The 53,831-nt window shown below is 65.8% G+C and carries 59 protein-coding genes and 1 pseudogene (1 of these 60 only partly in view); 25 read left to right on the forward strand and 35 right to left on the reverse strand.

What is annotated here, in order from left to right:
• The 7 genes and pseudogenes from IEX33_RS19390 to IEX33_RS15440 form a co-directional block, all read right to left on the reverse strand.
• Positions 1–183 (reverse strand): annotated as a pseudogene (locus tag IEX33_RS19390) (CPBP family intramembrane glutamate endopeptidase); the annotation flags it as partial.
• 271 nt (positions 184–454) lie between these two features.
• On the reverse strand, positions 455–652 hold the full coding sequence (locus tag IEX33_RS15415; RefSeq protein ID WP_104189464.1) for a hypothetical protein: 198 nt from the start codon (positions 650–652) through the stop codon (positions 455–457).
• Positions 653–968: 316 nt separating this feature from the next.
• Positions 969–1,739 carry a GAF and ANTAR domain-containing protein gene (locus IEX33_RS15420; RefSeq protein ID WP_229675409.1) on the reverse strand — a complete coding sequence of 257 codons (771 nt, stop codon included), beginning with the start codon at positions 1,737–1,739 and terminating at the stop codon, positions 969–971.
• Positions 1,736–1,987 carry a hypothetical protein gene (locus IEX33_RS15425; protein WP_188731603.1) on the reverse strand — a complete coding sequence of 84 codons (252 nt, stop codon included), beginning with the start codon at positions 1,985–1,987 and terminating at the stop codon, positions 1,736–1,738. The genes IEX33_RS15420 and IEX33_RS15425 overlap by 4 nt, the downstream gene beginning before the upstream one ends.
• A 2-nt stretch (positions 1,988–1,989) precedes the next feature.
• The gene (locus IEX33_RS15430) at positions 1,990–2,715 is read right to left on the reverse strand and encodes a GAF and ANTAR domain-containing protein (protein WP_188731605.1); all 726 of its coding nucleotides are present in this window, start codon (positions 2,713–2,715) and stop codon (positions 1,990–1,992) included.
• A 167-nt stretch (positions 2,716–2,882) separates the two neighbouring features.
• Entirely contained in the window at positions 2,883–3,224 is a 342-nt protein-coding gene (locus IEX33_RS15435) for a hypothetical protein (protein ID WP_188731607.1), read from the reverse strand.
• 9 nt (positions 3,225–3,233) lie between these two features.
• Positions 3,234–3,953 (reverse strand): GAF and ANTAR domain-containing protein, encoded by a 720-nt coding sequence (locus tag IEX33_RS15440; protein ID WP_188731610.1) that lies wholly within the window; start codon positions 3,951–3,953, stop codon positions 3,234–3,236.
• Positions 3,954–4,053: 100 nt separating this feature from the next.
• Between IEX33_RS15440 and IEX33_RS15445 the strand changes: the two genes are divergently transcribed.
• Positions 4,054–4,788 (forward strand): GAF and ANTAR domain-containing protein, encoded by a 735-nt coding sequence (locus tag IEX33_RS15445; protein ID WP_188731612.1) that lies wholly within the window; start codon positions 4,054–4,056, stop codon positions 4,786–4,788.
• A gap of 8 nt (positions 4,789–4,796) precedes the next feature.
• Positions 4,797–5,381, forward strand: coding sequence for a hypothetical protein (locus tag IEX33_RS15450; protein ID WP_188731613.1), 585 nt, complete (start codon positions 4,797–4,799; stop codon positions 5,379–5,381).
• A gap of 56 nt (positions 5,382–5,437) precedes the next feature.
• On the opposite strand, the gene IEX33_RS15455 is transcribed toward IEX33_RS15450, so the two are convergent.
• Complete coding sequence (locus IEX33_RS15455) at positions 5,438–6,166, reverse strand: Type 1 glutamine amidotransferase-like domain-containing protein (RefSeq protein WP_188731615.1); 729 nt, start codon at positions 6,164–6,166, stop codon at positions 5,438–5,440.
• 101 nt (positions 6,167–6,267) lie between these two features.
• Here IEX33_RS15455 and IEX33_RS15460 point away from each other — a divergent pair, with 101 nt between their 5' ends.
• Positions 6,268–6,600 carry an ArsR/SmtB family transcription factor gene (locus IEX33_RS15460; RefSeq protein ID WP_188731617.1) on the forward strand — a complete coding sequence of 111 codons (333 nt, stop codon included), beginning with the start codon at positions 6,268–6,270 and terminating at the stop codon, positions 6,598–6,600.
• Positions 6,601–6,613: 13 nt separating this feature from the next.
• Positions 6,614–7,111 carry an SRPBCC family protein gene (locus IEX33_RS15465; protein WP_188731619.1) on the forward strand — a complete coding sequence of 166 codons (498 nt, stop codon included), beginning with the start codon at positions 6,614–6,616 and terminating at the stop codon, positions 7,109–7,111.
• A 96-nt stretch (positions 7,112–7,207) separates the two neighbouring features.
• Here IEX33_RS15465 and IEX33_RS15470 read toward each other — a convergent pair whose 3' ends face one another.
• Positions 7,208–7,723: a PaaI family thioesterase gene (locus tag IEX33_RS15470; protein WP_188731621.1), complete on the reverse strand. Its 516-nt coding sequence runs from the start codon at positions 7,721–7,723 to the stop codon at positions 7,208–7,210.
• 160 nt (positions 7,724–7,883) lie between these two features.
• Here IEX33_RS15470 and IEX33_RS15475 point away from each other — a divergent pair, with 160 nt between their 5' ends.
• Entirely contained in the window at positions 7,884–8,477 is a 594-nt protein-coding gene (locus IEX33_RS15475; RefSeq protein ID WP_188731762.1) for a DnaJ family domain-containing protein, read from the forward strand.
• A 562-nt stretch (positions 8,478–9,039) separates the two neighbouring features.
• On the opposite strand, the gene IEX33_RS15480 is transcribed toward IEX33_RS15475, so the two are convergent.
• Entirely contained in the window at positions 9,040–11,223 is a 2,184-nt protein-coding gene (locus IEX33_RS15480) for a transglycosylase domain-containing protein (protein WP_188731623.1), read from the reverse strand.
• A gap of 178 nt (positions 11,224–11,401) precedes the next feature.
• On the opposite strand from IEX33_RS15480, the gene IEX33_RS15485 reads away from it, so the two are divergent.
• Positions 11,402–12,028, forward strand: a complete 627-nt coding sequence (locus IEX33_RS15485) for a PadR family transcriptional regulator (protein ID WP_188731625.1) — start codon at positions 11,402–11,404, stop codon at positions 12,026–12,028.
• Positions 12,029–12,074: 46 nt separating this feature from the next.
• Here IEX33_RS15485 and IEX33_RS15490 read toward each other — a convergent pair whose 3' ends face one another.
• The 3 genes from IEX33_RS15490 to IEX33_RS15500 all read right to left on the reverse strand — a co-directional run bounded on the left by IEX33_RS15490 (position 12,075) and on the right by IEX33_RS15500 (position 14,907).
• The gene (locus tag IEX33_RS15490; RefSeq protein WP_188731627.1) at positions 12,075–13,415 is read right to left on the reverse strand and encodes an ammonium transporter; all 1,341 of its coding nucleotides are present in this window, start codon (positions 13,413–13,415) and stop codon (positions 12,075–12,077) included.
• Positions 13,416–13,852: 437 nt separating this feature from the next.
• Complete coding sequence (locus IEX33_RS15495; RefSeq protein ID WP_229675420.1) at positions 13,853–14,626, reverse strand: carbon-nitrogen hydrolase family protein; 774 nt, start codon at positions 14,624–14,626, stop codon at positions 13,853–13,855.
• Between the two features lie 44 nt (positions 14,627–14,670).
• Positions 14,671–14,907 carry a DUF2630 family protein gene (locus IEX33_RS15500; protein ID WP_104189493.1) on the reverse strand — a complete coding sequence of 79 codons (237 nt, stop codon included), beginning with the start codon at positions 14,905–14,907 and terminating at the stop codon, positions 14,671–14,673.
• A gap of 57 nt (positions 14,908–14,964) precedes the next feature.
• Between IEX33_RS15500 and IEX33_RS15505 the strand changes: the two genes are divergently transcribed.
• Positions 14,965–15,363: a hypothetical protein gene (locus IEX33_RS15505; RefSeq protein WP_188731629.1), complete on the forward strand. Its 399-nt coding sequence runs from the start codon at positions 14,965–14,967 to the stop codon at positions 15,361–15,363.
• A gap of 20 nt (positions 15,364–15,383) precedes the next feature.
• Here IEX33_RS15505 and IEX33_RS15510 read toward each other — a convergent pair whose 3' ends face one another.
• From IEX33_RS15510 to IEX33_RS15520, 3 genes are read right to left on the reverse strand one after another with little or no spacing between them, the layout of a single operon-like run.
• Positions 15,384–15,695: a DUF202 domain-containing protein gene (locus IEX33_RS15510; RefSeq protein ID WP_377090781.1), complete on the reverse strand. Its 312-nt coding sequence runs from the start codon at positions 15,693–15,695 to the stop codon at positions 15,384–15,386.
• A gap of 30 nt (positions 15,696–15,725) precedes the next feature.
• On the reverse strand, positions 15,726–16,130 hold the full coding sequence (locus tag IEX33_RS15515) for a YidH family protein (protein WP_104189497.1): 405 nt from the start codon (positions 16,128–16,130) through the stop codon (positions 15,726–15,728).
• Positions 16,131–16,170: 40 nt separating this feature from the next.
• Positions 16,171–16,509, reverse strand: a complete 339-nt coding sequence (locus IEX33_RS15520) for a YnfA family protein (RefSeq protein WP_188731632.1) — start codon at positions 16,507–16,509, stop codon at positions 16,171–16,173.
• Between the two features lie 91 nt (positions 16,510–16,600).
• Between IEX33_RS15520 and IEX33_RS15525 the strand changes: the two genes are divergently transcribed.
• The 5 genes from IEX33_RS15525 to IEX33_RS15545 all read left to right on the forward strand — a co-directional run bounded on the left by IEX33_RS15525 (position 16,601) and on the right by IEX33_RS15545 (position 21,594).
• Positions 16,601–17,629, forward strand: coding sequence for an LLM class flavin-dependent oxidoreductase (locus IEX33_RS15525; RefSeq protein WP_188731634.1), 1,029 nt, complete (start codon positions 16,601–16,603; stop codon positions 17,627–17,629).
• Positions 17,630–17,858: 229 nt separating this feature from the next.
• Positions 17,859–18,956 (forward strand): ferredoxin reductase, encoded by a 1,098-nt coding sequence (locus IEX33_RS15530; RefSeq protein WP_188731636.1) that lies wholly within the window; start codon positions 17,859–17,861, stop codon positions 18,954–18,956.
• A gap of 13 nt (positions 18,957–18,969) precedes the next feature.
• Positions 18,970–20,154, forward strand: coding sequence for a fatty acid desaturase family protein (locus tag IEX33_RS15535; protein ID WP_188731638.1), 1,185 nt, complete (start codon positions 18,970–18,972; stop codon positions 20,152–20,154).
• Positions 20,155–20,427: 273 nt separating this feature from the next.
• Positions 20,428–20,625, forward strand: a complete 198-nt coding sequence (locus IEX33_RS15540; protein WP_188731640.1) for a hypothetical protein — start codon at positions 20,428–20,430, stop codon at positions 20,623–20,625.
• A 132-nt stretch (positions 20,626–20,757) separates the two neighbouring features.
• Positions 20,758–21,594: an alpha/beta fold hydrolase gene (locus IEX33_RS15545; protein ID WP_188731642.1), complete on the forward strand. Its 837-nt coding sequence runs from the start codon at positions 20,758–20,760 to the stop codon at positions 21,592–21,594.
• Positions 21,595–21,809: 215 nt separating this feature from the next.
• On the opposite strand, the gene IEX33_RS15550 is transcribed toward IEX33_RS15545, so the two are convergent.
• The 6 genes from IEX33_RS15550 to IEX33_RS15575 form a co-directional block, all read right to left on the reverse strand.
• Entirely contained in the window at positions 21,810–23,444 is a 1,635-nt protein-coding gene (locus IEX33_RS15550; protein WP_188731643.1) for a carbohydrate-binding domain-containing protein, read from the reverse strand.
• A 39-nt stretch (positions 23,445–23,483) separates the two neighbouring features.
• Entirely contained in the window at positions 23,484–24,272 is a 789-nt protein-coding gene (locus tag IEX33_RS15555; protein WP_188731645.1) for a polyphosphate polymerase domain-containing protein, read from the reverse strand.
• On the reverse strand, positions 24,269–24,949 hold the full coding sequence (locus tag IEX33_RS15560) for a DUF4956 domain-containing protein (protein ID WP_229675410.1): 681 nt from the start codon (positions 24,947–24,949) through the stop codon (positions 24,269–24,271). The genes IEX33_RS15555 and IEX33_RS15560 overlap by 4 nt, the downstream gene beginning before the upstream one ends.
• Before the next feature lie 75 nt (positions 24,950–25,024).
• Positions 25,025–26,134, reverse strand: coding sequence for a GtrA family protein (locus IEX33_RS15565; protein ID WP_188731647.1), 1,110 nt, complete (start codon positions 26,132–26,134; stop codon positions 25,025–25,027).
• An 8-nt stretch (positions 26,135–26,142) separates the two neighbouring features.
• Positions 26,143–27,135: a phosphodiester glycosidase family protein gene (locus IEX33_RS15570; RefSeq protein WP_188731648.1), complete on the reverse strand. Its 993-nt coding sequence runs from the start codon at positions 27,133–27,135 to the stop codon at positions 26,143–26,145.
• Positions 27,136–27,199: 64 nt separating this feature from the next.
• Positions 27,200–27,943 (reverse strand): GAF and ANTAR domain-containing protein, encoded by a 744-nt coding sequence (locus IEX33_RS15575; protein WP_174177296.1) that lies wholly within the window; start codon positions 27,941–27,943, stop codon positions 27,200–27,202.
• 300 nt (positions 27,944–28,243) lie between these two features.
• Between IEX33_RS15575 and IEX33_RS15580 the strand changes: the two genes are divergently transcribed.
• Together IEX33_RS15580 and IEX33_RS15585 are read left to right on the forward strand one after the other, a co-directional pair.
• Complete coding sequence (locus IEX33_RS15580) at positions 28,244–28,837, forward strand: adenylate kinase (RefSeq protein WP_188731650.1); 594 nt, start codon at positions 28,244–28,246, stop codon at positions 28,835–28,837.
• Positions 28,838–28,871: 34 nt separating this feature from the next.
• Positions 28,872–29,744 carry an NAD-dependent epimerase/dehydratase family protein gene (locus tag IEX33_RS15585; RefSeq protein WP_188731651.1) on the forward strand — a complete coding sequence of 291 codons (873 nt, stop codon included), beginning with the start codon at positions 28,872–28,874 and terminating at the stop codon, positions 29,742–29,744.
• On the opposite strand, the gene IEX33_RS15590 is transcribed toward IEX33_RS15585, so the two are convergent.
• Positions 29,741–30,868 (reverse strand): DNA alkylation repair protein, encoded by a 1,128-nt coding sequence (locus tag IEX33_RS15590; protein WP_188731653.1) that lies wholly within the window; start codon positions 30,866–30,868, stop codon positions 29,741–29,743. The two genes, IEX33_RS15585 and IEX33_RS15590, sit on opposite strands and share 4 nt — an antisense overlap.
• A gap of 147 nt (positions 30,869–31,015) precedes the next feature.
• On the opposite strand from IEX33_RS15590, the gene IEX33_RS15595 reads away from it, so the two are divergent.
• Positions 31,016–31,816, forward strand: coding sequence for a phosphatase PAP2 family protein (locus tag IEX33_RS15595; protein ID WP_377090636.1), 801 nt, complete (start codon positions 31,016–31,018; stop codon positions 31,814–31,816).
• Between the two features lie 45 nt (positions 31,817–31,861).
• Here IEX33_RS15595 and IEX33_RS15600 read toward each other — a convergent pair whose 3' ends face one another.
• Positions 31,862–32,182 (reverse strand): MerR family transcriptional regulator, encoded by a 321-nt coding sequence (locus IEX33_RS15600; protein ID WP_188731655.1) that lies wholly within the window; start codon positions 32,180–32,182, stop codon positions 31,862–31,864.
• 138 nt (positions 32,183–32,320) lie between these two features.
• Here IEX33_RS15600 and IEX33_RS15605 point away from each other — a divergent pair, with 138 nt between their 5' ends.
• The 4 genes from IEX33_RS15605 to IEX33_RS15620 all read left to right on the forward strand — a co-directional run bounded on the left by IEX33_RS15605 (position 32,321) and on the right by IEX33_RS15620 (position 35,362).
• Positions 32,321–32,746, forward strand: coding sequence for an Hsp20/alpha crystallin family protein (locus tag IEX33_RS15605; protein ID WP_188731766.1), 426 nt, complete (start codon positions 32,321–32,323; stop codon positions 32,744–32,746).
• A gap of 106 nt (positions 32,747–32,852) precedes the next feature.
• Positions 32,853–33,176 (forward strand): J domain-containing protein, encoded by a 324-nt coding sequence (locus IEX33_RS15610; protein ID WP_188731658.1) that lies wholly within the window; start codon positions 32,853–32,855, stop codon positions 33,174–33,176.
• Between the two features lie 119 nt (positions 33,177–33,295).
• Positions 33,296–33,673 (forward strand): hypothetical protein, encoded by a 378-nt coding sequence (locus IEX33_RS15615; RefSeq protein WP_188731659.1) that lies wholly within the window; start codon positions 33,296–33,298, stop codon positions 33,671–33,673.
• A 111-nt stretch (positions 33,674–33,784) separates the two neighbouring features.
• Positions 33,785–35,362: a glycoside hydrolase family 1 protein gene (locus IEX33_RS15620; protein ID WP_188731662.1), complete on the forward strand. Its 1,578-nt coding sequence runs from the start codon at positions 33,785–33,787 to the stop codon at positions 35,360–35,362.
• Here IEX33_RS15620 and IEX33_RS15625 read toward each other — a convergent pair.
• Both IEX33_RS15625 and IEX33_RS15630 read right to left on the reverse strand, forming a co-directional pair.
• Positions 35,359–36,459 (reverse strand): App1 family protein, encoded by a 1,101-nt coding sequence (locus IEX33_RS15625; RefSeq protein ID WP_188731664.1) that lies wholly within the window; start codon positions 36,457–36,459, stop codon positions 35,359–35,361. The genes IEX33_RS15620 and IEX33_RS15625 overlap by 4 nt on opposite strands.
• A gap of 65 nt (positions 36,460–36,524) precedes the next feature.
• On the reverse strand, positions 36,525–37,256 hold the full coding sequence (locus IEX33_RS15630) for a DUF72 domain-containing protein (protein ID WP_188731665.1): 732 nt from the start codon (positions 37,254–37,256) through the stop codon (positions 36,525–36,527).
• A gap of 61 nt (positions 37,257–37,317) precedes the next feature.
• Here IEX33_RS15630 and IEX33_RS15635 point away from each other — a divergent pair, with 61 nt between their 5' ends.
• From IEX33_RS15635 to IEX33_RS15645, 3 genes are all read left to right on the forward strand, one after another.
• Entirely contained in the window at positions 37,318–39,168 is a 1,851-nt protein-coding gene (locus IEX33_RS15635) for a glycoside hydrolase family 15 protein (protein WP_188731768.1), read from the forward strand.
• A gap of 67 nt (positions 39,169–39,235) precedes the next feature.
• Positions 39,236–39,526 carry a hypothetical protein gene (locus tag IEX33_RS15640; protein ID WP_104189536.1) on the forward strand — a complete coding sequence of 97 codons (291 nt, stop codon included), beginning with the start codon at positions 39,236–39,238 and terminating at the stop codon, positions 39,524–39,526.
• On the forward strand, positions 39,526–40,245 hold the full coding sequence (locus IEX33_RS15645) for an HAD family hydrolase (RefSeq protein WP_188731667.1): 720 nt from the start codon (positions 39,526–39,528) through the stop codon (positions 40,243–40,245). Before IEX33_RS15640 ends, IEX33_RS15645 begins: the two co-directional genes overlap by 1 nt.
• Positions 40,246–40,255: 10 nt before the next feature.
• Here IEX33_RS15645 and IEX33_RS15650 read toward each other — a convergent pair whose 3' ends face one another.
• Positions 40,256–40,504, reverse strand: coding sequence for a hypothetical protein (locus tag IEX33_RS15650; protein ID WP_104189541.1), 249 nt, complete (start codon positions 40,502–40,504; stop codon positions 40,256–40,258).
• A 169-nt stretch (positions 40,505–40,673) separates the two neighbouring features.
• On the opposite strand from IEX33_RS15650, the gene IEX33_RS15655 reads away from it, so the two are divergent.
• Positions 40,674–41,855, forward strand: a complete 1,182-nt coding sequence (locus IEX33_RS15655; protein ID WP_188731669.1) for a zinc-dependent alcohol dehydrogenase — start codon at positions 40,674–40,676, stop codon at positions 41,853–41,855.
• A gap of 28 nt (positions 41,856–41,883) precedes the next feature.
• Here IEX33_RS15655 and IEX33_RS15660 read toward each other — a convergent pair whose 3' ends face one another.
• From IEX33_RS15660 to IEX33_RS15680, 5 genes are all read right to left on the reverse strand, one after another.
• Positions 41,884–43,029: a serine hydrolase domain-containing protein gene (locus IEX33_RS15660; RefSeq protein WP_188731671.1), complete on the reverse strand. Its 1,146-nt coding sequence runs from the start codon at positions 43,027–43,029 to the stop codon at positions 41,884–41,886.
• Between the two features lie 96 nt (positions 43,030–43,125).
• A complete protein-coding gene (locus IEX33_RS15665) occupies positions 43,126–43,938 on the reverse strand; it encodes a bifunctional allantoicase/(S)-ureidoglycine aminohydrolase (protein ID WP_188731673.1) in 813 nt (270 codons plus the stop codon).
• Between the two features lie 16 nt (positions 43,939–43,954).
• Positions 43,955–45,232: a DUF6986 family protein gene (locus IEX33_RS15670; protein WP_188731674.1), complete on the reverse strand. Its 1,278-nt coding sequence runs from the start codon at positions 45,230–45,232 to the stop codon at positions 43,955–43,957.
• A gap of 3 nt (positions 45,233–45,235) precedes the next feature.
• Positions 45,236–46,834 (reverse strand): malate synthase A, encoded by a 1,599-nt coding sequence (aceB, locus tag IEX33_RS15675; RefSeq protein ID WP_188731676.1) that lies wholly within the window; start codon positions 46,832–46,834, stop codon positions 45,236–45,238.
• A gap of 39 nt (positions 46,835–46,873) precedes the next feature.
• On the reverse strand, positions 46,874–48,325 hold the full coding sequence (locus IEX33_RS15680) for an NAD-dependent malic enzyme (protein WP_188731677.1): 1,452 nt from the start codon (positions 48,323–48,325) through the stop codon (positions 46,874–46,876).
• A 210-nt stretch (positions 48,326–48,535) separates the two neighbouring features.
• On the opposite strand from IEX33_RS15680, the gene IEX33_RS15685 reads away from it, so the two are divergent.
• Positions 48,536–49,291: an IclR family transcriptional regulator gene (locus tag IEX33_RS15685; RefSeq protein WP_188731679.1), complete on the forward strand. Its 756-nt coding sequence runs from the start codon at positions 48,536–48,538 to the stop codon at positions 49,289–49,291.
• Positions 49,292–49,400: 109 nt separating this feature from the next.
• Here IEX33_RS15685 and IEX33_RS15690 read toward each other — a convergent pair whose 3' ends face one another.
• Positions 49,401–50,912 (reverse strand): nucleobase:cation symporter-2 family protein, encoded by a 1,512-nt coding sequence (locus IEX33_RS15690; protein WP_104189558.1) that lies wholly within the window; start codon positions 50,910–50,912, stop codon positions 49,401–49,403.
• Positions 50,913–51,101: 189 nt separating this feature from the next.
• Positions 51,102–52,010: a factor-independent urate hydroxylase gene (pucL, locus tag IEX33_RS15695; RefSeq protein WP_188731681.1), complete on the reverse strand. Its 909-nt coding sequence runs from the start codon at positions 52,008–52,010 to the stop codon at positions 51,102–51,104.
• 370 nt (positions 52,011–52,380) lie between these two features.
• Between pucL and IEX33_RS15700 the strand changes: the two genes are divergently transcribed.
• Positions 52,381–52,554 carry a hypothetical protein gene (locus tag IEX33_RS15700; protein ID WP_188731683.1) on the forward strand — a complete coding sequence of 58 codons (174 nt, stop codon included), beginning with the start codon at positions 52,381–52,383 and terminating at the stop codon, positions 52,552–52,554.
• Positions 52,555–52,635: 81 nt separating this feature from the next.
• On the opposite strand, the gene xdhB is transcribed toward IEX33_RS15700, so the two are convergent.
• A protein-coding gene (xdhB, locus tag IEX33_RS15705) for a xanthine dehydrogenase molybdopterin binding subunit (RefSeq protein ID WP_407681608.1) crosses the window boundary here: on the reverse strand, positions 52,636–53,831 show its 3' portion. 1,987 nt of this gene lie beyond the right edge of the window; the window shows 1,196 of its 3,183 coding nt (coding positions 1,988–3,183); its start codon lies off the right edge, out of view; the stop codon is at positions 52,636–52,638.

Genomic DNA, 53,831 nt, shown 5'->3' on the forward strand with positions numbered 1-53,831 from the left:
GGCGATCAAGGCGAGGTCGATCAAGAGGCGCCTGCTGATGAAACCGGCCAGGACCAGCGCGGCGGCCAGGAGGAGGAAGCCGGAGAGGCGGTCCTCGCGGGCAAACAGCAGGAAGCCCGACGCCGACACAAGGGCCGAGGGGATCAACGGCAGTGACGCCGGGCCCGGCTGTGCTGGGCTCACTTTTGCTGTGCCCGTCTGTGCTGTGCCTGCCTGGTCTGGGCCCAACTTTCCTGGGCCCAACTTTCCGGGGCCCGGCGCGGCGGGGTCGGCTTGCGCCCGTGGTTTCTGCCTCATGGTCACCTTTGATGCTTGGACGGCGCTTCCGCTTGGATTCCACACATTTTACTTGCCGCGTGCCGCGCCGGGGCAAGGACGCCGTGCCGCGCTTAAAGGCAAGCGGACGACGCCGGGGAGTGCCGGCGTCGTCCGCTTGCCTTTCAGGGGTGGCCGCTTAGGCGGAGGCCAGTGCCTTGCCTTCACCGCGCAGGCTCAGGGTGAAGGTGTTGGGCCCGCTGCACGTTACGGCGACGCGGCAGGTGGTGGTGTTGTGCCGCGCGGAGAGCTCGCTGGCAGCGGAGTCAAGGGTGTGGTGCAGGGCGGACCGGTCCCAGATTTTCAGGGTCACGGAGTCAGTGGCATCGAACGTCATTATTCAACTTCCATTTCTTGCGGTGGGCGGCCTGGAATCTTCATCGACCAGGCCGTGGTCTCGTCTATGAGGCGGTACTGCATGGGAAAGCGCGTTCCTGTATTTCAATGGTGCAGGTTGCCGAAGGGGGTTGGCAACCGTATCCGGCCGGATGTGACCAAGCACACCGGGCCTCGGCAGTCACTCCCTCGCCGGGAGATCAAGCCTGCCGATGCCTTTCCATAGTGCCCAGCGGCAGGGGCCAGCCTCAAGAATGTTGCGCGTGAGTCTCATCACGTTCCGCCTGGGCGGCACGTGGTTTCGGGTGGCACGGACCCTATTCGTCGAAGTAGGTGCCAATCTCGTTCTCGCCGGAGATGGAAGCGATCACGGCCGCGGCCACTTCGCGAAGCTTGACGTTGCGCGTGCTGGACGCCTTGGTGAGGATGCCGAATGCGGTGTCCCGGGTGCACCTGTTCTCGGCCATGATGGCTCCAATGGCCATGTCGATGGTGGTCCGTGATTTGAGGGCTAGGGCCAAATCGTTCCTGGCCTCGGACAGCTGGGTGATGCGCAGCACCAGCTTCAGTGAGCCTGCTGCCTGCCCCGCGAAAGCCTCCGCTGTGGCGATGTCATCCGCCGAGAACCCGTTGACGCGGCCGGAGTAGAGGTTCAGGACGGCCTCCGCCTCACCGGCGATGTCCATAGGTACAGCAAGGATGGAGGACACGCCCCGTGCCGCAGCGGCCCGCACGTAGGCCTCCCAGCGGTGTTCCCTGACAAGGTCGGGAACCAGCAGCGTCGTTTGGGTGCGCAGCGCGGTGAGGCAGGGGCCGTCTCCAAACCCATTCTGCAGTTCGTCCAGGGAGTGTGCTTCCGAATCGCTGCTGGCCACCGCCTCGGGCCGCTTATGCCGGATCACGGTCACGCCGCAGAGGACCGGATTGCCCGGGGTGGAGAGCCGGGAGGCGGCCACCACGGCGAGGTCGTTAAGGAACTCAGCGATGTCACGGCTGTCCAGGACCATATCCTGCAGCCGCAGGTCCACATCCGGAAACTCACGCCGTCCGGACCCATAACCGTCCGTGCTGTGTCCGTGGGCTGTCACCGCGTGTCCGCTTCCGTCATTTCCGTCATCGCCGTGGCGATCAGGTTCACCTGCGCGGCCGGTATGTCCAGCGCCTCGTGGAGGTAGGCATCGAGGGATACCTCATCGATATCGCCGCCGATGCCGTAGTAGTAGATCCACAGCTTGTCCAGCGGCAGCTCCGTGTCCCGGAAGCGCCGGGCAGTTCCCCTGCGTTCTTCGGCTGCCCGGTCCGGCTGCTCGGGCCCGTCGGCCCCAAGGGGATGCATCCTTACCCTCCGTCGCTGTTGGGTGCGGGGAGTTCGGCTCCCTGCACAATGTCGTGGGCGATCGCGTGGACTTTGCGGTTGCTGGACTTCGCCGCCAAGCGGAGGATCTCCAAGGCGCCGTCCCGTCCGCCCCGGTGCTGGAGCATGATCAGGGATACGGCCGCGTCCACAATGGCCCTGGATTTGAGGGCGGCCCTCAGGTGCTCGGGATGGACGTCCGCCCCGTGCAGGCGCAGCGCGATCCGGAGGACCCTGGACATGGAGGCGGCGTGCTGTTCCAGGAGCACCACGGTTTCCTCGTCGAAGGCGTTGATGGTCTTTGCGTAGCAGTTCAACCCCGCACGGGAGGAAGCGTCGCTGGGGATGGGGACTGCCAGCACGGAGCGGATCCCCTCCCGGGCGGCCGCTTCTGCGTATCCGCTCCAGCGCTCGTCGCCCAGCAGGTCCGGCACCCACACAAGGCGGTGCTGCCGCAAGGCCGTCAGGCAGGGGCCTTCGTCGTACGAATACTGGGTTTCGTCCAGCCGCCGGCCTTCCTCGCTGCTGCTGGCAACCGTTGACAACCCGCCGTCGCGTTCTACCGTGATGGTGCATGTGACAGGACCGTCGGAACCAAGCAGGGAGGCCGACAGGGTGGCCAGGCCTAGAAGGAATTCGGGAAACCCGGGACTTTCAAGCAGCAGGTCCTGCATCCGGTCAGATGTTGTGAGAGTGCTTTCCTTGGCCATCAGGCCTCGATCCTGGATGCACCAGAAGACTCGCCTCTGGCTGGCGGCCGCTGCTCTGTACGCTGGCTGGCCCGAGTATTCAACCCCGGACGTCCCGCACTCCCGAAATCTCCTACTACCGACATTACGCCGGTACGGGACCTATGGATATGCCGGAGCCACCCGGTTTACTCGTCCGGCTCCGTTCGCCGGCCGGTCCCGTCTCCGCCGCCGCCAGGTCCCTCAGCGGAGGGTCCGGGGGCATCGCTCGAACCAGGAAAGTCGTCCGAGTAGGGTGCGCGTGGGCGGGGCAGATCGTCAATGAGCTCGTTGGCTGCCAGGGCCAGCAGGTCGCGCTGCACCGGCGGCAGGGAAAGGAGCCCCTGCAGGTACGCTTCCACCTCGTATTCCCCGGCGTCTCCCGAGAGGCTGAAGTACTTCAGCCACAGATCGGACACAGGAATATCCGCCGCCCTGATGGCGGCGCGGAGCCGGCGGCGTTGTTCCGGTTCGTTCGGATCGAAGCCCATAGGTAGGTCCTAAGCGCCGGCAGGCAGCGTCCCGGCAAGGACGCGTTCGCTGACGTGCTGCAATGCAGCGTTCTCGTCGCGGGCAAGCTTCATCAGCCTCTGCAGTGCTGCCTCATGGGTCATCCCGTACCGTTCCATCAGCGCTCCGCAGGCCCTGTTCACCAGGTCCCGGCTGTACAAGGATGCCTGCAGGACCTCGGTCATCCTGTGCGGGGCTTCGCTGGCCTGGATGTGTGCCAGCAGCGTGGCGGCCGGGGCAGCGAAGAGCTGGAGCAGCGCGGCGCTGGATTCGTCATAGATGTCGGGGGTGGCGGCGTAAAGCTTCAGGGCACCCAGGGATTCCCGGCCGGCCTTCAGGGGAGCGCTGACCACTGACAATATGGGGAGCCCGCGGACGGCTTTCCGCCATTCAGGCCAGCGGGTTTCATTCCCCAGGTCCGTGACCAGTACGGGTTCTTCTGCCGCCCAGGCGGTCAGGCACGGTCCTTCCCCGCACTCGTACTGCGTGGCATCGGCCCGGCTTACGATCCGGTCGGTATAGCCGCTGCTGGTGCGGCGCCCGCGCGAATCCAGAAGCGATACTCCTGCTCCGATCGTCCCGGGAACCGACTCCTTGGCGGCCTGGGCCAGGATCCGGACGGCCGTGGTGACCTTTTCCTCTGTCAGCAGCAGCCCCTGGATGCGAGCTATGACGGTGCTGAGCTCGTCGAGGGGAAGGTGCTGCGCCATAGTCTCAGCATAGAGCCAAGCCCCGGGCGAGCAGCGGATGCCGCTGCCCCCCGCTGTCCGGTCCGCTGCCCAGGAAGGGGCGTGACAGTAAGATGGGCCCATGTCGAGTTCACCGGAGAAAGAACCAATTGAAGAGCTCCAGAGCATTCTGGTGGGCGCGGAAAACGTTGTTGAGTTCCTCACCGGGCTCGCAGGGCTAGCCGCAGCATCGGTTTCCGTGGAGGCGGGTGACCACATTGAGTGTGCAGTCACGCTCAAACTGCGGCGCAAGCCCACGACTGTTGCCGGCAGCAGCCAACGCGCGGTGGAGCTGGACAAAGTTGAACAGGCCGTCGGGGACGGCCCCTGCATCAAAGCGCTGCGCGAGATGTCTCCGGTGATTATCGACGACGTCGCCACGGACTCCCGCTGGCCGGAGCTGACCCGGAAGCTGGCGGAGGCAAACATCCGGAGCTCCCTGGGGGTGCCCCTGGAGATCAGCAGCGAAGCCAGTGTGGCCTTGAATTTTTTTGCGTCCAAGCCAGGCATGTTCACCGCGGGTGTCTATGAGAAGGCCGTGGGCTTCGCTGCTGCCGCCCACAACACGCTGCATCTCTCAGTCCGCCTCGACACAGCGCAAAGCCGGGCGGAGAACCTGGAAGCTGCCATGGAGAGCCGGACTGCCATCAACCTGGCATGCGGCGTCATCATGGCCCAGAACAGGTGCTCCCAGGCGGAAGCCATGGACATCCTCACCAAGGTCTCCAGCAACCGCAACCAAAAGCTGCGGGACGTCGCCGCGGAGCTGATTGAACAACTGACCGGCGACAGGGTCAAGACGCACTTCGACGCCTAAAGAACTCGATGGCTGCACATCGCCTCGACGCTGCAGTGCGCCTGTGCCTGCTCCTCGCGGCAGTGGCCACCGTGGGCGGCATGTTTGGTTTCCTGCTGGTGTGGGGTCAGTTGGTGATTCCCGGATGGGCTCTTAGCGCCTCGCTGCTCGTACTTTCGCTCGTTCTCGCAATCGCTCGCGCATTGCTGCGCCGCCGGAACGCTGCGCCGGGCGAGCAAAGATCTGCCCGCAGGCGTTCACCACAGTGGGTGGGCATTGCGGTGTTGGCCGGAGTTTGCAGCGTCATGGGTGGGGTAGGAGACCTTGGTGCTACCTACACGGTCCTGCGTCCCCCGGGCCCCGGCTTCTGCCAGGCAGCAGTGAGAGAGCATTCGTTCCTGTTTGCCGGTGGCGGTGAGTTGTACGCAGTGGGGCTTGGCGGCTTTGGCAGGCCCGTCAGTTCCTGGACCGCCGATGATGGATACCAGCCCATTGCGTCAGGCTCCTACGACTTCACGTGGGACGCCGAAGGTGCGCTTCTGTCCGTGCATGGTGGCTCCGATCCCGTGTGGCCGGCATTGCACGACTTTGATTGCCCTGCACGCGACAGCTGAGTGGTCCGGGCCAGCTTGGCTACAGGGCTGCCCCAGCAATAGGCCGCGATTTACCCTCAGTCCGCCTGCAGCACGGAGACGCTGCAGGCCGTGCCGGACCAGCGGATGTCCCAGCAGTTGCCGTGGCCCAGTACCTCGAAGCTGTCATCGCCTGCCGCTGCCAGCACCAGGGCGGTGTTCTCGTCCACGGCCACAGCCCTCTCCACCAGCCCTGCGGCCACGGCTCCCACTGCGCGGCTGAGCGTGCCGGCCTGTGCTGCGTGGACATCAATTGAATACGGGGCCAGGCCCAGGCCGTCCCGGATTTCGAGCTCGGCCAGGCCCTCCGAGCATTCTTCGCCGCAGACCTCAATGCCGCGGTTCCGGTAGCCGCCCACCAGCGCCCTGCGGGGTGCGATCATGGCCCCGGCGGAAAAGCCGAGGTAGGGCACGCCGCCGGCCACGGCCCGTGAAATGGCGGTTGCGGAAGCGGCGAGTCCTTCCCAGTACGCCGGCGTCAGTCCACCGCCCACCACCAGCCCGTCGACGCCGTCGAACACTGAAGGGTTGGGAGGCGCGCCCGCACCCAGCAGGACCGGCACCACCTCAAGCGGAATCCGTGCGAGCAGCGGATCCACGTAAGCCGGAAGGAGGCTTTCCGGGTTCCCGCCGCGGTCATGAACTACCACCGCCACCCGCGCGGGTGCCTCCTGGCGGGAACGCTGGCTGACGGCCTGGGCGAAGCGGTCAAACACTTCCGGAAACGCCAGATGGTCCGGCCCGGCGCCGGCAAGGAAGATGCTCATGGCCTTCAAGATACCGGCCCCAACGGCCTTTCCGCCGGAGTGGGAACCCCGTTTCCGCAGGCCATTGACAGCCCGTGCGGGCAGGACTATCGTACAACCAAATGGTTGTAGATCAGCTCCGTGAAGTCGAACTGGACCGCCTGTTCCAGGCGTTCGCAGATTCCACCCGCCGCGACATTGTGCGCCGGGTGACGGTGGGGGAGTATTCAGTTTCCGGTCTCGCTGTCCTCTATGCCATGAGCTTCGCCGCAGTCCAGAAGCACGTTGCGGTGTTGGAGCGCGCATCCCTGGTCACCAAGGAAAAGCGCGGAAGGGAGCAGATTGTGCGGGGTAACCATGAAGGCCTGCAAAAAGCCCGGCGGCTGCTCGACGAGTATGAGGCGATCTGGCGGCAGCGCGTCGACCGGATCGCAGACATTCTGGCTGAAGGATAAGGAAGGTTGCGCAATGCCTGTTATCAGTTCCACCAAGAATCCCGAGGCCCTCAGCCTCACCCTCGTGGCGGAGTTCGACGCCGGCGTCGAGCGCGTCTGGCAGATCTGGGAAGACCCGCGCCAGCTGGAGCGTTGGTGGGGTCCGCCCAACTATCCGGCCACGTTTGACCGGTTCGACTTCCAGCCCGGCGGGAAGGCCGACTATTACATGACCACCCCCGAAGGCGAGAAGCCCCGAGGCTGGTGGAAGTTCAGAACCATCGAGCCGCCGCGCAGGCTCGAATTCGATGACGGCTTCGCTGACGAAACCGGAGCGCCCTTGGATGCCATGGGCAGTGCCCATGCCGCTGTAGACCTGGAGGACATCGGCGGCCGCACCCGTATGACCATCATGTCCATCTTCGATTCCGAAGAGCAGCTGGAAGAGATGGTCAAGATGGGCATGGAGGAGGGTATGAAGGAGGCTTTAGGCCAGATTGACGCGATCCTCGCCGAACACGCCAACGCCTGAACGGCCCGCCGCGCCACAGCGGACCTGAAGCGTACGACGGCGGGACGTCCCGCCGTCGCACGCTTCAGCCTTTTCCGGGGCTGCTGCCGGCAGGGCCTACCGGTCCGGGGCCGCGGCGAATACCAGGAGTGAACTAGTGGCGGTGGCCAGGAGCTCACCGGCCGGCCCGAAGATGCGCCCCTCGGCGAAGATGACCCGCGATCCCGGTTTGGTCACGGTCCCCTCGGCCCGCAGCACGCCGTGCTTGAGGGTGATGGGGCGGAGGTAGCTGACGGAGAGGTCGATGGACGTGTACCCGAATCCAGCGGCCAGGGTGCTGTGCCCCGCGCACCCCACAACGGTGTCCAGCAGCGTACAGGCCAACCCGCCGTGCACCACGCCCAGCGGGTTGTAGTGCGCTTCGGCCGGCCGGCATTCGAATTCCACGCGCCCCGGCTCAACCCCAACAAGGGCCAGGTTCATCAGGGACGCCATGGGCGGCCGCGGAATGGTTCCGTCCCGCATGCCGGAGAGGTAGTCCAGCCCGGACATCAGGGACAGGTGCCCAAGGCCCACGCTCGGATCGGTCCAGCTGAACGTTGCCGAGCGCTCCGTTGCTCCGTTGCCATCCATTGGCACTGCCTCCTCCGTGTGGCCCGCCTGCCCAGCTTAAGCGAAGCGACGCCCCCCGGCTCCAGCTCCGTGCCGTTGTTCGGGATGGGCGTTGAACCCGGCCAACGGGTTCTGAATACTGGAAGGAAGGCGTAGGGACAAACGTGGGGCGGTGGCAGCAATGGGGAGCGGTGCAGCAGAGTACCGGAAGCGCCTGGAGCGTGCCGCCGAACTCCGCACCTACCGCGGGGCAGGCATCAGCGCGGAGGAAGAAGCCGAGCTGGACGCCCTTGAAGTGAAGGAGCGGGAGAAGCGCAAGAAGGTGAGCGACTCCGCCCGGGCGGAGTACCTTGTCCGTGATGCCATGGCGCAGGGCAAGTTCGACAACCTCAAGTACGCCGGCAAGCCGATTCCCGGGCTGGGGGAGTCGTACGATCCCGACTGGTGGGTCAAGGGCCTCATCCAGCGGGAAAACATCAGCGGCCTCGGTCCGGCGGCCATCCTGCTCCGGAAGGAGGACGCCGAGCTTGATGCCAGGCTTGACGCCCAGTACACGGAGCAGCAGGTGCGGGACATCCTGCAGGATTTCAACCGCCGCGTCGTCGACGCCCGGCGCCAGCTGCAGGGCGGTCCGCCGGTCATCACCAAAACCCGGGACGTAGAGGAGGAAGTGGGCCGGTGGCGCCAGCGCCGTGCGGCCCGGCCTGCCGAGACTCCGGCAGAACCGCAGCCTGCGCGCCCCTGGTGGCAGCGGCTGTGGAAAGGTGCAACGTAGCCGAACGTACGACGCCGTTGCGTCCCGCCGTCGTCGTCCTCGCCTTAGTGGGATCCCTGCCCGGGTGGGCAGTTCGCCCCATTGCGCTACGGCTGGGTGTGCCCGAGTATCAAGTGACGATACTGAAGACCAGTCAGACTTTGGGGGGACATCTATGAAGATTTCGCGAAGGATTCTTGCTGCCAGCGCTGCCCTTGCGTTGATGGGCGGGACAATACTCACGGCTCAACCTGCCTCGGCTGACGACGGGTATGCCAACTGCAACGTGTGGATTCACTATGAGTTCAATGTGGGGGCCAGTTGCAACTCCAACGCCCCGGGCACTGAGTATCAGGTTGCGGGCCGGTGCCGTCATGTCCCCACTGGCCATGAGGCCATTGTGCGTGGGCCCTGGAGGTGGCAGATGCCGGCCTCGCAGGGCTTCAACACCTCGTATGCCCAATGCCCCACTGGCACCAGGGCGGTAGAGGTTTGGCGCAACGTGCGATAGGCGTCCCGCCGCCGTGATGTCCATCTGCAGCCACGAGCCCCGGGGAAAGAACCGCGGCCGGCTGAAACTGGACTAGGGGCGGGGGCTGGGTGACGGTGACGGGCTCGGGCCCATCATCGATGGTGGAGGAGCCGGGAACGGATTGGTGGGATACAGCGGGGCGGCCTGAAGCATGTAGTTGGCCCACTGCGGCCCGGCAATCATGTAGCCGTCCAGGCGGGGATAGAAAGTCCCGTTGATGGTCACGTTCTGCCCTGCCCGCTTCTGTCCCTCCAGTGCGTCGCCGAAAAAGGACGCGGTGGCAATACCGGAGGTGTAGCCAACAATCCAAGTGGACCCATTGTTGTTTGATGTACCGGTCTTGGCCGCCACCGGGAACTTGTCATGGGTCTTGGGATTGATCCACACGCCTGAACCCCTGACGAGCACATCCTGCAGCACATTATTGACTCCACGGGCCACGTCCGGCTTCACAGCGTCACGGCACTCCACAGGCTGGGCGGGAAGATTGCCTCCTGCTGCATCCTTGACGTCCACCAGGGCGATGGGTGTGCAGTAGCGGCCGTCATTGGCAAACGTGGCAAAGGCGTTGGCCAGGTGAAGAGGAGCCACACCAATAGCGCCGAGAAGGTTGCCCAGCTGATGCATGTTGATCGGGGCTCCATCGAGTCCGCTGTGGAGCCCCACCGCGTCCACCATCTTCTGGATACCGCAGAAATCCAGCTGCGCGGCCGTGGCGAACGTGGCCGTGTTGATCGAGTTGTACAGCCCGTAATTGATGGGCATCTTCCTGTAGAAGCCCTCCTCGGCGTTCTGGAGGTCGTCAGCGGCGCCCAGCGTAGGGTTGTTCTGGGCGGTGTTGTAGGCGCCCATCACCTTCCCGCAGGTGGACCGCCACGGGAAGTCCAGCGGATAGACGCGCCGTGAAGCATCCACCTCCGCAGTCAGGGACTTGCCCTCGTTCAGCCACTGGGCAAAGGTGAACGGCTTCATGGTGGACCCGGGCTGGAAGCCGCCCGCTCCGTTGAGGTCATTCCCCTGCGGGTCCTTGGCATCCACGTTGAAGTTCAGGTGCGTGTCGAACTTCCCCGGTTCCGGCAGGAACACCGTGTTCTGGGCCATCGCCAGGATCTTGCCGGTCCCCGGCTGCACGGTGACCAATGCGGCGCCCCACCGGTCCGGGTTCGGTCCTGCCGTGCCGTCCACCTGTGCCTGGGCGGCCGCCTGCAGCCTGCTGTCCAGGGTGGTGACAATGGTGAGTCCGCCGCGGTACAGCTTCCGCTGCCGTTCTATCAGGCTGGGCCCGTACGCAGGGTTGTTCAGGATGAGGTGGGACACGTAGTCGCAGAAGTAGGGCGCCATGGCCGCGTAGGCGCAGCCCTGCCGCTCCGGACTGATCTTCAGCTCAATCGGCGTGGCCACGGCTTCATTGTGCTGCTCCTGCGTGATCTTGCCCTGGAGCAGCATCTCCGAAAGCACCTGGTCCCGGCGGACGACTGATTTGTCCGGGTTGATCGCAGGGTTATAGAACGTTGGGCTGTTGACGAGCCCGGCCAACAGCGCGGCCTGCGGAAGGGTGAGGTCCTTGGCGGTGGTGCTGAAGAAGTAGCGCGACGCCGCCTCGATGCCGTAGGCGTCGCTGTTGAAGAAGACGATATTCAGGTACCCCTCAAGGATCTGCTCCTTGGTGAACTTCTTTTCCAGCGCAATGGCCAGCTTCATCTCCCGCAGCTTGTCACCAACGTCCTTCTGTCCGGAGAGGATCACCTCGTCCGGCCTGTCCTGCGACAAGCGCGCTTCGTTAATCACGTTGGTGACGTACTGCTGCGTGATGGTTGAGGCGCCCTGCTGGCCACCCTGTGTCAGGTTGGACACCACGGCCCGCACGATCCCCTGGGGATCGATGCCGGCGTGTTCGTAAAACCTGCTGTCCTCGATGGCGATGATCGCGTCCTTGATGTGGGGCGACATCTGGTCCAGCGGAATCCTGACGCGGTTCTCGGCAAAGAAGGTGGCGATCGGCTGGCCGTCGGACGTGAGGACTTTGGTGGATTGCGACGGCGGCTGGACAGTGAGTTCTTCCGGCAGGCTGTCGAAGAATCCAATGGAATTACTGACGCCGAACCCCGCTGCCGCCACCGCCGGAACCACCAGGCTGGCGGCCAGGACGCCGCACATGGCACTCGCCGCCAGGAACCCCAGGAACCTTCCCAGGGCAGCGCCGAAACCGCTTCCGCGCTTCCTTTTCTTCGCCATCATTCAGCCCTCGAGCTTGGAGGTCTCAAAAGACTACGCCCGTCCAGCGGCACATTGCCCTGCTGAAAGGTCAGGATTTGATCACACTCACAATCTTGACCCGGCGATAGTTAACGACATATCGTTAACTATCGCCGAAGATGTCGGTGAATTTATCCTGTGAGAGGACGATGCCACGATGAAAGGCATACACGAAGAGAAATTTCCCGGCGCTGAATTCGGAAACGAGCCCTTCGGGCGGGGCAGGGGCCGCCGGGGGCCGCACGGACACCGTGGTGGAGGCTTTGGTCCTGGTTTTGGGCCGGGCTTTGGGTCCGGTTCCGGACCTGGTTTTGGGCCCGGTTTTGGACCAGGGTTCGGCCGTGGCTCACGGCGCGCCAGCAGGGGGGATGTCCGGGCAGCCATCCTTTCGCTCCTGGCCGAGGCACCCTCCAACGGTTACGGACTGATCAAGACGATTGCCGAAAAGACGGAGGGCGCGTGGCGGCCCAGCCCCGGCTCCATTTACCCCACGCTGCAGCAACTCGTCGACGAGGACCTGATCTCAGCCCTCAGCGAGGGCCGCGGGACGGAGTTCACGCTCACGGATCGGGGCCGGGCCTATGTGGCCGAGCACGGTGAGGAAATGGACAATGCCTGGAATGCCGGGCCGGACAGCTCCGACCGCGAGTTCCATCAGAGCATCGGCAAGCTGATGGGAGCCATCCACCAGTTCGGCAGTGGTGTTACCGAGGAACAGCGCGCCGCGGCCATCGAAAAAATGGATGAGACCCGGCGGGCCCTGTACAAGATCCTGGCTGACTAAACGCGGCGGTTGCAGCCCGGCTTCCGGGCCATAACCGCCGCGCCGGTCAGGCGAAGGAGTCTTCCTTAACGCGCGTGGCGCTCTTGCGGAGCCGCTCGGCGGAATCCGCCAGCCCAGCCGCGGGGGAGTGGGAAACGGGATGCTGCGGATTGAATCCCGCGCCGATTTCACCGAACGCATAGGCGCTCTCAGCATGTTCAGCCAGATCCACTCCAGCGGTTTCCGCCTCAAGGCTGACCCTGAAACCGATGGTCTTGTTGATGGCGCGGCCAATGACAAAGGTTCCGGCGCCGGAGAGCAGCAGGGTGATCACCACAGCCGCCGTCTGGGCAATCAGCTGCTGCGCACCCCCGCCGTAGAGGAGTCCGCCGCCCTGGCCATCCACGGGAAGGGCGATGAAGCCGAGCGCAAGGGTTCCGATGAGTCCGGCGCCGAGGTGCACCCCCACAACGTCCAGCGAGTCGTCCAGGCCGAAGCGGTACTTCAGGTCAACGAAGACGGCGCAGGCAGCTCCGGCCACGAAGCCCAGGCCGATAGCGGCCACAGGGCTGATGTTGGCGCAGGACGGGGTAATGGCCACGAGCCCGGCAACCACACCCGAGGCAGCACCGAGGGACGTGGGATGACCGTGGCGGATCTTTTCGGTGACCAGCCAGCTCAGCATCGCCGCGGCGGGAGTCACCAGGGTGTTCACCCAGATCAGGCCTGCCTGCTCAGCAGTTGTTGCCGCGCCGCCATTGAAGCCGAACCAGCCGAACCACAGGATCGCGGCGCCCAGCATGATGAAGGGAATGTTGTGCGGACGGTGGTTGGGGTCCTTGGCAAAACCGTGGCGCTGGCCCACGATCAGGGCCAGGACCAGGGCTGCGGTCCCGGAGCTGATCTCCACCACTGCGCCGCCGGCGAAGTCGATGACCTGGCCGAACACGGCGGTCACTGCCCCGCCGGCGCTCATCAGCCCGCCGCCCCAGACCATGTACGCGAGCGGGCAGTAGACCACCGTGATCCAGAGCGGCACAAACAGTGCCCAGGCGCCGAACTTTGCGCGGTCAGCGATCGCTCCGCTGATCAGCGCCACCGTGATGATCGCAAACGTGGCGCTGTAGCCGGCCTTGATCAGGTCGGGGGAGCCCATCAGGTTCTGCAGGCCGAAGTTGGCGAAGGGGTTGCCGAAGATGCCCAGCACACCGTCGCCCGTTGTCATGGAGTAGCCCCACAGGACCCACACCACGCCGACGATCCCGGCGGAGATGAAGCTCATCATGATCATGTTGAGGGCGGCCTTGGCGCGGGTCATGCCGCCGTAGAAAAGGCCCAGTCCGGGCGTCATCAGCAAAACCATCGCGGCTGAAATCATCAACCAGACATGTTGGGCAGAAATTTCCACCTGCGGGTCCCTTCGCGTTGCGCCAGCGGGGCGCTCTTTGCCGGCCCTCGCACTTCCCCCGGCGTCTATGTTTGTCCTCCGGTGTTTCGGGAAAGGCGCGCAAAAGTTGCGTCTGCGTTACACAATCCGCGCTTGCGTGAAGTTCACGCGTCGATCATGTTTCAAGCGTGTTAACCGCTGCCCCCATGCGGCGGCACCGAAATGGCATAAGGCCCCAGGCCCAGCACAACGGCGCGGGACGGACGGCGCGGAAGGTGAGAACCGTCGTCGGACGCGTTGAACTGGCAGGTTTCCTGCCTGTAACCGGCGGCTCACCCTCCCGGGCGCTGATTTTTTCCAGCCTTAAAGAACGACGACGGCGCGCCGCTGAGGAGGTGCGGTGCGCCGTCGTCGTGCGCTGCGGAAGATGGAGGCCCGGCGGGGCGGCAGCGAGTGGGTCAGAAGTGCCGCGCGTTGGCCAGCACGGGAAGTTTGCTGCGCACCTCATCCACAACGGACGGGTCGATATCAACGACGGCGAGTTCCGGCTTGCCGTCCAGCGCCACCACGGCGGAGCCCAGGGGGTCGATCACCGCGCTGTGCCCTATGCCCGTAGGCGCGCTCCCTGCCGGACCTGCGCCGATGGTTTCCGGGTCCCCCTGGCCGCAGGCCACCACGAACGTGGTGCTGTCCAGGGCGCGTGCCCGCACCAGGAGGTCCCACTGCTCAGCCTTGCCCTCCCCGGCACCCCAGGACGCGCACACGATGTTGACCTGCGCCCCGGCCCGGGCGTTGGCGGTGAAGAGGGCCGGGAAACGGACGTCGTAGCAGGTGGCGAGGCCGAAGACCGTGCCGTTGAGCTCAAAGGTCACCGGAGTTTCACCCGCGTCAACGGTCTTCGACTCTGTAAAGCCGAACGCGTCGAAGAGGTGGACCTTGTCGTAGGAGGTGTCCACGCCGGGGCCCGTGACCAGCAGGGTGTTGCGGACCCGGCCGTCCTTCCCGGGAGTGAACATGCCGGCCACGATCGCAATGCCCAGGTCCCGCGCAATGGCCCGGACTTCGCCGGCCCAGGGGCCGTCCAGTGGCTCTGCGACATCGCGGAGGGAGTGGCCGAAGGCGCGCATGGCGGCCTCGGGAAACACCACCAGTTCCGCACCGGCGGCTTTCGCCTGGGCAGCGTAGTCCCGGATCAGTCCCAGGTTTTCTGCGGGGTCCGCACTGCTGATGATCTAGGCGACAGCCAGACGCATGGACGCTCCAATCTGTGGGGCCGCTACTGTTTGTAGCCTTCTACTTCGCTGACGGGCCGGGCTTCGGCATCGTTGGGGTTCTCACCGGAGTCCGACTTGGCCCGCCGCTGCCGCAGCAGGTCCCAGCACTGGTCCAGGCTTTCCTCCACCTGCTTCAGCCGCGCCTTGTCCGGCACCTGCCCGTCCCCGGAAGCCTCCCGCAGTGAGTGCTCCTCCTCAACGAGGGCCTGGATGCGCGTCAAAATATCCTGATCGTTCATGGCTTCCCCTTACTCCCCGGACCGGTTACCCCAGCGTACGCCTGTACCATCTGAATCATGCCCACTGTGCTTGATATGGCAGGTCCAATCCTGGAAATGCTGACCTGGATGTGCCTGCCCGCCGGGCTCGCACTGCTCTTCTACACAGGCTTCCTCCGCCGCTTCGTTCATCCGTGGGCTGTGGCTGAAGCGGTGGTGTACTCCGACAGCACGGGGGTGGGCTTCCGCTGGTTCGACCGCAAGTACCAGGTGCACCACGCGCCCATGTCACCCCACGACATCAGGGAGCTGTCCGTGGGCGAAACCCTCCCTATCTACTACCACCCCAAGCGCCCCACCCAGTGGCAGACCGCTGCACCGGAGGAGGCAGGCAGGACCGCATCAGTACTGGGCTGGTGCCTGACGGGCATCGGCGCCGTGGCGTTCCTTGCCGGCTTTATCCTGCCGATGTTCTAGAGGCTGCTCTGGCGGCCGCCCTAGCCGACAAGCACCACGCCAATGCCGAGGGCGCCCAGCAGCACCCCGGCGAAAGCCGTCCACAGCACGGCGGTGATATCGGCGTCGTGCATTTCCTTGCGGATGCCGTGCGAGCTCACGCTGTAGCGGCGCCGCTGCGTGAAGTAGATGCCGGCGGCCGTTCCGGCCGACACCGTGAACAGGAGCAGGATGGGCAGGCCATGCTGCGGCAGCCAGCGCAGGAAAATCGCGCTTACTGTCACCAGGGCCAGCATGGTCCTGCCCCACGCAAGAGTGGTCCGTTCAGGTTGCAGGCCGGGATCCCCATGCAGTGGCGCGGGACCGGGGGATGGTGCCACGGGTCAGGGCCAGAGAATGAAGATCAGGACGACGGCGGCCGCCAGGGCGCCGGCGGCGGCCAGCAGCGGCACGATGAGCGGCAGCGGCAGCGGCGCCTTGTTGCGCATGCTGCGTTCCACCCGGAGCCACCGGACAGCGGAGCCGGCGCTTAACAGCATGCCGAGCAGAAGCAGGACCACCGCCAGGCCCTTGCGGACCGGCTCCAGGAAGAGGTCCGAGGTGAAGGCCTCAATGGCGATACCGCCGGCCAGCAGCGCGAGGGAGGTGCGGATCCAGGCAAGGAACGTGCGCTCATTGGCCAAGGTGAAACGCGGGTCCGGTTCCTCCCCGCCAGGCAGCAGGCGTTCGGCGATTTTCCCGCGCGACGGCGGGACGGGGGCGCTGGCGGGCTGCTCGCGGTTGGTCACGGTGCCAGTTTAGCTACGCGGCTGCTCTTGCCCTGATGCGCTAGGCCCCGCTGCGAGGGGCGAACATGATCACGGCCACGCCCAGCAGGCAGATCAGTGAACCCGTGATGTCCCAGCGGTCTGGCCGGAAGCCGTCAAAGATTATTCCCCAGGCCAGCGATCCGGCCACAAACACCCCGCCGTAAGCCGCCAGGATCCGGCCGAAGTGGGCGTCAGGCTGGAATGTGGCCACGAAGCCGTAGGCCCCCAGTGCGATGACACCCAAGCCGGCCCACCACCAGTCCTTTCCTTCACGCACTGACTGCCACACCAGCCATGCGCCGCCGATTTCCGCCGCAGCAGCCAGGACAAACAGCACCACGGTCTTGGCGATGCTCACAGCTTCATCATGGATACCCACGACGCCATCATGCCAGCCGGCTTCACAAGGGGTCGGGAATGCCGGGGGCCGGGCCGGGGTTGGGCCGTGTATGGAGCGCATCGGATTTCTCTCATTTGGCCATTGGGGTCCCGGGCAGGGCTCCCGCACCAGGACTGCCGGTGATGCCCTCCTCCAGGCCATCGACCTGTCGGTGGCCGCCGAGGAGCTCGGGCTGGACGGAGCATTTTTCCGGGTGCACCACTTTGCCCGGCAGCAGGCCTCGCCATTCCCGCTTCTGTCCGCCATCGCCGCGCGCACCACCAGGATCGAGATCGGCACCGGCGTCATCGACATGCGGTACGAAAACCCGCTCTACATGGCCGAGGAAGCCGCGGCCGCGGACCTGATCAGCAGCGGCCGGCTGCAGCTCGGCATCAGCCGCGGGTCACCCGAGCCGGCCCGCCAGGGAGCGGCAGCATTCGGGTACGTGCCCGAACCCGGAGAAACGGACGCGGACATGGCCCGCCGGCACACCGCCCTCTTCCGGAAGGCGATCACCGGCGCGGGGGTCGCGGAAGCGGACCCGCGGTACGCAGGCGGAGCCGTGGGGCTCCTGCCGGTCCAGCCGCAGTCGCCCGGGCTCGCCGAGCGAATCTGGTGGGGAGCCGGAACCCGGAAGACGGCGGTCTGGGCCGCGGAACTGGGCATGAACCTGATGAGCTCCACGCTGCTGACCGAGGACACCGGCGTGCCCTTCCACGAACTCCAGGCCGAGCAGATCCAGCTGTTCAGGGACGCCTGGGCTGCAGCGGGCCACGAGCACACGCCACGGGTATCGGTCAGCCGCAGTGTCCTGCCCATCGTGGATGAGGAAGACAGCCGCTTCTTTGCCGGTGCCGCCCTTCGGGACGGCCGGGACCAGGTGGGCGTTATTGACGGGCTTACCGCCAGGTTCGGGAAGAGCTACGCGGGCGCTCCGGACGTGCTGGCGGAGCAGCTTGCCGCGGACACGGCCGTCCAGGAGGCTGACACGCTCCTGCTCACCGTCCCGAACCAGCTTGGGGTGGACTTCAACGCGAAGCTGCTGGGAACAATCGCCCGTGACATCGCGCCTGCGCTGGGGTGGAGCCCCGGCTAAAGAACAGCCGCCGGTGCGGGGGTGCGGCCATGATAATTTCTCCCCGTCAGCAGCATTTCCGCGATATAATAAGCAAGCTTACTGAAATATCTGGAACGATCCGCGTCTTCCAACCGTTACTCTTAGAGTGCGGCTTGGGGGGCTTAGCGCCACCATTACAGCGTGACTGCGGAACGGTCATATGACGGAGAGAGAGAAACATGGCTCGCGCCGCTCTAGGCTTAATCGCATGATCCGGTTACGCCAGTTGGCCCAAGCGGCCACTGTCCTCACTACGCCCTTGTCGCCGGAGGACATCTTAGCTCTGTTCAATCCCGTCTATTCTGCGCGGCAGCTTCGTGGCGTCGTCACGCGCGTTGTGCAGGAGACGGCGCAATCTGCCACGATCTTTTTCCGGCCCGGCCGTGGCTGGCACTCGCACCTGGCAGGCCAGTGGGCGCGCATCGGCGTCGAACTCGACGGCGTCCGCCACTGGCGCTCCTATTCCCTTAGCGCCCCCGCCGGCAAAGACCCCGCCATCACGGTCACGGACGTCGGTGCCGTGTCCGGCACACTGGTCCGCACCACCAAGCCCGGTGACGTCCTGTTCCTGGCTCCGCCGCAAGGAGACTTCGTCCTCCCCGAGCACCCGCGGCCCCTGCTGATGGTGACCGCAGGCAGCGGCATCACTCCTGTGATGTCCATGATCCGTACGCTCGTCCCGCGGCGTCCGGATGCCGACGTCGTGCTGGTCCACTCCGCCCGCACGCCAGGCGACAGCCTCTTCCGCGAGGAACTTGCCGAATTGGCGGACCAGTTCCCCAACTTCCGCCTGGCCCACTGGTTCACTGGCGAGCAGGGCCGCATGGACCTCACCAACACCTCCCAGCTGGACGAGATCTGCCCTGACTGGAAAGAACGTTCAGCCTACGCCTGCGGCCCGGACAGCTTCCTGGACGACGCCGAGGCGTTGTGGAAGCGCGCGGCGCTCACCACTGCCGCGCCCGGCTCCGATGTGGCGGTCGCCGGCGGCGCCGGCAACCTCATGATTGAACGGTTCAACACCACGTTCGACGCCGGTGTGGGGCACGACGGCGGACTGGTCACCTTTGAGGCCTCCGACCGGGAGGTGGAAGCCGACGGCGACACCCCCATCCTGGACGTGGGTGAGGACGCCGGGGTACTGATGCCCAGCGGCTGCCGTATGGGCATCTGCCACAGCTGCCTGACCCCACTTCTGTCCGGCCAGGTCCGCGACCTCCGCACCGGGGAAGTCCACGGCGAACCCGGCCAACTGATCCAAACGTGTGTCTCGGCAGCCGCCGGACCCGTCAACCTCGAAATCTGAGGAGCATCACGGTATGACTGTAATTTCACCGAGCAAAACCACACCCGCCGAAGGCAAGCCGACCGGAGGGTCAAGGACGCGCCCCGGAAAGCTGGCCGAGTCCGGCAGCCCCACCGTCCGGCCGCCGGCCGCCGCCCACCTGACCGACGAGCAGGTGGCGGAACTTGGGCGGGAACTCGACGCCATCCGCGACGAGATCCTCGGCAAGCGCGGGGCGGCAGACGCCGCCTATATCCGCCGCGTGATCAAGATCCAGCGTGGCCTGGAGATCTCCGGCCGTGCCGCGTTGCTGGTCAGCAAGAACAAGGCTGCCTGGGTCACCGGAACCACGCTGCTGAGCCTGGCCAAGATCCTGGAAAACATGGAAATCGGGCACAACGTCCTGCACGGCCAGTGGGACTGGATGCGGGACCCGGACATCCACTCCACCACGTGGGAGTGGGACTTCGTCACCCCCTCACGCTCGTGGCAGCACACCCACAACGACCTCCACCACCGCTGGACCAACGTGGTGGGCAAGGACAACGACGTCGGATACAACCTCCTGCGGATGGACGAACAGCAGCCATGGAAGCCCATTAACCTGGCCAACCCGCTGTTCAACGCCATCCTGGCGCCGCTCTTCGAGTGGGGCATCGCCATCTACGACCTTGAGCTCACGGAGTTCAAGGAAGGCAAGAAGTCCAAGGAAGCGCTGCTCAAGGACCTCAAGGCCCTCGGCAAGAAGGTTGTCACCCAGTTCACCAAGGACTACGCCGCAACCCCGGCCGTAGCCATGCTGACCGGCTCCGGCAAGCAGGCCCTTTACGGCACGCTGACTGCCAACGCCGTGCGCAACGTCTGGGCCCACGCCGTGATCTTCTGCGGACACTTCCCCGAAGGCACGGACACCTTCACGGAGGAAATGGCGGAAGGCGAAACCCGCGGCGACTGGTACATCCGCCAGATGATCGGCTCCGCCAACATCTCCGGGTCGAAGTTCATGCACATCATGACCGGTAACCTCTCGCACCAGATCGAGCACCACCTCTTCCCGGACCTGCCCTCCAACCGGTACGCCGAGGTGGCGCCCAAGGTCCGTGAGATCTGCCAGCGCTACGGTTTGAAGTACACCACCGGGCCGCTGCTGAAGCAGGTCGGATCCACCTGGGGCAAGATCTTCAAGCTGGCACTCCCCGGCAAGACGGCCACGGCTTAACAACCGCACCGCCTGTCCAAAGCACTGAAAGCACCTCCGGTTCCGGGATTTTCCCCGGGACCGGAGGTGCTTTTCTGTCCCCACCGACGCTCTCTCACTTAACGCAAAGTTTCACCTGACGCTCTCTCACTCCCTACAGGTTCCCGGCGGACGCTCTCTCACTCCCTACAGGTTCCCGGCGGACGCTCTCTCACCTTCCCTGGAACCCTCTCGCGCACCCGGGGCAGGCTGCGCATAATTGATTCCACAGCCGCGGCGGCCAACGGAGGAATCATGCGGATTCTCGGAGCACTCATCGTTATCTGGCTCATTATTGGCGGTGTAGCCGCCTGGCAGCGCGGCTATTTCGGCGCCGCACCCGGCAACTGCGCGGAGGCCGGAACAATTGCCGTCACCATCGCTGCCGGACCCCTGAACTACATGGGAGCAAATCCCCAGATTTCCTGCGAACTTCCGCAACCCTCCCCGTAGCAGGGCCGGCCTTGCAACCAACCCACGCGGGGAAGACTGGACTGGGCGGTGGACCGCCCTAGAGTAGGTACTGCGCGGCCGCGGCACCCTCCCGGCCGCATCGATCCCACAGTCTCGAAAGGACCCGCCGCGATGGCCTTCATCACCGTTGGAACCGAAAACAGCACTGATATCGAGCTATACTACGAAGACCACGGCTCCGGCCAGCCCGTCGTCCTGATCCACGGCTACCCCTTGGACGGTTCCTCCTGGGAAAAGCAGACGGTTGCCCTCCTGGACGCGGGCTACCGTGTCATCACGTACGACCGGCGCGGCTTCGGGAAATCCAGCAAGACCACCGAGGGCTACGACTACGACACCTTCGCTGCCGACCTCAACACCATACTGACAACACTGGACCTGACCGACGTCGTTCTGGTGGGCTTCTCCATGGGGACCGGAGAGGTGGGCCGTTACCTGGGCACGTACGGCTCCGCGCGGGTGGCGCGGGCAGCCTTCCTCGGCTCCCTGGAACCGTTCCTGCTTAAGACCGATGACAACCCGGACGGCGTCCCGCAGGAGGTCTTCGACGGGCTGACGGAAGCAGTCACCGCAGACCGGTACGCCTTCTTTACCGAGTTCTTCAAGAACTTCTATAACTCCGATACTTTCCTGGGCACGCCCCGCCTCAGCCAGGAAGCCGTAGATGCCAGCTGGAATACGGCGTCCAGCGCTGGGGCCACCGCCTCGGTGGCAGCCCAGCCCACATGGCTGACCGACTTCCGGGACGACATCCCCAAGATCGACGTTCCCGCGCTCATCCTCCACGGCACCGCGGACAATATCCTGCCCATCGACTCCACCGGCCGGCTGTTCGCCAAGGCACTGCCCGCTGCCGACTATGTGGAAATCGAAGGTGCCCCGCACGGCCTGCTGTGGACGCACGCCGCCGAAGTGAACGAAGCGCTCCTGCGCTTCCTCGCCAAATAGCGGCTGCTCTCCCCGCTCGTCCAGCACAGGTAAAACGTCCGGCGGCGGCATGACTGCCGCCGCCGGACGTGAAGGAGCGTTGGGGAAAACGGTGCGTTAAGTGGGAGAGCGTTGGGGGAATCGTTGCGTTAAGTGAGAGAGCGTTGGGGGAATCGTTGCGTTAAGTGAGTGAGCGTCTGAGGATACGTTGCGTTAGGTGAGCGAGGGTTGGGGGTTTACCAGCGGGGGCCGCCGCCTCCGCCGCCGGGGCCCTGCGCTGCGGTATATTCTCCGGCGGTGACCGTACCCTGCTCCGAGGCGCCGTCGAGCGACCCTTCACCGAGGCCCGCGCTGACCGTTGCCGTGCCGCCGGTGTAGACCGTGTATTCCGCGCCGTCGCTGATGGCCGCGGAGGAGAACACCAGCGAGGCTGCGGCCTTGGTGGTGACGAATGCAGCCACCACGGTGCCGGAGGAGTCGGCGATCTGGACTACGGTGCCGGCGGGAATGGACGAATCAAGGGTCACCTGCACGCCGGACTGCGTGGAGGAGGCACCCGGTGTGACCGCCATACCCGCGCTGCCCGCGGCGGCCAAGGTTCCGCCTGTGACCACCAGTTCACCGTTGACGTCAAGCGCCCCGTTGCCGTCGTTCGTGGGGCCGTTGACCACCACGGTGCCGCCGGAGATGCTGGCGTTGCCGTTGGAGTCCAGGCCGTCGCCCTGTGAGTTGATGGTCAGCAGGCCGCCGCTGACGTCCACGGTGTAGTCGCCCACGGCCATCTCCCCGCCACCCATGCCTCCTCCCATGCCGCCGCCCATTCCGCCTTCGGCGGTGGTGCTGGAACCTGTGCTGCCGCCTGAGGCGTTCACGCCGTCGTCGTTGGCGGTGACGGTGGCGGTGCCGCCGGTCATGATGATGTGCTGGGCCTCGAGGCCTTCCTCCGATTCCTCCACCGTGGTGGTGCCTGCCGCGATGGTGAGCGTGTTGAAGGCCTTGATGCCGTCGTCCCCGGCGCTGACGCCCAGGGTGCCGCCGTTGACCAGGACCCAGCCGCGTCCCTCGTCCTCCTCGTTGTCGGCCTTGAAGCCGTCGTCGCCCGCTGCCACCTGGTAGGCGCCGTCCAGGAGCACCGCGTAGTCCTTGCCGACGATGCCGTCGTCCGCTGCGTCCACCGTCACGGTGCCGGCGGCAAGGACCAGGCCGTCTTTCGAGGAGATGCCGTCGTTGGAGTTGCCGTCTACGGTGAGGGATCCGGTGCCGGCGACCGTGAGGTCGGCCATGGAGTACAAGGCTGCGTTGGGGGCGTCCGTGCCCTGGTCGGCGTAGGTGGAGGCGTCGCTGAGGGAGTTGGTGGTTCCGTCCTCGAGGTAGACGATGGCCTCGTTCGCGCCCTGCACCACGAACGGGGACCCCGTGGAGCTGGTGATGGCTGCCCCGTCAAGGATGATGCGGACCACGTCTTCTTCACCGGCAGCCACCACCACCTGCCCGTCGGACAGGGAGCCGCTGAGGCGGTAGGTGCCGGCGGCGGTGATGGTGACGGTGTCGCCGTCGACCTTGACAGCGGACGACGACGTGCCGGCGGCGGCAGTGCTGGCACCGTCCGCCAGCGTCACGGCTACTTCGGAGGCGGCATCCCAGGTGAGGTCGTCGGCGTCGTAGTGGGTGTCTTCTGCGAGGGCGTCCAACGAGACGGCCTCGGCAGTGCCGGTGGAGGCAGTGGAGGCGGCAGTGCCCGCGCTGGTGGTGGAGGCCGAACTGCTGACGGCCGAAACCCCGGTGGGAGTCGTGCCGCCCACGGAGCAGCCCGCCAGGCCGAGGGCGAGGGCGAGCGCGGTGACGGACAGGTGTGTGCGGAAGCTTTTCATGGTTTTTCCTTCAGGTGAAATCGGGGGGGGGAGATGTGGTCAGGCTGCGGGCCGGAGGGAGAGGCTGCGGCGCAGCGTCCGGTTCCAGCGGTTTGCGGGCAGGTCCGGGCACAGGGCGGCCATGCCGGTGGCGAATTTTGAGATCCGGGAGGGGCGGACGCCGTGTGCCCACAAATGCCGGTCCAGCGGCCCGGCCGTGGAGCCCGACTTGGTCTCCAGGATCACCGCATGATCGAGCACCCAAGCAGCCTGGCCGGGACGCTGCCAGGTCACGTCCGTGTCGATGGTGGCGCGGCTCCCGGACTCCGGCAGGTAGAGCGTGGTCCGGTGGTAGCGGGTTTCCAGGACCGGGTGGAGGCGGCCTGGGGGCACTGAACCCACGGCCGCGGTGAGCGTTTCGCGGACGTATTCCAGGCCTTCGGCAGTGAGCCGGGCGCGGTCCTCGGGAAGGTACGGGATGCGTTCCTTGACCGTTGCTTCCCGGGCGCCTTCGGTTTTCACCTCCAGGAAGCTCACCGCGCTGTCCACGTAGGTCCGGGTGCGGATCTTGTACCTGCGCCGGCGGCCGTGGGCTGCCAGGAGGTAGCTGTCCAGGCCGGCGGTGTCGAAGTAGACGGAGTCGTAAGCGAAGCTGCTGACGCCGTTGATCTCCAGGACGCGGACGTCGGCGCGGAACGTGGCGAGGAGCTGGCCCGCAAGCCCTGCCGGGACCACGTATTTGCGGTCCACCCGGGTCTGGAGTGCGGCTTCGGCATTGAGCTCCTCCAGCCCGACGGGCCGGAGGGAACGGAGGTTGCTGACGACGGCGGCCGTTGTGGGGATGCTCATGCGGCACCTGCAGTGGTTGTCAGGCGGGCGGTGGCTGGTTCTCCGGCGACAGGTTGAAGGGAGGCAGGTTCCATGGGGGCAGGCTCCGTGTGCCGCGGCGCCGGCAGGGCCGTGACGGCTGCAGCGAAGGCTGCGGGGGAGTAGGCGTAACGGACATCCACGATGGTCTTGTCGTTCACAAGGTCCAGTTCCTGGATGGTGGCGGAGTGGACCCTGCCGTGGAGAACCTCTTCCAACCGGGCGTAGAGTTCGCCGTCCTCGGCAATGGCGCGGTCCAGGATGACGGTCTGGTGGCGGTGGGCCGGCAGGACCCGTGGGTGGTCTCCCACGAACATCACCAGCAGGATCAGTGCCATCAGTGAACCGGTCAGCCAGAGGGGCTCAATCCCCAGGCCGGCGATCAGGCCAAGGGCCAGGGCTGAGAAGTAGTAGGCCACCTCGTGCTGGGCCAGCTCGGTGGAGCGGAGCCGGATGATGGACAGGACCCCGAACAGGCCCAGTCCCAGGCCAAGCCCGGCGGCGGAACCCGAGAGCGCTGTGGCCACGGCGAGGACGCCCACGTTCATGCCCAGGTAGGACACCACCAGGTCGCGGCGGCGGTGGCGGCGGAGGTAGAGGGCGAAGGTCAGGATGCTGATGGCTGCCAGGTCGGCGAGGATGAAAATAAGGGGGTTCATGGGATTCTCCGGGATGTCTTCGGTGGGCTGGTATTCACGATGCCCGCCCAAACTGTGCGGGTGCTGTGACGGAACCTAGCCGGGTATATGAGTGCTGGCTGACGGTTCCCTGGGGCCGGTGCGGGACGTTTTGCCGGCTGCCTTTCCGCGTGCCTGTGCCGTGAAAAGGAAGCGCTGCTGCACCACAAAACTGATGCCCAGCAGGATAACTTCGGCCAGGATCTTGGCCGGAAGCACCAGCAGCCCGGCGCCTTCCAGGGCCCAGATGAGGCCGAAGTTGGCGGCAAGCAGCAGGGCGGCGAGGCTGAAGTAGCGGGCGCCGGTGGTGCCGGCCGGCCTGTCCCTGCCGTGGTCAAAGACGATGCGCCGGTTCACCATGAAGTTCACGGCGGAACTCACCGCCCTGGCCCCCAGCACAGCCAGGAGCAGGGAGTCGATCAGCAGCGTGAGCAGCACGAACAGCACGGTGTCCACCAGGAACGCCGTGAAGGACGAGGCCAGGAACTTCAGCAGCGGGGCGTAGATCCGCACCGAGTCGGCCAGCGGACGGAAGTGGGAACCTGAATTGTGGTCCAGGTACACCGTGGCGATGTCCACCGAACGGATGGCATAGCCGGCGTTACGGGCTTCCAGCAGCAGGTTCAGCTCGTATTCGTACCGGTCGCCGCGGACGGACCGGAGCCAGGGGATCATGGCGGCGGGGTAGCCGCGGAGGCCGGTCTGGGTATCGGGAATGCGCTCGCCGGTGGCCAGGGTGAAGAGCAGCTTCGTTGCGGTGTTGCCGAACCGGCTGCGCGCCGGGACGTCGCCGGCGAACTTCCTGCTGCCCAGCACCATCATGGACCAGCCCTGCCCCGCCCGGTTATCCCGGAGGGAATGGGCCACCCGGAGGACGTCCGTCGTCCGGTGCTGGCCGTCGCTGTCGGCGCACACCACGTCGTGGCCGGGCAGGTTGTCCGCTATGAAGCCCAGCCCGGACTTGAGGGCGAAGCCCTTTCCCCTGTTCCGCCCGTAACTGATCACATGGCACCCAAGGTCCCTGACGGCGTCGAACACGTCCCGGTACTCCGGGCCGCTGCCGTCATCCACCACCACGATGGGAAGCCACGGTTCCGCCTGGCGGATGGAGCGGATCAGGGCGGGAAGCTGCACGTCCGGCTCGTAGGCCGGGATCAGGATGATCATGGCCGGACCTACTGCGCGATGTAGAGGATGTCGGAGGTGCCGCGTTCCCTGTCCCCGCCCAGCGGGTTGTTCACCAGTCCGCCGTTGAAGTACATGGTGGAGGAACCACCGCCGTCGATGTTGTACGCCGTGGTGGCGCCGAGGTTCTGCATGATGCCGGCGAGGCCGGTCATGGTGACGCCGGCGCTGTAGCCGGGGCTGCGGCCGTCCACCACCACGAAGACGAGGTGGTTGTCGTCGATGATGCCGACGGCGGTGCGGGGCTGTTCGCCCTGGATGGAGTGGTTGCCGAAGTTGGTGTCCACTTCGACGTCCTCGATGCCCTCGGCCACCTCTCCGTTGTCCAGTAGGGACGGGCCGAAGGACAGTGTGTTCCAGACGCCTTCGGCGACCAGTTGCCCGGCCGTGGTGGTGGTTTCGTCATAGACCTGGACGGTGCCGTCGCGGTAGAACGCCAGGCCCTGCCGCGCGCCCTCGTCGCGGAACACCACGCCGTTGCGGATCACGATGCCGGTGTCCCGGAAGCCGTAATAGTCGCCGTTGATGGCGAAAACCGCGCTGTTGGCCTCGGCAATGGCAGAGGTGGTTTCGGTGATGTTCTCGCCGAAGCTGTCGTTGGCGAAGGCGGACTGGAGGGTGGTGGCATCATCGAGCACGACGTCGGCAACGTAGTACGTAACGGTGTCGTCGGCGCTGCCGGTGGTCACCGTGGAGATGCTGATGTTGGAGGAGCCGGAGACGTAGGAGGTGTCCGTGGTGACGGCGGTGCCGCCGGACCCGGGCACGGTGCCGGTGGAAGTGTTTGTGGAAGTCCCGGAACTGCTGCCTGCCTGGCTGGCTTCGTAGGCTGAGACGTCGGCGATCTCGACGTGCTGGACCACGAACCGGTCCAGTGCCCAGGCCGTGGCGCCCCCGGCGGAAAGGGTGAGGGCCACGGCCCCGGCGGTGATGGCCCGCCGGGCGCGGCCGGGTTTACGTTCTCTGGTCTGTTGCGGAGTCATGCCCCATTTCTAGGGAGGCAAGCTGGCAGGGGGATTTGCCGGATATATGAGGGGCCTGTGAAAACTAGCCGTCGTAGTGCGTGCGTGCCGGCCCTTGGCCCAGCGAATTCACCACAGCTGCGGCAACGTCATGAAGCTTCGAGTTGCGGGTGCTGGAGGCCGTTTTCAGGATCTCGAAGGCGTCCTGCTGGCTGCACCGGTTCTGGGCCATGATGATGCCCACGGCCATGTCGATCACCGTCCGGGACTCCAGTGTGGCGCGGAGGTTCGCCGCAGTCTCGCTGTAGTGGGCAAAGCGCACCGCCAGGCGCAGGGCCAGGGACGTCTGGCCCACGAAGTCTTCGGCGAATTCAAGGATGCGCGGCTCGAAACGGTGTGGCCGGCGCGAGTACAGCAGCAGGGCAGCCTTCGTCCCGCCCTCCAACTGGAAGGGCAGCGCGAGGACGGAGCGGATGCCCTGGGCGAGCACGGCCGAGGAGTATTCGGGCCAGCGGCCGTCGTCGCGGGCGTCTGGGACGTGGATGCTCTCCTGGGCGGCGGACGCCGTCAGGCTCGGCGTTTCGCTGAACTCGTACTCGAGGTGCGCAATGGCCTTCGCATCCGGGCTGCTGCTCGCAACGGTAGCGGCCTTGCGCTGCCGCAGGAGGGTGATGGCGCACATGATCTCATCGCCGGGCTCGGAAAGGTTGCGTGCGGACACCTGTGCCAACTCGTTGAGGAAGTCCTCAACATCAGAGCTGTTGAGGACCAGTTCATGCAGGTGCTCGGTAATGGATGTATCAGTTTTTGCTGTTGACTCGCTGGCCACGGTTTCTTGGTGCCATTCGCTCAGGACAACCCGGCAACTTCCAGCATCCCCCCGCGGTGCGGGCAGGCTGTGAAGGTCGCTGGATCGAGGAACTTTCCAACGGCCTGCTGCTAAACCGATATCCAGAAGTATATACATCCTCCGGCGGGGGAAATGGTCACTTTGACACATACGGGTGCAGGCTCTCTGGCGCCGGCCGGGGAGTTACCGGCAGAATGAAGCAGGCGCCGGAGCTCCCGGCGCCTGACCCCCGGAACCGGCGGCTGGCAGGCCCCGCTGGGGCAGGAAGAGGGACAGGACATGACCAGGCTGCTCATCATCGGTCCGCCGGGCTCCGGCAAGGGAACGCAGGCGGAACACCTGGCCCGGCACTTCGGCGTTCCCACGCTTTCCACCGGAGAGATTTTCCGGACCAACGTCAACGAGGGGACGGAGCTGGGAAACCAGGCTGCCGGCTATCTCGACGACGGCGATTTTGTCCCGGACCACCTCACCAACGCGATGGTCAAGGACCGCCTGCAGGACAGCGGCCTGCAGGCGGGCTTCCTGCTGGACGGCTATCCGCGCACGGCACCGCAGGTAGCGGAGCTGGACAACATGCTCGTGTCCCAGGGGTTTGCGCTGGATGTGGTCATTGAGCTGACCGCCCCCGACGCCGTCCTGGAGCAGCGGATGCTGCGGCGTGCCGCGGAGCAGGGCCGCGCGGATGACACGGTGGACGTGTTCCGGCGCCGCCTGGATCTCTACCACCGCGAGACGCATGAAGTAGTCTCGGTCTACGCCGGCCGTGGAATGCTCGTTTCCGTGGACGGCAGCGGAGATCCCGGCGACATCACCGAACTGGCGATCGCCGCCGTCGAAAAGTTCCTGGCTTCCCCGCGCCCCGGCGCCTGAACCGGCGCAAGCCACCAACGTAAAGGACAACCTGATGAGAATTGCGGTCACCGGCGGTAGCGGAAAACTTGGACGGCACGTGGTCCGCAGGCTCACGGAGGACGGCCACCAGGTCCTCAACCTGGACCGCGAAGGCAGCCGCAGTCCCGGACTGGTTGTGGTGGACCTGCGGAACTACGGCCAGGTCCTGGACGTGCTGCTGGGAGTGGACGACAGGCATGACGGTTTTGACGCCGTAGTACACCTCGGTGCCATCCCCGCCCCGGGCATCATTCCCGATGCCGCCACCTTCGAAAACAACATGCTGTCCACCTACAACGTCTTCCAGGCGGCGCGCCGCGCGGGCATCAAGAAGGTGGTGTACGCCTCCAGCGAGACGGTGCTGGGACTGCCGTTCGACGTCGACCCGCCCTACATCCCCGTGGACGAGGAGTACCCGGCGCGGCCGGAAAGCACCTACTCCCTGGTGAAGCACCTGGAAGAGCAGATGGCTGCTGAACTGACGCGCTGGGACCCGGAACTGAGTATCGTGGGGCTGCGGTTCTCCAACGTCATGGACGTGGAAGACTACGAAAAGTTCCCATCCTTCGACTCCGACGCAACCCTCCGGAAATGGAACCTGTGGGGCTACATCGACGGCCGGGACGGGGCCCAGGCGGTGGTCCGCGCCCTCGACAACGGGAAGCCGGGATTCGAGGCGTTCATCATCGCCAACGCGGATACCGTCATGAGCCGGTCAAGTGCCAGCCTGGCCGCGGAAGTGTTCCCCGGCGTCAAGGTGGTCAAGGAGTTGGGCGACCACGAAACCATGCTGTCCATCGACAAGGCACGCCGGCTGCTCGGCTTTGAGCCCGAGCACACCTGGCGGGACCACTGGCAGGACCCCGCAGGCGGCTCGCCACGCTAGCTGCTGACCGCACTGCCGGTTTCGAGCAGGAACTCGGCGCGCCCATGCACCGCACCGTTGACTTGCAGCTCCAGGGCGTGCAGGCCCGGGTGGTGCACCCTGGTGGTCATCTGCCTGAAAGCATGGCGTTTGGAGAGGCTCCGCGTCTCACCCGGGGCAAGGGTGAGCGTTGACACTTTGAAAACCTTGGCGGACTGGCTGCCATTGGCCTTGCGGTAGTGGACCAGATAATCCACTGCCAGGCGCGCATCGCGCGCGCCGGTATTGGCGATCTCGAAGGAGAACGTCAGCTCACCGGGCAGGGTCAGGACCTCCCGGTCCAGGTGGGGCCCGGACACCGCCACCTGCGCCGGTGTAAAACCGAGCAGCTCCAGCGCCTCCGGATGGCCCTTCTTGATGAGCGTGCGGAGACCATGCCGCACCACCCATCCCGTGTTGCCGTCAGCTGCGGACAACCACGCCCTTGCCGTGGCCACTACGGGGCCGGGTGCGTGCCGGGCAAGGTCATTGAGGTGATTGGCTACGGACCGCCGCACGTACTCCGAGGGGTCCCGATACAGCGCGGTGAGGACGGGAAGGGTGGCTTCGGGCCGCTCCACGAGGCCGGGCTCGCGCACCGCCCATGGCAGGTAGGGGCGGGTTCCCTCACTCGCCAGGCGGCGGACATGCTCATCCGGGTGGGACGTCCATTCCAGGGCGGCGGCCAGGGCCCGGTCCGGGTCGTGTCGCAGCAGGCGGCGGATGGCAAATTCGCCGGTGAGCCTTGGCGTCAGTTCCGCCAGCAGGGCCAGGGCGTCGTCAAAGTCCTCCGCGGCGCCGGAATCCACGGCAAGGGCGGCAGCAGCCTCTGACACCGGCCACAGGATCCAGCCGGTGAACTCCGGAAACCGCAGTGCTGCACGGAAGCTGCCCGCCGCCGTCGGATATCCCGCCCCGGGGACGCTCAATGCATCCTCCTGCAGCGCCTGCGCCACAAGATCAGTCCTGGCGCGCAGGTTCAGGTCCCCCAGCAGGGAGGCGGTGGCGCGTGTCCGGACCCACCGCACACCGGGAGCGGCCTCCGTGAGGATGGCCGCGGCGGAATGAACGGCGGCAGCGTCAATCAGTTCGTTCATTGCACCCATGGAGTCAGGCTACCGCCAGTGCTGAACGCGCCGCGCAGGTGCTGCTGGCCGTCGTGAAGAAGATACCGCGGCCAAACCGCACCTGCACGGTGCGCGCGGGATACTCTTCCCCTAGGAAAATCTCAACGGAGCAGGACGGGCATCACAGTGCGACATCAGGATTCAGCAGGCTCCGGAGCCACCAGCCGGAGCCACGGCAGGTGGCGGGCCTTCCACGACAAGTTCGTGGTGGAGGAGCGCTTCATGGACCCCGCCGACCGGCGCGGGCTGTACCGGGCGGCCATCATCCTGGTGGTGGCGGGGGCTGCGCTGTTCATCGCCACGCTGGTCAGCGTGCTGCAGGCGGACGGCCTCTCGGCGGCAGATGTGCCGGTCCGCGACTGGCTCCTGGGGATGAGGTCCGACGCCGGCACGGCCTTCATGATTTTCCTCGCCGTGGTCTTCGGTCCGGTTGCCCTGCCCATCATTGTCCTGGTGGTCATCCTGTGGTGGGGATTCGCCGCGAAACATGCCTGGCGTCCCATCCTGCTGGCGTCGGCGATGGTCACCGGCGTCATCATTTCCCAGGTCATCCTGCGGATCGTCCAGCGCTCGCGGCCGCCAGTGGAGCAAATGCTGTTCGGGATCGACCATACGTTTTCGTTCCCGTCGGGGCATGTCCTGGGGGCCTGCGACTTCCTCCTGGTTGGCGCCTTCCTGGTGTTCTCCCGGCACAGCAACACCAAAGCGGCCGTTCTCGGTTTCGTGGGGGCCGGGATCGGCATTGTGCTTGCCGCCCTGAGCAGGCTGTACCTGGGATACCACTGGCTCAGCGACGCCCTCGCTTCGTTGTCCCTCTCCCTGGTCATCCTGGGCGGGGTCATTGCCCTGGACACGTGGCGCACCGCCCGTGTTCCCGGGGAGCGGATCACCGGTGAATTGTCCAAGGCGGACTTGCCCCGGGATTGACTGGCCCCGGGACTGAACTGTCCACCGGCCCCTCAGCCCGGCCCCTCAGCCCGGCGGCCGGGACCTGGCCCTTTTGAGGGCGCGGTGCAGCTTGCTGTTGGCCGCCTCAAGTTCCAGCACCTTGGCCACGCCCGCCAGGTTGAGGCCCTGTTCCAGGAGTTCACCGATCCGCAGCAGGACAGCGATGTCGTCATCACTGTACTGGCGGGTGCCGCCGGACGTCCGCGACGGCGTCAGCAGGCCCTTGGTCTCGTAGAGCCGGATGTTCTGCTGGCCCGTTCCAGCCAGCTTCGCCGCCACGGAGATGGCGTACAGCGCGCGGCTGCTGCTGGGGCCGGTTTCCCGTCCCGCGTCCTGTTCCGCCATCAGTTCTCCAGTATCCGTCCGGGGTCTTGCTTCAGTTTCCCACGAGTGCTATAAAAAATCTATATTCATCACCATAGATTAAGGGCGGTGGATATGGCACACGTGAAACACCTACTGAAGCTGAAGGAGTGGGAAATGATGTTGATGCGCACGGACCCGTTCCGTGAGCTGGACCGGCTCACGCAGCAGGTCCTTGGAACCGCTGCCCGGCCGGCTGCCATGCCCATGGACGCCTGGCAGGAAGACGGCGAGTTTGTGGTGGCCTTCGACCTGCCTGGCGTGAAGATGGATACCTTGGACCTGAACGTTGAACGCAACGTCCTCACCGTCAGGGCGGAGCGCAAGGACCCCACCCAGCCCAACGTGGAACTGGTGGCCTCCGAACGTCCCCGCGGCGTCTTCAGCCGGCAGCTGATCCTCGGTGACACGCTGGACACTGACAACATCAAGGCCAGCTACGAGCAGGGCGTCCTGACCCTGCGGATACCGGTGGCGGAAAAGGCAAAGCCGCGCAGGATCGAGATCCAGACGCAGCAAAGCGAGAAGCACCAGATCGGAACCTAGCCACAGCCGGCCGGCGCGGGGAACCTCTTCACGGTTGCCCGCGCGCGGCATTCTTTCTGCCGGCGTCCGCCGGATGCGGACGCCGGCAGAGCGGAAAAGGGCCACCATGACAACAAGCCCCGACTACTACGACACCCTGCGGGTCCAGCCGCACGCCACTCAACAGGAAATCTCGCGCGCCTACCGGGCCCTGATGCGCAGCCACCACCCGGATGTGGACGGCGGTACCTCCCCGGAAGGTGAGTTACTGATGATCATGCAGGCCTACAACGTCCTCCGGGATCCTGAGAGGCGCGCCGCCTATGACAAGCAAAGGGCCGGCGCTGCCGGACAGTCCGTTCCCGTCCGGAAGGTGCGCAGCCCCGGCGGGTCTCCGGACCCCATCATCAGGATCACGCCGGTGCGCTGGGAAAGCGGGCCCTGGGCCTGACAGCGGTCCCGTCACTGGGCCTGACAGCGGTCCTGGCACTGCGTCCCGCGGGGAACGGAACGGGGAACGGAACGGGGAATGGAACACAACAACAACACCGCGAGGAGGCGGAGAACCGGATGAGCGACTGGCGCCGATACGATTCACACCTGATTCCGGCATTCCACGAGCGCTTTGAACAGCGCTGGGGTGCCGGAACTGCTCCCTTCCTGGACCCTGAAGCGCATGAGCAGCCGCTGCCCCGTGCGCAATGGATCAACCCCGCCACGGGCGCAGCGCTGGCCGTTGTGCCGGTATGGACTACGGACGAGAAGCAGCAGCGGTCCTTTGGCGTTTTCTACCTTCCGCCCGCGGGCGACATCTGGGTGCTGCGGCCCGGCTATACGGGCTACCTGGAACCTGCCGAGGGGGAAACCGAGCACCTGGCGACGCTCCGGAACGACGCCTTCCGGAAAGCGGTGGCCCACGCCAAGGAGTTCCTGTTCGGCTCCCAGTAGCTTGCCACCTGGAAGAGGCGCGGCGGCGGGCACCGTTTTGCTCGTCAGGCGCCCTCAGCTGTGCCATCCTGAGACGTACTTTATTTACGCTCCGTTACAAAAGGCCCGCAGATGCACATCACCGCCAAAGAACTCGCTGCCCTTATCCCGTCCGGATTTACGCTGGGCGTGGCCACGGCTGCCTTCCAAATTGAGGGCGCGCTTGATGAGGACGGGCGGGGCCCGGCGGGCTGGGATGTCTTCGCAGCCAAGGACGGGGCCATCGTGGAAAACCACAGCCCCGTCGTCGCCACGGACCACTACCACCGCATGCCCCAGGACGTTGCGCTCATGAAGCAGCTCGGCGTGGACTCCTACCGGTTCTCCTTCGCGTGGCCGCGCATCCAGCCGACCGGGCGCGGGCCGGCCAACCGCGCCGGCCTGGCCTTTTACGACAGGCTCCTGGACGAGCTGCTGGCCAACGGCATTTCCCCCATGGCCACGATCTACCACTGGGACACCCCCCTGACGCTGGACGAAGCCGGCGGCTGGATGAACCGGGACACCGCCTACCGCCTGGGCGAGTACGCTGCCATCCTCGCGGAGGAATTCGGCGACAGGGTGGCGCGCTGGGTGACCATCAACGAACCTGCCACGGTCAGCACCAACGGCTACACGCTCGGCCTGCACTCACCCGGCAAGGAACTGATGATGGGGGCATTCCCGACCGTGCACCACCAGCTGCTGGGGCACGGCCTCGCCGTCCAGGCCCTGCGCGCCGCCAAGGTGCCTGGGGAGATCGGGATGAGCAACGTCTACTCGCCCATGGTGCCCAATTCCATCAACCCGCTGGACAGGATCAGCGCCGGACTGATGGACCTGGCCCAGAACCGGCTGTATGCGGACCCGGTGCTGACCGGAAAATATCCGGACCTGATCCGGGCGGCCAAGTTCTTCAGCTCCTTCGAGCACCCGGACGAGGACATGGAACTGATCTCCCAGCCGCTGGACTTCTACGGGCTCAACTACTACATGCCCACCAAAGTGGCGGTAGGGCCGGGCGGGGGAGCAGTGCCCGCCAGCATGGCCGAAGCCATGGGCAGCGACCTGAGCGCGGCCGGCAACGGCGGAACACCGTTCCACGTGGAAACCTGGCCCGAGGCGGACATTACCGCCTACGGCTGGCCGGTGAAGCCCGAGTACATGGCCGTGGCCCTGAAGGAGATGGGCGAACGCTACCCCAACCTTCCGCCGGTCATCCTCACGGAGGGCGGTGCCAGCTTCGAGGACATCATCGTCCGGGACAAGTCCACCAATACCAAGTTCATCCCGGATGAGCGGCGGCTCAAGTACCTCTCGGACCATCTCGAGGCCGCCCTGAAGGCTACTGCCCCGGGCGGCGATGCTGCATCGGTTGACCTTCGGGGCTACTACGTGTGGTCGCTTCTGGACAACTTCGAATGGTCCGCCGGGTACAACCAGCCCTTTGGCCTCCTGCACGTGGACTTCGACACACTGGAACGGACGCCAAAAGCCTCCTACTTCTGGCTACAGGAACTCATCGAGGAGCGTGACCTGGCCGCCGCGGCAGGCGCTGCGATCGCAGAGGCCATGGTGGGTGACGCCATGGACGTCGAGGTCCTGGGCGCAGGGGCTATGGGCAGTGAAATGCCCGACGACGACGTTCCCGCCGTGGGTGCCAGCGCCTAGAGCAGGTCCAGTGCCGTGAGCTGCTTGGCGATGCCGGCGCCGTCCGGGGAGTAGATCCACGGAACCTGGGACGCGGTATGGTCCCCGTCCTCGGAGTGGCCGCCGGCGAACACCGATTCGCTGACAGACAGCTGGCGGATGGCGATCGCGGCTACCTTGTCCGGGTGCTCCTGCGAGAAGCCGGAGTAGATGGCTTCGTCATGCTGGCCGTTGTCACCGATCAGGAGCCACTGCATGTCCGGGAATTCCTTGGCGAGCCGTTTCAGGTTCCGGTGCTTGTGGTCCTGGCCGCTGCGGAACCACCGGTCCTGCGTGAGGCCCCAGTCGGTCAGCAGCAGCGCCCCGGACGGATACATGTTGCGGGTCAGGAAGCGTGCCAGCGTGGGTGCGGCGTTCCAGGGCCCTGTGGAAAGGTAGATCACCGGTGCGTCCGGATGCTCCACCGTGAGCCGGTCCAGCAGGACGGCCATGCCGGGTGTTGCCATGCGGGCCCGCTCGCTCAGCACGAAGGTGTTCCACAGGGCCAGGAACGGCCGGGGCAGGGCCGTCACCATGACGGTGTCATCGATATCGGATACGATCCCGAACTTCACATCCGGTGCGATGACCCGGATCCTGGCCTCAACCGGCTCCGTGCCCTCGGCGCGCAGGACCGCGGTGTGCCAGCCGGGCTCCAGCTGGACGCTGACTTCCGTGTCGATCAGCCCGCCCCTGTCCGCCCGGACGTGGGTGACAACATCGCCGATGGTGATTTCGACGTCGGTGAACTGCAACGGAACGCTGGTGAAGGCCCGCCAGCCGCGCACGTTCTGGTTGCCGTTCTGCGCTGCGTGCTCGGCCTTGCTCCCCGGCATCGGCTTTTGGGTCAGCAGGACCCGTCCCAGGACACGCACCAGGCTGGTTGATCCATAGCCCTGGTAGGCAATGGTCTGCGGCACGAACTTCCAGCGTTTGGCCAGTCGGATGCGCACACCGTTAACGCCGTCGGAAATCCGGTGGGCAAGCTTGAACGCTGTGTTGCCGGAAAGCTGGGACTTCCCGTCCGGGTCCTGTGGTGTTGCTGCGTTCTGGGGCGGTGTCTGGGGCTCCGTGTCCATGGGACCACTCTGCCACAGGCTGAACCACGCGGAGCTACCTTGGTCCTTGCCGTTCTTCCATGACGTCACCCTTCCCCAAGGATCCAGCGCAGGGTCTCGGCGTTGCGCACTGCGTTGCCGCCGCCGTCGTTATTGAAATAGGCGTAGACGTCCAGGCCGCTGCCGGACCACTCCCGGATCCGGTCTGCCCACCAGTGCAGGTCGGCATCCGAGTAGGAGCCGGCGTAGAGGTGCTGGTGGTCAGGGCCGTGCAGCCGCACGTACGTGAACGGGGCAGTAGTGCGCAGGATGCAGGGAAGGTTGGCGCCGCTCATGATGCAGTAGGCGGCCTGGTGCCGCTCCAGCAGTGCGTAGACGTCGTCGCAGTCCCAGCTGGGGTGCCGGAACTCCACAGCCACCCGGATCCATTCCGGGATCCTGGCCAGGAAATACTCCAGCCGGGCGTCGTCGCGTTCCATGCCGGGCGGCAGCTGGACCAGGAGGACTGCCCGCTTGTCGCCGAGCTCATGCCAGCACCGCTCAATCCGTTCCACCCACACCTCTGGCTGGTACAGCTTCCGGGCGTGGGTCAGTCCGCGGGGAGCCTTGACCGACATGCCGAAGCCATCAGGCAAACGCCGGTTCCAGCCGGCAAACGTGGTGTCCCGGGGCCACCGGTAGAAGCTGGCATTGAGTTCGACCGTGCCGAACCGGGCAACGTAATGCTTGAGCCGGTCCTTCGCCGGGAGCCCGGGCGGATAAAGGACGTTCTCCCAATGGTCGTAACTCCAGCCGGAGGTGCCGATGTGGACTGCCATGACTGCAGGCTACATCGAATCGTGCCCATCACCGCGGGGCGGACTGTGGCAGGGTAAGGACATGGCGCGCATCGAGGATTATGCAGTTGTTGGCGACCTTCAAACGGGGGCCTTGATCAGCAAGGAAGGCTCCATCGATTGGCTGTGCCTGCCACGGTTCGATTCCCCGGCATGCTTCAATTCCCTGCTGGACACCCCTGAATCGGGGCGCTGGCTCCTCGCACCCGAAGGCGGCGGACCGTGCACGCGCCGGAGCTACCGGGACGGCACCCTGGTGCTGGAGACGGAGTGGGAAACGCCTGAGGGAACGGTGCGCGTCATTGATTTCATGCCGCCACGAGACTCCGTGGCGGACATCGTCCGCATTGTTGTGGGCGTCAGCGGGAGCGTGCGGATGCACAGTGAGCTGGTGCTCCGCTTTGACTACGGCCACATCATTCCCTGGGTCCGCAAGGACAGCCTGGGCGTGCACGCCATCGCCGGCCCGGACGCCGTCTACCTGGTCACACCGGCGCCCCTCCACGGCGAGAACATGCACACCATCAGTGACTTCACCGTCAGCGCCGGGGAGCGCGTCCCGTTCGTCCTCACGTGGGCGCCAAGCCACGTGGGCCGGCCGCACAGCGTGGACGCTGAAGAAGTCCTTGGCACCACCTCGGCCTTCTGGCGCGGCTGGGCATCCCAGTGCACCGTCAAAGGGAAGTACCAGGACGCGGTGGTGCGCTCCCTGGTGACCCTGAAAGCGCTGACGTACGCCCCCACCGGCGGCATCGTGGCGGCCGTGACCACGTCCCTGCCCGAGCAACTGGGCGGTCCGCGCAACTGGGACTACCGGTACTGCTGGCTGCGGGATGCCACCATGACGCTGCAGGCCCTCATGGCAGCCGGCTACACTGCCGACGCGGCGGCCTGGCGGGACTGGCTCCTCCGCGCGGTGGCCGGCGACCCCGCCGACCTGCAGATCATGTACGGCATCCACGGCGAGCGCCGCCTGCCGGAGATGGAACTGCCGTGGCTGAAGGGCTATGAAAATTCGTCCCCGGTGCGCATCGGCAACGGAGCGGCCGAGCAGCTGCAGCTCGACGTCTGGGGCGAGGTGCTGGACTGCCTCGCCCTGACCCGGAATTCACTGCTGACGCATCCGGATGAATCATGGGACGTCCAGCTTTCCCTGATGGAGCACCTCGAGAAGATCTGGGACCAGCCGGACAACGGGTTGTGGGAGATGCGCGGGCCCCGCCGTCACTTCACTCACTCGAAGGTGATGGCCTGGGTAGCCGCGGACCGGATGGTCAAGGGCGTCCGCGAGTCCGGGCTGCCGGGGCCGGCGGACCGCTGGGAGCGGCTGCGGGACACCATCCACCGGGACGTTATGGCCAACGGGTTTGACGCCGTCCGCAACACGTTTGTCCAGGCCTATGGCCGGCCGGAACTCGATGCCAGCCTCCTCCTGATCCCGCGCGTCGGCTTCCTGCCCCCGGACGATCCGCGGGTCATCGGCACCATTGATGCCATCCAGCGCGAACTTACCGAGGACGGGTTCGTCCTGCGTTACCGTCCCGAAGAGAGCGACGACGGCCTGCCGGGGGATGAGGGCGTCTTCCTTGCCTGCTCCTTCTGGCTGGTGGAGGCGCTCCTGGGGGCGGGCCGGCACGAGGAATCCCGGGCACTCTTCGAGCGGCTGCTGGAACTTCGGAACGACGTGGGGCTGCTGAGCGAGGAATGGGCCGTGAAGGCCGGCCGGCAGCTGGGCAACACCCCGCAGGCCTTCAGCCACTTTGCGCTTGTGACTAGCGCCCTGGAGCTGCATCAGGATACGGTTCGGCGAAGTGACACCCCCATTCCGCCGGAGACGGCGGGACGTGCTGAGGCGGCGCGGCAAGGGGTGACTTCTCCTTCGCAGAACAGATAAGTATACTTACTAACACCTCAGTGCTCCTGAAAAGCACAACGCGGTGACTGATGGAGGAGTGATACGAATGGCCGGGTATTTTGAGCTTGTGGATGCGCCTGACGGCGGTTACAGGGTACGGATGCTGGATGGAGCCGGGAGCCTCATGGCCATCTCGGTCACCTTCCCCACGAAAAGGGCTGCTGTTGCCGGCGTGGCGATGGCGCGGGAAATTGCAGGGACCGGGCTGATCCGGGACAAGAGCCACGACGGCGCAGGAACGGTCCTCCGGGAACGCGTCCGCCCCGTAAGCTCTGCAAAGGAAGAGGCGGCCCGCCAGAAGAAGGCGCCGGCTGCAAAGCGGGCAGCGGTCAGCTGATGGCACCCCAAAGCCCTGTACCCCCTGGCGGACGACGCCGGGGGGTTCTTTTTGACGTTGACGGCACCCTGATCGACTCGTCCTACATCCATACGGTCGCCTGGTGGGGAGCCTTCCGGCAGCAGGGCTACGACATCCCAATGGCCACCATCCACCACCATGTGGGCATGGGCGGCGACCGCCTGGTGGACAGCCTCCTGCCCGGCGGGCGCGACCGGTCCCTCGACCCGGAGATCATGGCCATCCACGGGGCGCTTTACGCGTCCCACTGGCCGTCCCTCCGGGCCTTTGATGGGGCCAGGGACCTGCTGGGCCAATGCCATAACCGAGGCCTGGCCGTGGCGCTGGCCTCCTCGGCGCGCAGGAAAGACCTGGATGTGATGAAGTCCATCCTGGATGCCGACGCCTTTATCGACGGCGCAACCAGCGCCAATGACGCAAAGAACAGCAAGCCCGCCCCGGACATCCTTGTGGCCGCACTGGAAGCCATTGACGTCCAGGCCGCTGACGCCGTCTACATCGGGGACGCCGTGTGGGACATGAAGGCTGCTGCAGCCCTGGGAATCCCGGCGATTGCCGTGACATGCGGGGGAATCAACGCCCGTGAACTACGGGATGCGGGCGCAGTGGAGGTCTACGAAGGGCCGCGGGACCTCCTGCGGAACCTGCCCTCAAGCGCCCTGGGCCGGCTGCTCGCCAGGACGGAAGGACCGTACTGAGGCGCCCGGCTCAGACCGCTTGCCCGCCGGTGACGGCGTCCTCGTCACCCGCGTTCGCAGGCTTGTTCCACACCACGGCCACCTTGACTGACCCGTCGTCGTTCCGCTCAATGTCCGTGCTCACTTCCGCCATGTTGGCGCCCATCTCCATGATCCGGGCGTGGTACGTGCCAACGAGCGACTCCAGGCTCTCTTCCGTCCATTCGCCGGGCCGCATGCGGGTGGAGATCTCGACCGGTTCCGGCTGGTAGAGCGTCATGGCGTTCCTCTTTCGCGCGTTTCCTGGGATCTGGCCCTTCCTACGCTAGAAGCCCCGGGCCACAAGGACAAGAGTTTAGTCAGCTTGCTTACTTTTTTCTGCCGAAGCCGATACCGTCGGTCTATGGGCTCAGGCCCGGACTAGAGGCAACACCACCGGAAGGCGAATCGTGAAAGCACTGACCTGGCAAGGAAAACGCTCGGTAAGCGTGGAAGAAGTACCTGATCCCGTAATCCAGGAACCTACCGACGCCATTGTCCGCATCACCTCCACGGCCATCTGCGGCTCGGACCTGCACCTGTACGAAGTCCTGGGACCGTACATGCATAAAGGGGACGTAATCGGCCATGAACCGATGGGCATCGTGGAAGAGGTGGGAAGCGCAGTCACCAACCTGCGCAAGGGCGACCGCGTGGTTGTCCCCTTCAACATTTCCTGCGGCAACTGTTATATGTGCAGCCAGGGCCTGCAGTCCCAGTGCGAAACCACCCAGGTCAAAAGCAAGGGTTCCGGCGCTGCGCTCTTAGGCTTCTCGGAACTGTACGGTTCTGTTCCCGGCGGCCAGGCCGAATATTTGCGCGTGCCGCATGCTGATTACGGCCCGGTGAAAGTGGGGAGTGAGCTTCCGGACGAGCGGTACCTCTTCCTCTCAGACATCCTCCCCACAGCCTGGCAAGGCGTGGAATACGCGGACGTCCAGGCCGGAGGCACCCTGGCTGTGTTCGGCCTGGGACCCGTCGGTCAGTTCGCCACACGGATCGGCGTCCAGCGGGGGCTTCGGGTCATTGGGGTGGATCCTGTTCCCGAGCGCCGCGCGATGGCGGAGCGGCACGGCGTGGAAACCCTCGATTACGGTAAGGACGTGGCGGACCAGCTGCGGGAGATGACAGCCGGAAGGGGCCCGGATGCGGTGATTGACGCCGTCGGAATGGAAGCCCACGGTTCCCCTGTTGCGGGCTTCGCCCACCAGGCCCTCGGGCTCCTGCCCGACAAGCTCGCCCAGAAGGCGATGGAGACCGCCGGGGTGGACCGCCTCGCCGCACTCCACACCTCCATCGACGCCGTCCGGCGCGGCGGCACGCTGTCCCTGAGCGGCGTGTACGGCGGCCAGGCCAGCCCCATGCCCCTGCTGACCATGTTCGACAAGCAGATCCAGGTCCGGATGGGCCAGTGCAACGTGCGCCGCTGGACCGATGACATCCTGCCCCTGGTGGAGGACGACGCCGATCCGCTGGGCGTGATGGACCTGGTCACCCACCGCTCGGGGCTGGAAGGGGCGCCTGCCCTGTACGAGAAGTTCCAGAAGAAAGAGGACGGCTGCATCAAGGTGGTCCTCAACCCGGGAGCCTGACACCAGCGGGAAGCTCAGCAGGAAGCCCTCAGCACAGGCTGTTGAGGGCTTCCTGTGCCACGTCCTGCATCTCATGGATCAGCGGGTTGGTCTCAAGGGTGGGCGGTGCCGGAGGGTAGGCGAGAGAGATCGACAGCTGGCTCCTGCCGTCCTCGCTGGTCATGGCGATCATTCCATAGCCGTCGGTATCGCCGGGCAGGCCGTAGTAGAAGCGGTTGTTGCAGGTGTTGTTCCAGCGCCGCAGGGCAAAGCCGTAGTACTGCGAGTAGCCGCCCTTCATGGCCGTCACGGTGTCCGGCGGCAGCAGCCTGCCCTGCAGCAGCGCGGCGTAAAACGTATTGACTTCCTCCACCGTGGAGACGGCCCCGGTGGAGGGCGACTCCGCCTGCCAGGCCGGCATGCTGGCATCCGTGCGCCTGCCCTCCAGGGTGACGTATCCGTGGACCATGCCGTGGGGCGGGGGACCGCCCAGCCGGGTGGACTCCAAGCGCAGGGGGAGGGCGATGTCCTCAGCCAGGACCTCATCGATCCCCTGGCCGCGGAGCCGCTCAACAATCAGGGCAAGCGCCGCGTAGTTCGAACGGGAATAGTCGAAGATCCGTGCCAGCCGGCCGTCCCACGGCTCGGTGGCCGCCAGGGCCAGCTGCTGTTCGAGGCTGAGCGGCCGGTTCATCGTTTCTGCCCAGCTTCCGGACGCCAGCAGGGGGACAGAAAAGTCGGGGATCCCTGATTCGTGGGTCAGAAGCTGCCGGACGCTCACGGGGCCGGGTGGATGGAGGACGCTGCCGAACTCGGGCAGGTAGCGGCTTGCCTGGCTGTCCAGGTCCAGCCGGCCCTCTGCTGCAAGTTTCATCACCGAGACTGCGATAAGGGATTCGGTGATGCCGCCCACGCGGACGGGGTCGGACACCCTGGCGGGCTCGGCCGAGTCCAAGCTCCGCACCCCGGCGGCATGGGTCCAGGTGGTGGTCCCGTTCCTGAGGGCGATCAGGACGGCAGGGGCGCCCTCGGCCAGCATCCGTGCGCTGAAAGCTTCCAGCAGCGCAAAGGCGGCGGGCGGCTCCGGTTCCGGGGGATCGGGTTCGCGGATGCAGCCGGCGGAGGACCCTGCCAGCAGGACCACGCACAGGGCTGCCGCAGTGCGCTTCCACCCGCGGACCCGGCTTGTGCCCATGCCACCAATTTTCCACCCAACCAGGTAGCAGCACATGTCCTTTTGGGGGCCCAATACGACATGTGCTGCTACTTAGTTGGGAGAATGTGGGAGTGCTCAGGTGAGGCGCACCTGCCGGTTCATGTCCTTGTACAGCAGGTAGCGGAACTCACCCGGGCCGCCCGCGTAGCAGGCCTGCGGGCAGAAGGCGCGCAGCCACATGAAGTCGCCGGCCTCCACCTCCACCCAGTCGTTGTTCAGCAGATACATGGCCTTGCCCTCAAGGACGTAGAGGCCGTGCTCCATGACGTGGGTTTCGGGGAACGGGATGACGCCGCCGGGCTGGAACGTCACGATGTTCACCTGCATGTCGTGGGCCAGGTCGCTGGAGTCCGTGAAGCGGGTGGTCTTCCAGGCGCCGTCGGTGTCCGGCATCGCCGTCGGCTCCACGTCCTTTTCGTTGGTGACGAAGGACTTGGCCTCGTAGCCCTCAAGGCGCTCGTAGGCCTTGCGGATCCAGTGGAAGGACACGACGTCGCTGGAGACGTTCTCCAGGCCCCACTCCGAACCGGCAGCCAGGTAGGCGTAGCCGCCTTCCTCCAGCTGGTGCAGTTCACCGTCGAGGGTGAGGCTGACCCTGCCGCGGGTCACGAAGATGACGCCTTCCACACCGGCCTCGAATTCGGCCTTGGGGGCGCCGCCGCCCGGGCCGATCTCCACGATGAGCTGCGAGAACGTTGTGGCAAAGCCGGAGATGGGGCGGGCGATGATCCAGGACCGGGTGTTCGAGAAACCGGGCAGGTTGGACGTGACGATGTCCGTCATGACGCCCTTCGGGATCACCGTGTACGCCTCGGTGACGATGGCGCGCTCGGTGGTCAGATGGGTCTGCGGCGGCAGTCCGCCGGTGGGGGAATAGTACTTGCCCATGAAAAGGGATCCTTACCTAGGAGTTGGACGTGGTGGCGAGCCGCGGGTGCGCCAGTGCAGTGAGCTGCGGAATTCCGACGCCGGCGAGCGCCTGGACTTCATCGGCTCCGACGGCGCCGCACTGGACGCCGCGGAGGACGAATGCGGCCAGGGCGCGGGCCGTGGCGGGTTCATCCATGACGCCACCCTCGGTCCGCTCCACATAGTTGCGCAGGCGGGCCACGGCAGCGGGGAGGCCCTGCCGGTAGAAGGCGTAGGTGGCAGCGAAGCGGCTGGGCAGCTGGGCCGGGTGCAGGTCCCAGCCCTGGTAGTAGCCGCGTTCCAGCGACCGCCGGACCAGGCGGCCGTGCAGCTGCCAGGCGTTCTCCACGTTGTCGCCCACGGGGATGATGTTGGTGGACCCGTCCGAGAGCCGGATGCCGGTGCCGGCCACTGCCAGCTGCATGACTTCCTTGGCGAAATCGGCCACCGGGTGCTCCATGGACTGGTACTCGGCAGAGATCTGCAGGGAGGCGGAGTAGTCGTAGGTTCCGTAGTGGAGGCCGCTGATCCGGCCGGGGACGGCGTGCGGCAGCTGCGCCACCGGAGAGGTGCCGTCCGGACCCAGGATGAGCTGCGGGGTTTCCACCTGGACCTCGAAGCGGAGCCGGCCGGCGGGGAGGGAGTGGACCTCTTCCAGCCGGGACACGGCATAGTCCATGGCCTGGACCTGGGCTACGGTGGTGACCTTGGGCAGGGTCAGGACCAGGCCCTCGGGCAGTTCACCGGCCGCTGCGAGCCCGGAGACAAAGAGGTCCAGCGTCCGGAGCCCGCGGGCCCTCGTGGGCGCCTCGAAGCACTTGAACCGGATGCCGATGAACGGGGGAGCGGACCCGGCCGCGACGGCGGCGGCCACCGCGGCTGCTGCGGCAACCGCGGCAGCGTCCTCGGCGTCGTCGCCCCTGTCCCCGAACCCGTCCTCGAAATCGAGCCGAAGGTCCTCGACCGGCTCACTGCCCAGCTTGGCTTCCACGCGGGCCGCGACGGCCTCTGCCAGCGCGTTGTCCTGGCCCAGCAACGTGCCCAGCCGTTCCAGCCCGCCGTGGCCGGCCGCCGTCGCCATCGCCTGCGCGCCCCAGTCGGCAGCGAACGACGGCGTGAACCGGTCCGCGGGGACGTACACGGTGTGGACGGGCTGGCGGGACCCGTCGTCACCCGGGTAGTTCCGCTCAAGCAGGCGGTCCGTTGCGGCGAGCTGCCCGTCGATGTTCGCCAGGTCGCCTACTGACAAGGACGGCTTGGGTGTTTCCGCCATGCCTCAGCCCACCAGTTCGTAGGCCGGGGTGGTGAGGAAGTCCGTGTAGTCCTCCGAGAGGCAGATGTCGGCGATCAGTTCGCTGGCAGGCTGGTAGTAGCGGCGGAAGGCTTCGTCGCCGAATTCAGTCCGCAGCCGCTCGGTCTCCTCGCCCAGGATCCGCTCCACCAGCTCGCGGGTCACGGTGTTGCCCGTGTCCGCCAGGACTGACTTGTTGCGGATCTGCTGCCAGACCTGCGAGCGGGAGATTTCCGCCGTGGCGGCGTCCTCCATGAGGTTGTGGATGGCAACCGCGCCGTTTCCGGACAGCCACACCGCCGTGTAGGCCACGGCGACATACAGGTTCAGGCGCAGGCCTGACTCCGTCACCTGGCCTTCGGCGGACGCCACATCCAGCAACTGTTCCGCGGTCACGGAAACCTCCGGGCGCTGCTTGTCCAGCTGGTTGGGCTTGCTGCCCAGGACGGAGTCGAAGACCTCGCGGCAGGTGGGCACCAGGTCGGGGTGGGCAACCCAGGAGCCGTCGAAGCCGTCGTTGGCCTCACGCGTCTTGTCCGCGCGGACCTTGGCGAAGGCAGCCTCGGTCACCTCAGGGTGGCGGCGGTTGGGGATGACGGCGGCCATGCCGCCCATGGCGAAGGCCCCGCGCTTGTGGCAGGTCTTGACCAGCAGTTCGGTGTAGGCGCGCATGAACGGTGCCGTCATGGCCACCGAGGCGCGGTCCGGCAGCACAAACTCCTCGCCGGCGTCCCTGAAGTACTTAATGATGCTGAACAGGTAGTCCCAGCGTCCTGCGTTCAGGCCGGAGGCGTGGTCCCGCAGTTCGTAGAGGATCTCGTCCATCTCGAACGCGGCCGGGATGGTTTCGATCAGCACGGTGGCGCGGACGGTCCCCTGGCCCAGGCCCAGGTAATCCTGTGCGAAGACAAAGACGTCGTTCCACAGCCGAGCCTCGAGGTGGCTTTCCATCTTGGGCAGGTAGTAGTACGGTCCCTGGCCGTTGAGGACCAGCTGCTTGGCCACGTGGAAGAAGTGCAGGCCAAAGTCCACCAGGGCGCCCACGGTGGGTTCACCGTTGATGAGCAGGTGCTTTTCGGGCATGTGCCAGCCGCGGGGGCGGGCCACCACGACGGCGAGCGGTGCGTCGGTGCGGAGCCTGTACTCCTTGCCCTCGTCCGAGGTGTAGCTCAGGGTGCCCTGGGCAGCGTCGCGAAGGTTGAGGATGGCGTCGATGACATTGGCCCAGGTGGGGGTACTGGCATCCTCGAGGTCCGCGAGCCACACCTTGGCGCCGGAGTTCAGGGCATTGATGGCCATCTTCGCCGGTGAGGCGGGCCCGGTCATTTCGACCCGGCGGTCCTGCAGCGGTGCGGGTGCGGGCGCAACTTTCCAGTCGCCGTCGCGCACGCCCTGCGTCTCCGGCAGGAAGTCCAGCTTTCCGGTCTCGGCCACCCGCTGGCGCTTGCCGGCCCTGGCCGCCAGGAGCTCGTTGCGGGTGCCGGCGAAGCGGGTGTGAAGCTCCTCAATGAATGCCAGTGCCTTGGGGGTGAGGATCTCCTCCGCGCGGTCGATCGGCCGGGGATCTGTGACAGTGATGGCCATTTCTGGTCCTTTCCTTGTGGCTTGCAGTCAGGCAGTGAATCAGGCGCTGGCCAGGGCGGCTTCGGGAGCCGGGGCTGCCTCGGCGCGGTCAGCCGCGGTGGCCACGTTCGCTGCGTGGGCGGCCGCGGCAACAGCTGAGGCAACATCGGCGGCAACATGGGGATCGAAGACGCTGGGGATAATGTAGCTGGCATTGAGCTCTTCGTCAGCTACCCGGTTGGCAATGGCGTCCGCGGCGGCCACCAGCATCTCCGGCGTGATGTCCGAGGCTCCGGCGTCCAGCAGCCCCCGGAAGAAGCCGGGGAATGCCAGCACGTTGTTGATCTGGTTGGGGAAGTCGCTGCGGCCTGTGGCCACCACGGCGGCGTGCTTCGCCGCGACCACCGGATCGATCTCCGGCGTCGGGTTGGCCATGGCAAACACGATCGCGTCGTCCGCCATCGCGGCTACCTGCTCCTCACCGATCACGTGCGGGGCGCTGACGCCGATAAACACGTCCGCACCCACGAGGGCCTCGTGCAGGGTGCCGTCGAAGCCTTCCTCGTTGGTATTCGCGGCGATCCAGCTGCGGTGCTCGTCCCCATACTCCTGGCCCGAGTGGATGGCCCCGGAGCGGCCCGCCGCAATGATGTGCTGCGCGCCCTGGGCCTTGAGGAGCTGGATGATGGCGGAACCCGCGGCGCCCACTCCGGAGACCACAATGCGGACCTCGGAGAGCTTCTTGCCCACCACGCGGAGTGCATTGACAAGGGCGGCGAGGGTGACAATCGCGGTGCCGTGCTGGTCGTCGTGGAACACCGGGATGTCCAGTTCCTCGCGGAGGCGGTTCTCGATTTCGAAGCAGCGCGGGGCAGCGATGTCCTCGAGGTTCACGCCACCGTAGACGGGGGCCAGGGCCTTGACGATGCTGATGATTTCCTCGGTGTCCTGGGTGTCCAGGCAGACCGGCCAGGCGTCAACGTTGGCAAACTGCTTGAACAGCGCGGCCTTGCCCTCCATCACGGGCAGGGCGGCTGCCGGGCCGATGTTGCCCAGGCCCAGGACGGCCGAGCCGTCCGTGACGACCGCGATGGTGTTGCGCTTGACCGTCAGGTTGCGGGCCGCCGCGGGGTCCTCGGCAATGGCGAGGCAAACGCGTGCGACGCCGGGCGTGTAGGCGCGGGAGAGATCGTCACGGTTGCGCAGGGCTACCTTGGGGACCACCTCGAGCTTGCCGCCCAGGTGCATCAGGAAGGTGCGGTCCGAGACGTGCTGGACCGTGACGCCGTCGAGCGCGTTGAGGGCGTCCTTGACGCGGCCGGCGTGCTCATCGTCGGTGGTGTTGCAGGTGACGTCCACAACCAGGGTCTCGTGGTGGGACTCCGTGACGTCCAGGGCAGTGATGGCAGCGCCGGCTGCACCCACTGCCGCAGCGAGTTCGCTGGTGGCGCTGAAGCTGGACGGCGCTTCCACGCGCAGGGTGATGGAATTTCCGGGGCTCGGGTTCGCCATTGAATGTCCTCCTGTTGGGCCCAGTGGGCTTGTGTTCCAAATCCGAATGTTTTCGTATTATGGATATTATTATCTACTTTGTGGAAACACAAGCCCAAAGTGCCTTTCATCGCGCCTGCAGGGGTTGTGCTGTATCTTGGGACCTCTAGGGCAATTCTTTTCACGATGCGGATAAGACTTGTCGGAATCCGAGTCCACAGGAGACTGGCCATGGCTGAAAAAGCCGCAGGAGGCGTGCAGTCCGTTGAACGCGTCTTCGAACTGCTGGAACTGATCACTGATGCCGGCGGCGACGTCACCCTCAGTGAGTTGTCGTCATCCACCGACCTGCCGCTGCCCACCATCCACCGCCTGCTGCGCACCCTGGTGTCGCTGGGCTATATCCGCCAGCTGCCCAACCGGCGCTACGCCCTGGGCCCGCGGCTGATCCGGCTGGGCGAAGGAGCCAACAAGCAGCTTGGCGCCGTGGCACGGCCGCAGCTGAAAACCCTCGTGGACCGCCTGGGGGAGACGTCCAACATGGCCGTGCTCGACTCGGACATGGTCATCTATGTGGCGCAGGTGCCCTCGCTCCACGCCATGCGCATGTTCACTGAGGTGGGCCGGCGTGCCCATACCCATGCCACCGGCGTCGGCAAGGCCATCCTGGCCCAGCTGGACGACGACGTGGTCCGCGGCATCGTCACCCGCGCCGGGATGCCCACCCCCACGTCCAAGAGCATCGGGGACATCGATGACCTCCTGGCAGACCTCAAGCTCATCCGGGAACGCGGCTACTCCATCGACGAGGAGGAGCAGGAGCTGGGCGTCCGCTGCTTCGCGATGGCTGTGCCCAACGCCCCCACCCCCACCGCCATTTCGGTGTCCGGCCCCGTGTCCCGTGTGGACGAGCACTTCGCTGACAAGGCGGTGCCCGTCCTCCGCGAGGCTGCCGAAGCCATCTCCCTGGAGATGAACCGCACCTGACCCACCCCCGCGCTGACGACGGCGGCGGCCCGCCCTTTCCGGGACGGGCCGCCGCCGCTTTTTCATGCCGTGTTCCTGCTGCTTCGGCGTGCGTGCTGCTCCGGCGTTCCTAGTGGTCCGATGCCTTTTCGGATGACTGGACCGGAACTTCCTTGCCGTCACAGTCGATGAGCTTGCCGCCTTCGAAGCGGTCGCCGTCGGCCAGGCACTTGAGGTCCTCCTCCCGGACCACGCGTCCGGTGCCGGCCACGAACACCGACTGGTTCTCGGAGTTGCCGGCCTTGAGGTGGTTGAAGAGCAGGTTCAGCAGGATTGCCATGACGGCAGCCGAGCTGATGCCGGAGTGGAAGATGGTGGCGAACCAGTCCGGGAACTTGTCGTAGAAGGACGGGGCGGCGATGGGGATCATGCCGAAGCCGATCGACGCCGCCACGATGATCAGGTTCATGTTGTTTTTGTATTCCACCTTGGCCAGAGTGCGGATGCCGCTGGCAGCGACGGTGCCGAACAGGACGATGCCGGCCCCGCCCAGGACCGCGGTGGGAACCGCAGCGACGACGCGGCCCATGACGGGCAGCAGGCCGAGGATGACGAGGATGACACCGCCGGCTGCAACGACGTAGCGGCTCCTGATTTTGGTCACTGCGACCAGGCCGACGTTCTGGGCAAAGGCGCTTTGCGTGAAGGATCCGAAGATCGGCGCGATGAGGCTGGACCCCATGTCTGCCCTCAGCCCGGCGGCAATCCGCTTGGAGTCGACCTTGGTGCCCACGATCTCGCCGACTGCCAGGATGTCCGCCATGGTTTCCGTCAGGATGACCAGCACGACGATCAGCATGGAGATGATGGCGGCTATCTCAAAGGTGGGGGCTCCCAGATGGAATGGCGCGGGGAAGGCGGCGATGGGGCCTTCCCCGACTTTGGAGAAATTCGCCATGCCGGTGACGACGGCTACCAGCGTTCCGATGACCATGGCCAGCAGAATCGAGAGCCGGGAGATGGTGGCGTTACCGAGTTTGCTCAGGAGGAGGACGAGGGCCAGGGTAACCGCGGCGAGGCCAATGTTCTCCAGGCTCCCGTAGTTCTCGGCATTCCTGTTTCCTCCCATGGCCCAGTTGGCGGCAACCGGCATGAGTGTCAGGCCAATGGTCGTGATGACAGTTCCGGTGACCACCGGTGGGAAGAACCGGACAATCTTGGAAAAGACCGGCGCGATCAACAGGCCGATGGCCGCTGACACGATCACCGCGCCGAATACGGCCTGAATTCCTCCACCCGTGGTGACGATGGCGACCATCGTTGCAACGCCTGCGAAAGATACACCCTGGACCAGCGGCAGCTGGGAGCCGAAGAAGGGAATCCCCACGGTCTGGAGGATGGTGGCAAGCCCGCCCATGAAGAGTGCGGCGGCGATCAGGACGCCAATGTCGGCAGGGGGCAGGCCCGCGGCCTGGCCAACGATCAGCGGTACGGCGACGATGCCGCCGTACATGGTCAGGACGTGCTGGAAGCCATAAGCGAAACTGCTTCCGATCGAAAGCCGTTCGTCCTCCGGCCGGTTTTGGACGGGACGCTTGCCGTGCTTCTTGGCGTCGGCTTTGAGGGTGTTCTTGATGTTCATGGCAGACTTTCTGGTTCATGGCAGACGTCATCGTCTGGCTAACGTTGTCTGGCTAACAGGTGTGGCTGAAGCTGCAAATCGTGGGGTGCTGGCCCGGAGTTCTTGTCCACGTGTGCGGACTAAGGTGCTCGGAAGTCGCCTCATCTGGACAAAAACTCCGGACCGGGTGGTGCTGGTGGGACGGCGCGCCTAGCAGAAGCCGGCGATGCCGGACCAGGCGATGGCCGCCGGGGCGGCGTCCTCACGCTGGACGGTGGCCTCGATCAGGCCGTACGGCCGGTCGGCCGCGTAGAAGACCTCGTTGGGGTTGTCGAGGCCGAAGGGCGAGAGGTCCACCAGGAAGTGGTGCTTGTTGGGCATCGAGAACTTGATCTCGTCGATCTCGCTGTGTGCGTCCAGGACCTTGGTGCCCATATCGAACAGGGTCTGCTGGAGGGCGTGGGAGTACTTCTCCGTGAAACCTTCGAGCAGGAGCGCCTTGACGTCGTCGTAATTCTTGTTGAAGTCCAGGGCGCTGAAGTCCGTTCCGGTCTTGAAGCGCCAGCGGGCCGAGACGTCGGTAGCCAGGATGCGGTCGGTGGTTTCCGGGAGGGTTGTGTACTTGTCTTTCGGGTAACCCGCGAAGCCGGACTGGGTGGACTTCAGGACGGTCAGGTCCTTGAGCCCGGAGATGAGGTGCGTGGTGGCGCCGTCGCGGACCAGGACGGCGGTGCGGACCTCCTGGCCGTTGCGGACGAAGGAGTGGTCATGCTCAGCGCCATGGGCCTGGATGCGGTTCCAGCTGTAGGACTCCGCTTCCCAGCGGCCGCCGGTCACCCAGTCAAAGCTGGACGTGAAGTGCTCGCCGAGGCGCAGCAGGAAGGCTTCCGGCGAACCGACACCTTCACGGGCAAAGGCGTAGATGGTGTTCTTCTGGGTGTCGGTGGGCACCACGTGGGCGTTGTCGCCTGCGAGGTGGGCGGCCGCGAAGTCACCGCGGAGCTGCGAGGTGACGTTCAAATCTTCGATTTCGTGGCGGTCCGTGTCGCGGGTGATCTTTACGACCCGGACTTCGGCCTTTCCGAACTGGTTGTGGCCGAGGATGATGTTGCTGCTCATGGTCAGATTCCCAACTTCAGGTATGTGGGACCACGGTCCCGCATAGAAATTAAGCGCGCGTTTCCCGCACGTTTCTTGTACCGTCGGCCCACAAAAAAGAGCCGACATCGATTGATGCCAGCTCATTACGACCCTGCCTGCTGCTCCCAGGTTACGTGACTCGCGCCACGAATTGACATTCAGCGTAGCCCAGTCCTGCGGTGGTGTACATCACAAAAGCAAAAATCGGTTTGTGACCGGTCGCTCAGCCTCAGGCCGTGACACCGGGCGCAGGCTCTTGACCCTGCTGGAGCGGCAGCTTACTATTTCCACATAGCAGTATTTATTTTCCGATGAGTGGAAAAGCTGAACAGGAAGTGGGGAGGACGAGATGGAGCTGCAGGACCCAAAAGAAGTGGTGGGCTTTCCGGCGCCCGGCCAGGAGCTGTACCACCCGTATGGCGGCACCGACCCGGATTTCTACATCCCGGCTGATTGCGATCGGCCCGCCCGCGGGTTCTCACGCTGGCTGCGTGCGCTCCCGGTTTTCGGGCGCCAGGGCTGAGCGGGATCCCCGGAGCAGTAACCTCCGGAGCCGTGACCTCCCACGGCAGTATCCCCGGAGCCGCAGCCCCAGGCATGGCAGCTACTGCTGGGCGGACGGCAGGCTGCCGAGCAGGGCCGCCGCGGCGCTCACCGCAATAACCGCGGGCGCCTTTCCCCTCACGTCCGGCAGTCCTATTGGGCACTGGATCCGGTCAATCTCCGGCTCCGCAAACCCTTCCGCTGCCAGCTTCTGCCGGAACCGCAGCCACTTGGCACGCGACCCAATCAGCCCGATGCTCCCGAGGTCGACTCGGCGCAGGGCGGCGTGACAGAGAAGAAAATCCTCGGAGTGGTCGTGACTCATAATGAAGACGTGCGCGCCGGGTGGCAGGTCGCCAAGGAACGAGTCCGGGACGGGCGTGTGCACCGCCCGGACGTCGGCAACACCCGAAGCCATGTCACCCAGCCGTGCAGGATCAAGTTGTTCGCCGCGGCTGTCCACCAGGTACAGGGTCATGGGCAGGCGCGAAAGGATGCGCCCGAGTTCGTACCCAACATGCCCGACGCCGAAAATTGCTACCACGGGAAGGGACAGGAAGGGTTCAAGCAGCACCCGTACCTTCCCGCCGCAGCACTGCCGCCCGTGCTCCGTGGTTGCGTGCTCATTCAGCGCGAACTCGGCGCTGTGGGGTAGGGAGATGCCCTTGGCCATCATGTCCCGGGCCTGATCCACCACTGTCGCCTCGAGATTGCCGCCGCCGATGCTGCCCCACGTTGACTTTGTGCCCACCACCATTTTGGCGCCAGCCTCCCGCGGCGCGTGGCCGCGCACCTCGGAAACCGTCGCCAGGACGCCGGGCAGGCGGGCGGACCTCAGGTGCTGCAGGGCTTCGAGCCAGTCCATGTCAAGACACCGACGTTGTGACGGACGGGCGGACGGCGTCGCAGTCAGGTCCGGCCGGGGAGGTGCCGTGGCGCGTTCAAGCGCCCAGAACACGGCCTCGGGCGTTGCCGGGCTGGCCAGTTCCACGGCGGTGCCGCCGGAGCCGAAGGCCGCCACTGCTTCCCGCAACGCCTCGCGCACGCTGATGGCCAGCATAAGCGGCGGCTCTCCTACAGCCTTCGAGCCGTAGACGACGCCGCTTTCTGTGGCCCGTTCAAACAGGTGGACGTTGAACTGCTCCGGCATTTCGGAGAAGCTCGGCAGCTTGTAGGTGCTGGCCGACTGGGTTGTCAGGCGTCCCCGCCCGTCGCCGTCGGACACGTCCCACCGCAGGTCCTCAAGGGTCAGCCAGC

Source organism: Pseudarthrobacter scleromae (genome assembly GCF_014644515.1).
GTDB classification, from domain to species: Bacteria; Actinomycetota; Actinomycetes; order Actinomycetales; family Micrococcaceae; genus Arthrobacter; species Arthrobacter scleromae.

What these genes read in the sequence shown, in the direction of transcription:
- IEX33_RS15415 (WP_104189464.1), bottom strand. Translation starts at nt 652, where the DNA reads ATGACGTTCGATGCCACTGACTCCGTGACCCTGAAAATCTGGGACCGG.
- IEX33_RS15425 (WP_188731603.1), bottom strand. Translation starts at nt 1,987, where the DNA reads ATGCATCCCCTTGGGGCCGACGGGCCCGAGCAGCCGGACCGGGCAGCC.
- IEX33_RS15430 (WP_188731605.1), bottom strand. Translation starts at nt 2,715, where the DNA reads ATGGCCAAGGAAAGCACTCTCACAACATCTGACCGGATGCAGGACCTG.
- IEX33_RS15435 (WP_188731607.1), bottom strand. Translation starts at nt 3,224, where the DNA reads ATGGGCTTCGATCCGAACGAACCGGAACAACGCCGCCGGCTCCGCGCC.
- IEX33_RS15440 (WP_188731610.1), bottom strand. Translation starts at nt 3,953, where the DNA reads ATGGCGCAGCACCTTCCCCTCGACGAGCTCAGCACCGTCATAGCTCGC.
- IEX33_RS15445 (WP_188731612.1), top strand. Translation starts at nt 4,054, where the DNA reads ATGTCGAGTTCACCGGAGAAAGAACCAATTGAAGAGCTCCAGAGCATT.
- IEX33_RS15450 (WP_188731613.1), top strand. Translation starts at nt 4,797, where the DNA reads ATGGCTGCACATCGCCTCGACGCTGCAGTGCGCCTGTGCCTGCTCCTC.
- IEX33_RS15455 (WP_188731615.1), bottom strand. Translation starts at nt 6,166, where the DNA reads ATGAGCATCTTCCTTGCCGGCGCCGGGCCGGACCATCTGGCGTTTCCG.
- IEX33_RS15460 (WP_188731617.1), top strand. Translation starts at nt 6,268, where the DNA reads ATGGTTGTAGATCAGCTCCGTGAAGTCGAACTGGACCGCCTGTTCCAG.
- IEX33_RS15465 (WP_188731619.1), top strand. Translation starts at nt 6,614, where the DNA reads ATGCCTGTTATCAGTTCCACCAAGAATCCCGAGGCCCTCAGCCTCACC.
- IEX33_RS15470 (WP_188731621.1), bottom strand. Translation starts at nt 7,723, where the DNA reads ATGGATGGCAACGGAGCAACGGAGCGCTCGGCAACGTTCAGCTGGACC.
- IEX33_RS15475 (WP_188731762.1), top strand. Translation starts at nt 7,884, where the DNA reads ATGGGGAGCGGTGCAGCAGAGTACCGGAAGCGCCTGGAGCGTGCCGCC.
- IEX33_RS15480 (WP_188731623.1), bottom strand. Translation starts at nt 11,223, where the DNA reads ATGGCGAAGAAAAGGAAGCGCGGAAGCGGTTTCGGCGCTGCCCTGGGA.
- IEX33_RS15485 (WP_188731625.1), top strand. Translation starts at nt 11,402, where the DNA reads ATGAAAGGCATACACGAAGAGAAATTTCCCGGCGCTGAATTCGGAAAC.
- IEX33_RS15500 (WP_104189493.1), bottom strand. Translation starts at nt 14,907, where the DNA reads ATGAACGATCAGGATATTTTGACGCGCATCCAGGCCCTCGTTGAGGAG.
- IEX33_RS15505 (WP_188731629.1), top strand. Translation starts at nt 14,965, where the DNA reads ATGCCCACTGTGCTTGATATGGCAGGTCCAATCCTGGAAATGCTGACC.
- IEX33_RS15525 (WP_188731634.1), top strand. Translation starts at nt 16,601, where the DNA reads ATGGAGCGCATCGGATTTCTCTCATTTGGCCATTGGGGTCCCGGGCAG.
- IEX33_RS15530 (WP_188731636.1), top strand. Translation starts at nt 17,859, where the DNA reads ATGATCCGGTTACGCCAGTTGGCCCAAGCGGCCACTGTCCTCACTACG.
- IEX33_RS15535 (WP_188731638.1), top strand. Translation starts at nt 18,970, where the DNA reads ATGACTGTAATTTCACCGAGCAAAACCACACCCGCCGAAGGCAAGCCG.
- IEX33_RS15540 (WP_188731640.1), top strand. Translation starts at nt 20,428, where the DNA reads ATGCGGATTCTCGGAGCACTCATCGTTATCTGGCTCATTATTGGCGGT.
- IEX33_RS15545 (WP_188731642.1), top strand. Translation starts at nt 20,758, where the DNA reads ATGGCCTTCATCACCGTTGGAACCGAAAACAGCACTGATATCGAGCTA.
- IEX33_RS15550 (WP_188731643.1), bottom strand. Translation starts at nt 23,444, where the DNA reads ATGAAAAGCTTCCGCACACACCTGTCCGTCACCGCGCTCGCCCTCGCC.
- IEX33_RS15555 (WP_188731645.1), bottom strand. Translation starts at nt 24,272, where the DNA reads ATGAGCATCCCCACAACGGCCGCCGTCGTCAGCAACCTCCGTTCCCTC.
- IEX33_RS15560 (WP_229675410.1), bottom strand. Translation starts at nt 24,949, where the DNA reads ATGAACCCCCTTATTTTCATCCTCGCCGACCTGGCAGCCATCAGCATC.
- IEX33_RS15565 (WP_188731647.1), bottom strand. Translation starts at nt 26,134, where the DNA reads ATGATCATCCTGATCCCGGCCTACGAGCCGGACGTGCAGCTTCCCGCC.
- IEX33_RS15570 (WP_188731648.1), bottom strand. Translation starts at nt 27,135, where the DNA reads ATGACTCCGCAACAGACCAGAGAACGTAAACCCGGCCGCGCCCGGCGG.
- IEX33_RS15580 (WP_188731650.1), top strand. Translation starts at nt 28,244, where the DNA reads ATGACCAGGCTGCTCATCATCGGTCCGCCGGGCTCCGGCAAGGGAACG.
- IEX33_RS15585 (WP_188731651.1), top strand. Translation starts at nt 28,872, where the DNA reads ATGAGAATTGCGGTCACCGGCGGTAGCGGAAAACTTGGACGGCACGTG.
- IEX33_RS15590 (WP_188731653.1), bottom strand. Translation starts at nt 30,868, where the DNA reads ATGGGTGCAATGAACGAACTGATTGACGCTGCCGCCGTTCATTCCGCC.
- IEX33_RS15600 (WP_188731655.1), bottom strand. Translation starts at nt 32,182, where the DNA reads ATGGCGGAACAGGACGCGGGACGGGAAACCGGCCCCAGCAGCAGCCGC.
- IEX33_RS15605 (WP_188731766.1), top strand. Translation starts at nt 32,321, where the DNA reads ATGTTGATGCGCACGGACCCGTTCCGTGAGCTGGACCGGCTCACGCAG.
- IEX33_RS15610 (WP_188731658.1), top strand. Translation starts at nt 32,853, where the DNA reads ATGACAACAAGCCCCGACTACTACGACACCCTGCGGGTCCAGCCGCAC.
- IEX33_RS15615 (WP_188731659.1), top strand. Translation starts at nt 33,296, where the DNA reads ATGAGCGACTGGCGCCGATACGATTCACACCTGATTCCGGCATTCCAC.
- IEX33_RS15620 (WP_188731662.1), top strand. Translation starts at nt 33,785, where the DNA reads ATGCACATCACCGCCAAAGAACTCGCTGCCCTTATCCCGTCCGGATTT.
- IEX33_RS15625 (WP_188731664.1), bottom strand. Translation starts at nt 36,459, where the DNA reads ATGGACACGGAGCCCCAGACACCGCCCCAGAACGCAGCAACACCACAG.
- IEX33_RS15630 (WP_188731665.1), bottom strand. Translation starts at nt 37,256, where the DNA reads ATGGCAGTCCACATCGGCACCTCCGGCTGGAGTTACGACCATTGGGAG.
- IEX33_RS15635 (WP_188731768.1), top strand. Translation starts at nt 37,318, where the DNA reads ATGGCGCGCATCGAGGATTATGCAGTTGTTGGCGACCTTCAAACGGGG.
- IEX33_RS15640 (WP_104189536.1), top strand. Translation starts at nt 39,236, where the DNA reads ATGGCCGGGTATTTTGAGCTTGTGGATGCGCCTGACGGCGGTTACAGG.
- IEX33_RS15645 (WP_188731667.1), top strand. Translation starts at nt 39,526, where the DNA reads ATGGCACCCCAAAGCCCTGTACCCCCTGGCGGACGACGCCGGGGGGTT.
- IEX33_RS15650 (WP_104189541.1), bottom strand. Translation starts at nt 40,504, where the DNA reads ATGACGCTCTACCAGCCGGAACCGGTCGAGATCTCCACCCGCATGCGG.
- IEX33_RS15660 (WP_188731671.1), bottom strand. Translation starts at nt 43,029, where the DNA reads ATGGGCACAAGCCGGGTCCGCGGGTGGAAGCGCACTGCGGCAGCCCTG.
- IEX33_RS15665 (WP_188731673.1), bottom strand. Translation starts at nt 43,938, where the DNA reads ATGGGCAAGTACTATTCCCCCACCGGCGGACTGCCGCCGCAGACCCAT.
- IEX33_RS15670 (WP_188731674.1), bottom strand. Translation starts at nt 45,232, where the DNA reads ATGGCGGAAACACCCAAGCCGTCCTTGTCAGTAGGCGACCTGGCGAAC.
- aceB (WP_188731676.1), bottom strand. Translation starts at nt 46,834, where the DNA reads ATGGCCATCACTGTCACAGATCCCCGGCCGATCGACCGCGCGGAGGAG.
- IEX33_RS15680 (WP_188731677.1), bottom strand. Translation starts at nt 48,325, where the DNA reads ATGGCGAACCCGAGCCCCGGAAATTCCATCACCCTGCGCGTGGAAGCG.
- IEX33_RS15685 (WP_188731679.1), top strand. Translation starts at nt 48,536, where the DNA reads ATGGCTGAAAAAGCCGCAGGAGGCGTGCAGTCCGTTGAACGCGTCTTC.
- IEX33_RS15690 (WP_104189558.1), bottom strand. Translation starts at nt 50,912, where the DNA reads ATGAACATCAAGAACACCCTCAAAGCCGACGCCAAGAAGCACGGCAAG.
- pucL (WP_188731681.1), bottom strand. Translation starts at nt 52,010, where the DNA reads ATGAGCAGCAACATCATCCTCGGCCACAACCAGTTCGGAAAGGCCGAA.
- IEX33_RS15700 (WP_188731683.1), top strand. Translation starts at nt 52,381, where the DNA reads ATGGAGCTGCAGGACCCAAAAGAAGTGGTGGGCTTTCCGGCGCCCGGC.